Source organism: Dyella sp., from assembly GCF_036568765.1.
In the GTDB taxonomy this organism is placed as follows: Bacteria; Pseudomonadota; Gammaproteobacteria; order Xanthomonadales; family Rhodanobacteraceae; genus GSA-30.
The window spans coordinates 1-52334 of the sequence record NZ_DATCRY010000134.1; the positions used below are offsets into that span (position 1 = coordinate 1).

Genomic DNA, 52334 nt, shown 5'->3' on the forward strand with positions numbered 1-52334 from the left:
ATCCTCGCCATGCAGGGATAGTCCCATGTTCGAGCGGACGCTGGATCGCCTTTCTCACGTTGTACGGGCTTCGCCGCAGTCGCTGCGTGTAGCACAGGTAACGAATAAGAGCGAATTGTCTCAACTGTGTGCCTGGCAAGTAGAAGATGTGTATTTCTCGGCAGAAATAGATGACATTCCGCAGCTTTATGCCAAGGAAAGATACCGAATGAGCACCACCTTCTTGCACTCTTCGTTATTTGTGGTCGGTCTGGGCGTTGCTTCCAGCATAGGTCACGCAATCGGCCAAGCCTCAGACGTTTAAGGCAGTTCGGCAAGCCGTTCTCGTGGGGAAAGCAGATCCGTGTCGTCTTCGATTTCCCCTGAGCGCCAACGCACGATCGTGACAAACTCACCCTATGAAGTGGTCAAGGCGAGGTCCGCGAAAGTATCGAAAGCCTCGAACGAGTAGAGGCATATTCTTTTTTCCGATACGCAGACCGAAGTGCTTGCAAATACGTCGAAGACCGTGGTCAGCAAGTTTATCCAGTATCACATGGAGAAGTCGGGGGCGCAAGAAATGGTGTTTTTCGATGTATTTACTTGCCCTCGGGGCGACGAATGGAACCTTCCGCTATCGCATCACGTGTGCGCTGGGTAAAGGCGCAACGTTTTACTGGTGAGGTCTATTCGCATTGACTTGTGGGTTTTGAGCGGTGGATTCGCCTGCGTCGAATCAAGATGGTTACCAGACTTAGCACACATGCCGGAGGCGTTGATGGCGAGAGATCGAGGGGTTCGTCGGACAAGCGCATCGCTACCTGGGCAACCAGCCATGGGTAATGGTTGATAACAGGCTGTTGGGCCATGTTGAGACGCATGAGCCTCGAACCTATCTCCAGTCCCTGATGTAGGTCAGGGCGCCTGGCGTGTGTGCAAGAAATCAATGAAATCGGCGCTTGCTCAAAGAGCGGTCTCCTCGGATAGGCGCATAGTGCCCTGGCGCGCGCTCACTCGTAGCGGTGTTTGTACCAACTGCAATGTGAGCGGCTAATGGGACGGAGGACGCTTGTACTTCGGGAATTCAAGTACTTCGTGTCCGCCGGAGCTATGGGAGGGGTATCTTGAGCGGCGAATGTCGTAGCCCCTTCGTTTTACCCGCGACTGGAGAAGACGCGTAGTGCTAAATCTTAAAAAAGCTATCCTTGCGTTAGCACTAGTTATTTTCGGCGGCGCAACTTCTGCAATGCCTTACGCTCGTGGGGAACTATCCGCCAGGTTGCCAGCGTCCATTGATGTAGCGGATGGCGCGGGTGCTCCGAGCGATAGCCTCCTTTGGTCTGCGCTTGTGGAAACGGTCGCTCACCTCTCAGTCGCCGACTGTTCCGCGTCACGACTTTCCACGCGATTCATCCTAACGGCTTGGCATTGTGTGAATGGCGTACCGATAGAAGACGTCTATGTAACAAGACCTGGAAATTTTAGTCACCATCCCAGCGAAGCAGAAGGTTTCGCAAGCGTTGAAGATGTGTATTTTGCCAAGGTCGGCAACAACGGCGAGAAAACAGCCCTTGGCGTTGACAGGGATCTCGCGCTTTTGCAATTGAAAACACCTCTGCCATCTAAGGTTGACAACTTTCCTCTCTATCACGGCTACTCGTTTCGGGAAAATACGCCCGTAGCCATTTTCAGGAGCGGTAGCCAAGACAAGATCAACAAGAAACTAAGGTGGGCAGCCATGATGATGAAGGAGCATTCTGCGCAAGATAAGTATGGTGGGCCTGCATTCCGTTTGAGCCGTTACGCCGTCATGCCGACAGTTCCCTACGTGCTACCTCCTGCCGGTTACGCTCTTCCTGGAGATTCGGGAGGAACGGTTCACGCCTTTTTATGCTCCGATTATTTGCCGAAAAACACGCCACTGAGAAAAGCCATTGGCGTAGGCTCGTCAGGACACCCCGAAGGTCGAGCCTATTACACCAAGCTTGACGATGAAGTCGTCCGCTGGCTCGGTAAGCGGGTCGTAATGATTACAGCCCCTCGCGATGGCCAAGTGTTCTATGGTGGCGAAGATATTCCCGTATCCATGACCGATGTCGATAGTGATCCTCTCGGAAAGGCTCAACCTGTAAAAAATGTTGCGCTCATCTATAAAGACGAGCGCGGTGATGATGTTACGTCAGTTTGTTCGAGAAGCCAGATAAAGCTGCTGCCCACCGGCGATCTTGGCTGTCAGCTCAGTCATGCCAATGAAAATGCAACCTTCAGCATAAGGGTCTATAGAGAGGGGGATACGTCCTATGACGAGGTAACCATCTTTAATCGTGCCAACTTCAATGCTTCTTTAGATGAAAAAAATAGTGGATTAAGTATTGAGATGCCATCTACGAACCACTTTTAAGTGGGTGCTCGCTTGTCTTGCGGCCGACACGTGGCGACGATCAAGCTGTATATGGCGTCGACGATGGATGTGGTGACGCATCGCGCATCCCACGCTGAAGGGCGATCACGATGCGCTGCACGATGCCCGGTATCAGGCTGAACCGTTTCGGCTGATTCAGGGAAGGAAGTAGCGTGGCCGCGGATCATAAGAGTGGGAACAGATTCAATCTTCCGGTATCTTTGACTCTGATTGATGATGGTGTCAAAAACGTCGCTTCCTCACGCATCGCTCCATCTCCCGCGCCGGCAAAAAACGTCCGGTTCTGGCGGTAAAAGCGACGGTAACGACCTATGTCGATCACAGCCAATCCCTTTAACCACGCGGGCTTGCGAGACCTGTTGATGATCGAGTGGGAATGAACTAGCGTCATTCCAAAGAGTGGCCGCAGACCGCTCCTCCCTCTGTCCACAGGGGGGAAGGGGGCGCCTGCTACCAAACAGCGCCTGCCAACGAAAAGCCGTCCTTGCATTAGCAGGGACGGCTTCCGAATGGGTGCCCGAGGCCGGAATCGAACCGGCATAGCCGGGAGGCTGAGGGATTTTCGTACCACTTCGACTTCGCCGCCAGTGCATGGCACTGTTCGTGGTTTGGAGTGCGCCTTCACCATAGCTCTGCAGCCGTAGGTGCCCGCCGTCTGCTCTCTACACCTTCCCAGACATGAGATTGGGCTTGGCTCGGCGTTGACTCGAATGCCAGGCAATCAGGGTTTTCGCCGACTTTGACGGGTGCCACTTCGGACGTTTCCCCTCGAAGGCTCAAATTGTCTAAGTCCCTTGTGTCTAAAGGCGCAACGTTTTACTGGTGAGGTCTATTCGCATTGACTTGTGGATTTTGAGCGGTGGATTCGCCTGCGTCGAATCAAGATGGTTACCAGACTTACCGCACGTGCCGGAGGCGTTGATGGCGAGAGATCGAGGGTTTCGTCGGACAAGCGCATCGCTACCTGGGCAGCCAGCCATGGGGAACGGCTGATAACAGGCTGTTGGGCAATATTGAGACGCATGAGCCTCGAATCTATTTCCAGTCCCTGATGTAGGTCAGGGCACTTGGCGTGCGCGCAAGAAATCAATGAAATCGGCGCTTGCTCAAAGGGCGGTCTCCTCGGATAGGCGCATAGTGCCCTGGCGCGCGCTCACTCGTAGCGGTGTTTGTACCAACTGCAATGTGAGCGGCTAGTGGGACGAGGGACGCTTGTACTTCGGGAATTCAAATACTGCGTGTCCGCCGGAGCTATGGGAGGGGTATCTTGACGGTACCGATTACCAGTCCGCCACCTTCCGCTACGATGCGTCCGTGCAAACCGTCAAGATGGTGTCGCGGAGCCAGCGATGGGCGGGATCTGCGTGAAGTCGAGGATGCCAAATAGCGGACACCTTTATTGGAGGAGTGCGTACCGGCAGTTCGAAGTGCTGAAGGCCGGCACTTATGGCGGCGTCAGCCGGTGATCCCATGCCTAAGCACGAACCCGGGACAAGTCCGATAAGGTCCGAATGCCGCACGATCCGCATTGCGTTGGCATAGGCCGGCACGACCATGACAACTGTTCTGCGCAAGCCCAGCCGATCCAGGGCATCGTCCACCGGGCCGGAGAATTGGCGCTTGCGCGAGACGGCCACATGCGGATAGCTGGCGTAGCGCTTGGCGGTCGCGCCCGGCCTTCTCAAAAGAGGATGGCCCGTTCGACAAATACCGACGAACCGGTCTTGAAAAAGAAGCCGTGTCTTCAATTCCGGTGCCTTGGTTCCAATCACCCCGATCTCCAGATCGATCATGCCTTCGCGAAGCGGCTGCGCATCCTTGTCGAGCTTCGGAATAAAACGGATGCGCACATGGGGCGCGGTCCGGGCGATCGCGGCGATTAGCGAGGGGCCGACTAGATCGACAAACCCGTCGTTGGCCCGGATCGTGAACGTACGTTCCAAGGTCGCAATGTCAAGGGCGCTACTGACGGGCTGGAGCACGGCGCGGGCATTGCGTGCAAGTTCATGCACATGCTCGGTCAATTGCTCGGCGTAAGGAGTCGGAACGAGTGTCCTGCCGGCCTGTACGAGCAGTCGATCTCCTGTGGCTATCCGAAGCCTGGAGAGCGTCCTGCTCATGGCAGAGGGGCTTAAGCCAAGCCGGCGTGCCGCCCTTGTCACGTTGCGCTCGGCAAGCAACATGTCCAACGATGTGAGGAGATTCAAATCCACGTTTTGCATCACGGTCAGCCCTCGATTCAACTGTGCACTTGATGCAATCCATTATTGCATCACACGCGTCTGGTGCAAGCTATGATCTACCTCCAGAATCTATGGCTGTCAGTCATATGAAAGGGTTGCAGCCATGATGTACTCAACTAGCCGTAAGCCTCGCCCCAGCATTTTGCTCATCGGTGCGTCGCGTGGCCTTGGGGCCGCTATGTCGGCGGAATTTCTCAAAAGGGGATGGAGCGTCGTCGGAACCGTACGCGGAAATGCCAGAACCGAACTGCATGATTTAGCCGATGCAAACGGAGGCTGCGTCGAGATCGAGCAGCTCGATATCACCGAACAGGAGCAGATTTTCGCCTTGCATGATCGTCTCTCCGGTCGCAGTTTCGATATTCTGTTCGTGAATGCCGGAACGGCGAACACCCATCAGCATGAAACCATTGCCGATGTATCTACGGAGGAGTTCCTACGCGTCATGCTCACCAACGCGCTTGCACCTATGCGCGTCGTCGAAGCATTGCAGGACCTGGTTCCTGCCAATGGCCTGATCGGCGTCATGTCGTCTGGGCAAGGCAGCATCGCCAGCAACGAGAAAGGCGGACATGAGGTCTATCGCGGCAGCAAGTCGGCCTTGAATCAATACATGCGCAGCTATGCAGCTCGGCATGCAGGGGAGACCCGTGCATTGATGCTGTTGGCTCCCGGGTGGATTCGCACCGCGCTGGGTGGGCCGGAAGCACCATGCAGCCTTGAGGAAGCCATCCCCGACATCGTGAATGTACTGCTCTTGAAGCGAGGAAGGCCCGGTCTGGAGTACCTCGACCGCATGGGGCGAACCGTTCCTTGGTGAAATGGTGGAAATACCGAGAATGTTAATGTAGAACGCAGAGCCCGCTTGGTGGCTCGCTGGCTTTCTGGTGGTTACTGCGAGTACGCCACAGCAATACACCTGAGCTAATTCTTACGGGGCTGGCACGTATACTCTTGCCACAGAGATCGTTGGCATGCGCTGTGCGATTGCGGTAGTCCATTGCCTTGTGGATTTCTCAAGCAAGGAGGATGTCGAGCAAGTTCATGCCTTGCTGCATGCAACGATGGTCAGATAAGAGCAGCATGGCACGTTTGGAGTACCTGATTGGGATCAAGCGAGGGTGAAAAAGGTTCAGGTAGCGCTGTTGCAGCTTGGAACTACGATCACCGATATCCGGCGCACCTTCGGTACTGACGTAAAGCCAGGTTGATCCGCTCAAACAGCTGATTGGAGGTGCCATGTTGTGGGGAGGCAATCCCGAGAAAGTCGATCTATATCTGCCTACCACACCTGTACAAAACGACGGTGCCACGATTTATCGGCTGACAGCTTGGGTGGATGGGGGCACCGACGCTTACTCTCCTCAATGGGCTACCGCACACTTGCGCAGGTTGAAGATGAGTACTATCAATCCGAGGGCGCGTTACCTGCCGCGGCGTGACTCAAACCAACCAGCAGCCTTCGGCAGACCCGGGGCGATTCATTTGATGCACGGATCACGATCATGAGTAAGAGCATGTTGGCCACGTTCCTGCTTGGGCTTGCAATAACGTCTCATGTGTTCGCTGCGGCAACCTCGATCAGGCCAGGAGTCGTGTCAAACGATATACAGGGAGGTCAGCCCGTGGAGAAGGTGCCCATTTGGGCCGCAATCGTCCTAGCCCAAAAAGTGCCCAGTTTGATGGGGTGTTCCGCATCGTTTTTGTCGACGCGGTTTGTCATGACCGCGCGGCACTGCATTTTCGATCGAATGAGCAATAGTAATGTTGAACTGAAGAACGTCGCCGTTATCACGCCGGGCAATTTCAAGGAAACAATCAAGATTGAGGATGGCTATCCCACCGCTCATATCTACTCCTCGTATCAAGGCGATATTGCGCTCGTAGAGTTGGCGACCCCTCTCAACTACCAGATGCGCAACTTCCCGATTTACCATGGCTATCGTTGGAACCCTCAACCGCTTCACAGGTCTATGACACCTCAGGTCCCCGCCGTTATCTATGGAAATAGCAGGCGGTCTGGCGGGTGGGAAAATGACACACTGGCCTTGTACTGGGCGACCGTTCAGTTGACTGGAATGGTAGATGCCCGTGAGGGCTATCAAGGAGCCGCGTATGAAGGGGTTATGTACTCACAGGATGAGTACACTCAGAATCTGGATCCCAGAAAATTTCCGCCCCCAGGGCTCGGTCAACCCGGGGACTCGGGGGGTACGGCGCACGTCTACATGCAGTCGTCTCTCCATTTTCCAACGTGGGTACCCGTTGCGAAAGCCATTGGCGTTTATAGTGGAGGCAGCGGCGACGACTATGAAGCAGCGGCCTTGGACCACAATGCAATGCAATGGATGGGTGAATACATTGGCATGATCTTGGCGCCTCGCGATGGGCAGAACTGCACGGGAGGGCGAACCATCGATGTCGATGTCACGCCAGGCAGCCGTCAGCCGATCAAAAGCATTGGCCTGGTTGATCAAGGGGGAACGGTCATCAATACCTGCAACCAATTCACCCCCGTGTCGCCAAATGTCTATCGATGCCCGCTGCCCCTTCCCGCCGGGCAAGGGCAGGAAGGGGTCTATACGGTACGCGCCTACCGGGACGGGGACACCTCGTATGATGAGGTGAGTATTGAAGTCCTCAGTCTCACGAGCAATCCGACGCGAGTAGTTCCCGGCGACGGGCTAAGCATCGATGAACCCGCTGCGCCACACTAATAGCACTGCGTGGTGATGAGAGGGGCGAGGGGGCTCAAGGCGGTGATCAGAAGAGGAATTTTCTGGCTTGCGAAGCCGGGGCACGAGGCTCGGAGGGCATCCTTTGTTTGAGGGCTTGTTGTGTCCCTCTGTGCGGGGTTGCACACGGCGCCGTTTCACCGATGACTTGCGTGCAGGATGAAGTGCGGGTGTAAAAAAGAATGCCCTCCCTGCGTGTCCGGGAGGCGGGGAGGGCAATGAGCGCGTAAGTGATCGACAGGGGTAACGCGCTCAGGGGTAGCCATGCCGCGCGAATGCGTTGCACATGACTATTTTCGACGTGAGGTCAAACCCAGGGTAACGCAAGTTTGTGGGAGACCTGGAACCCAAAAGAAATTGGCGATCCTTCAAATTATTGTTCTTTCCTTTTGTGATCTAATGCGCCGTTCCTTGGCAAGCCGTTGGCAGCGATTTCGTTTCAACAGTACAGACTGGTTGAGTTGTTGTTCACCTCAATACTGAGCAGGGTGACGATGCCGACAAAGGCCGCTTCATGCGTGGGTCAAATTCTTAGACTCTCTTTTGCTGGACTCATCGCTACGTCATCGCCATGGGCGACGGAGCAGGCGTTCGCGAGAAAAATATCTCTCGCACACGCAGTTATATCCAACGATATTGCCGGCGGTGAGAGAGTCGCAGAAGATGACGTGCCCGCCTGGGCAGCGGTGGTGATCATCAATCTTGGCGGGGTTAATGAGAGTGAGTGTTCGGGTTCTTTTTTGTCGTCAACATTTGTTTTGACGGCAAAGCATTGCCTGTGGACTGACGACAAAAACAACTTGCTTGACGCCAGAAGTATCTCCGTTACCACTCCAGGAAATTATCAAAAAGGGGAGGATGTCAAGTCTGGATATCTCTATAGCGTCGTGAACGCCTTTCCATCAAGCCGTGCGGACATCGTGCTGCTGGAGTTGGAAAGATCAAATGATCGAGTACAAAACTTTCCTCTGTTTCACGGCTACAGAGCGTATCAAGATGATTTCTTTGTCGCATACGGCGCGTCCGGACTGTCAGGCGATGCAACAAACGAGTGGCACCATTTGCATCGGGCGACTGTGCAGTTAAGGGGGTGGCAGGTCATACCTACTGGTTTTACGACCCCTATGTACCTAGGCGAATGGCCAGGATCTGTGCCTGCTGATTTTCCTCCGGGGGGAGTTACACAGCCGGGAGATTCGGGTGGCGCCGCGCTCACCGAGCTGAAAGTAAGTGAGCGCTTTCGTGCCCAAAAGCGAATTATGAAAGCCGCGGCTCTTGATCAAGCATCAATGTGGGAGGCTGGGGGGCGAGGAAGCGCATTTTCCCCTCTGGACGACAATGAGTTGGGTCAAATAGGAGTGCATGTCGGGCTCATAAAATTTCCACCCGATGGGCTATTTTTCTACATGAACGAGGGGTTCGACGTTCAGGTGTCGGATGCCAACGCGCAACCTGTCACTCGTATCGAACTCTCGAAGGATGCATCTACGCCTATCAAGGTTTGCTATTCCGATGATTTTAAGTTGCTTGAAAACGGCAATTGGGGCTGCTTATTCGATCCGCCGAGCCGCGAAGGCTTGTACGCCATAAAAGCATTCAGATTGGATGGATCGTACGATGAGGTAAATATTGAGTATCGTGACGGGCCGCCTGCCGATGGTAGTGGGTTGAAAATTAGCCAACCCGCTCCGCCATCGCCACGCTAGCCCCAATGCCGATATCGCACGAGCTGAATATGGTGTTTGATTAACACAAGCCGATCAGCCCGCCGTGCACTCCGAGAGCATTAATTCATAGGAATTGAGCTAGCTTGCAGGAGCGGCTTCAGCCGCGACCGTGCAGCGCATGGCTAGGTGGCCACCGCTGAAGTCGCTCCTGCTGTGAGCTATCTTGTGTGCCCTTCCGAGAACTTCTCGATCAGGGGATCCAGAGGAAAGCTGCCCGACAACCTATTAGTTAGCCATAAAAGCGGGCAGCGACAAATTTGTCGCTGGCATTTACGTAGGACACTAGATACTTGTCAATAGCGACATCCATAAGTTCCACCCCTCCCGACATAGAAATCGCATCCACGACTTGGTCCGTGCGGCTATCGATTATCAACATCAAATGGTTATCGCAAGCGACAGCGAACGGGTGATGAGGAGAACTGGCCACGCCGCCAAATAAGTCTCCCATAAATCCGCCGCCGCCACCTGCAATTTGCCCGACCTCTTTGAGGTTGCTGGAATCGACAACGGCAATGTAACTACGCCCATCGTCACTTATCGTTGGAATATAGACCTTCTTCCCATCGCTACTGATGCAAGACACCCATCCGTCTCCGAAAGACGTCCTGTGTTCGGAAACGACCTTGCCAGTTGCTGTTTCGATGATGGCGGCAACGTGGTCACCCATTGCAATCAGCCTTTTGCCATCCGGAGATAACAGGAGATTCTTGAAGTAAGCGCCGACATCGATCGGGGCCAGCTCCGTGTCATTGTTGGCGGAGAAAACCTTAATGGAGTTAGAGAAAGGAACGTAAACTTTGCTTCCATCGACAGAGAACCTAGGCCTCCAGAACTCAAGACCCGGATAAGGTAGAGTTTTTGTTACCTCACCAGTATCGGTGTTCATTACGATTAGCTGCCCGCTTACCTTTGCGTATGCTTTCGGTGCAGTGCGAGAGCAATCGATCATCGCCATGGTGGTAAACTCGCCACCAAGAGGGAGCTGCCGGTCAGGCAGCACGTGCTGAATGGAGATTCTGGGTGGCTTCGCACTTCCCAGGTTCACAACCTTTCGGTTGAATATGTAGAGTTGGCCAAATACGTTTGTTGCAAAAATTTTAGATGAAAATTCACTTACTGCGACGGTCATGCCGCTGCTTATCGGAAAGGTAAGCGTGGTCGTCGAAGGGAAGATTTTTGTGCGCATAGGGATCTCCTTGTGATGGATTGCCCTCCTGTTTTGTACAAAAAAGTTGCAGGCGAAGCATGTGGCTATGTCATCCTCATTGCCAGCGCTCGCGGGAAGGCTGGCTGAATGTACATTGCGGCGCGGGGACGTCTGTTTGGATTTTCACCCCAAAATTTTGGAAAATCGCCCATTCATACTTGGCAAGGGCAGTGATGATTACGATTCCGTAGTCACCATGAAATGCGCGTCGTAGTCGGATTGAATCTATATATGATCGGCCGCACGATCATTGGGTGGGCTCCATAATGTACATGAGACGGTTTGTTCTGCGTCGGTGTGGGGCGTCGGCCAATTTACAGACTCTGGCCCGGAAGGATTTATTAAAAAGTCCCAATTCACCGGCAGCCAGATTCTTGCCGTAATCAAACTAGCCGAAGCCGGCGCGCCGGTACCCACGATTGTGAAAAGCGCGCGCGGATCGCCGGTTGGCTGATTCGGTTGACCGCTGCCTATCGCGACCGGGGATTTAGCCTGTGTTTCTCGCACTAGTACAGCGTCAAGGTTTCGGTTAGAACCACAAACGGGTCTACCGCATCTGCGCACTCAGAGAACAAAGCGCTCGCTTTTTCGAGCGAGCGCTTTGTTGCTGCGCTACATCAACGATCTTTCTCTATGTACACGTAGACTTCGTCGCTTGCGTTGTTATTCCAGAAATCTACTTGACCGCGCACAAAGGTGAACTTCATTGAAGGGTAGTTGGAGGATCGACACGTAGCTTTGTCCACGTTAGCGTTGCCGACGTTTGTGCAATTGGGTCCGCCAAACCACCAGAGATTGGCGGCCATCTTTTTACCTTGAGCCAACACGATGTCCGGCAGCACCACGGGTTCATTGGGGTTCAGTCCGGGCCCCTGAATCGACAGTTTCAAATCGCCTGTAAAAGCGAAATTCAAACTGTCGGGACTTTTGCCGTATGTGTTGCGATTTCCTCCAGCCAGGCGATTGAACCAATCGGCGACTGAGCTCGACCCCTTCCTGCCTACGCTGAAGCCAATAGCTCCATCATGGCCTCTTACATCATAACTGTGTGGCGGATCGTTCTTTCCGTTGGGATCCTGCCCGCTGGTAATGCTTCGATCCTTCGTCTCATAGGTGCCGCTTAGAAGCTTGTAATCTCCGGATTTGACTTGCAGATACACATAGTTGTCGCGATAGGTCATCCGTTCGGTGGGCGCGGTAACGTCTGTGTCCTGAGCAAGCGACAGTCCACTGTAAGTGGATATGGCCATGAGAGCCAGAAGCAAGGAGGCTTTTGTCTTGCAGCGTGGAAGCGAGTTCATCGAAATCTCCTTTTCTTGATACAAGTTAGAGACAGATGTAGCTCGAATCGGCCAGGCCGAGCGAGCGCCTCCGATGCTATGCCTGACCAAGCTTTGGCAGATACATCGATTTGTCTCATTGTGTACTCAAGCTTTCCAATACGCGATCTCAGCTATCCGCGTCGATTGGGATATAGCCATTGCGATGTACGACATGAAGATCATCAATCGATTCTCTGGCCTGCCTGCCGAGTACACGCTGAGTGTCCTTTCCGGTCGATGGAATGGATCTTTCTATGTACGATTCGAGCAACTACGAGCGCCCGAGGGGCATCGCGTGGTGAGCCGCCAGACGTTTACCGATAATCGATGTGAGTTGAGCAGTTGCTCACACCGCTCGATGAAAGTTCGCAGCCGATCTTGCATTCGTTGATTGAGCAGGGGAGGAGCACATCATGCGAAGAGCTTGATGAGGCGGATCGGGCTGTATCGTGCAAGGCTGTCATTCGGGATCGTCTTACCCGATGGGTTTTGCAAGCGTTGTCGATTCCTTGAGGCTTCAATCGTCTTCCTTATAACGAGCCAGCGAAGCCGGCTTCAACCCGGGAGACAGACAATGCGCGTTATGGTGTTGGTGAAAGCGACGGAAGACAGCGAGAACGAGAGCTCTCCACCTGAGTGGATGGCCGAGATGATGGAGGCGATGGGCAGGTTCAACGATGAATTGCGCGATGCTGGCATCCTGCTCGTGGCTGACGGTCTCAAACCCACTTCTCAGGCCAAGCGCGTCGCGTTCGATGGCCCCAGCCGGAAGGTGATCGATGGGCCATTCGCCGAAACACGCGAACTGGTCGCCGGCTTCTGGCTTTGGGAGGTCAAGGATATGGAGGAGGCCATCGCGTGGGTGAAACGCTGCCCCAATCCCATGCCGGGGCCGAGCGAGATCGAAATTCGACCGGTCTATGAGCTGGCCGATTTCCAATGAGAGTCCTTGGACCTTCAAGGGGCGTTTCAAAGGTGGCTCGCGGTTAAGAGATGGCTGTGTATGGCCCGCATCGGCTATCACCATCCCCCTTGACTTGGGTCTCCGGGAAGCGTATTTAGTCATTAGGCTAATTAGCTCAAAGGCTAAATAAAGTATGCAGGACCCTCTCAGTCTCGCATTGTCCGCACTGGCCGATCCGACACGACGGGCAATTCTCGCTCGTCTTAGCCAGGGCGCCGCGACCGTCAACGAGCTGGCCGAGCCGTTCGATATCTCGCTGCCATCGATCTCGCGACACTTAAAGGTATTGGAAGGGGCGGGACTGATCTCGCGTGGGCGGAATGCGCAGTGGCGGCCGTGCAAGCTCGAGACGGCTCCCTTGGAGCGGGTCGATGACTGGCTGCAGGCCTATCGAAAGTTTTGGACCGGAAGCTTCGATCGTATGGATGCATATCTGGCGGAACTCACAAAAGCACCGGAGGGTGGGAGTAAGCAATGACCGAGATGCGTGACGACGAATTGATTGTTGTGCGGGAGTTCGATGCTCCCGTGGCGCTCGTCTTTCGGCTTTGGGAGAGCCGCGAGCACCTAATTCGCTGGTGGGGACCGGAGAGGTTCACCACGATCGAGTTGGACTGGGAACTCACGCCGGGCCGGCCGTGGCGCATCGTGATGGTGTCCAAGCAGCATGGAGTGTCGAAATCCAGCGGCGTCATTCGCGAGGTAGAACGCAACAAGCGGATCGTCTTTACGTTTCAGTGGGACGCGAATTCAGGGCCGGATCGCGAGACCGTTGCGACCGTCGATCTGGAAGAAAAGAACGGAAGAACGATCCAGACCTTTCATCAGATGCCATTTGCAAATATCGCCAGCCGCGACAGCCATATTGGTGGATGGAACTCGCTCTTCAACAAGCAACAGGTCTACGCCGAAAATTTCGCCGTAGCGCAGCAGGATGGATTCAAGCCATGATCACACTGACGACTTACGAATGGGTGCCGGATTTTGCCGCACCGTTGATGCGCGCGTTTCGCGTGCGATGGGCTCTGGAAGAAGCCGGAATGCCTTATGAGGTTCGAACGCTGGCGCTCGGGCCGGAGCAACGATCGCCAGAGCACTTGGCTCGGCAGCCCTTTGGGCAGGCGCCAGCGATCGAAGAGGACGGTTTGGTCTTGTTCGAGAGCGGGGCAATTGCCCTCTATATTGGCGATAAAAGCGAAGCATTGCTGCCGACGGATCGCGTCGATCGAGAACGTGCCACGGCGTGGGTATTTGCCGCGTTGAACTCGGTGGAAATCTGGATCCAGCAGCTCGCTTCCCTCGACTTCTTTCATGCACAGGAGGCATGGACCAAGGAGTGGCGTCCGCAGATCGAAAAGCAGGTGCGCGATCGGCTGGCCAGCCTGGAGCGTGTTCTCGGCGACAAGGAATACCTCGAAGGACGCTTTACCGTCGGTGACCTGATGATGATCGACGTTCTACGTATTCTCGATCACACCGACGTTCTTGATAGCTACCCGGTATTGAAAAGCTACAAACATCGTTGTGAAGGTCGTCCCGCGTTTCAGCGCGCCTTGGCCGCGCAGTTGGAAGGGTTCAAGAAAGCGGCCTGAAGTTGCACTGTGTTGCAGGAGCGGCTTCAGCCGCGACGTGCAGCGCGTGGTGTATCCGGACGCGTTGAAGTCGTTCCTGCAAGCAGTTCAGGGAGTACGCCGGCGCAATGGCGCAAGGATGCCGGCAAGAACGAGATTGCCGACACCTAGCCGGAAGCGGCGAATTTGCCAGGGTCCGATCGCGCAATATCCAAGAAGGCCGACATGGCGCTCGATACGTAAGCATCTGCGCGGCGAACGAACAAGGTGTCTACTTGAGCCTGTTTGGAAGGCAGTTCATGGATGGCGATCCTGCCTTCTCGCCTTGCTTTGGCGACCACGCCCTTCGGCAGCAAGGTTACACCGACACCGGCGGCGACGCAGCTGACGATCGTATCGAGCGAGCCGAATTCCAGCGGTCTGGCAGTGACGATGCCTCGTTCGGCCAGTAGCGATTCAAGCCGTTGGCGATAGGAGCAGCCGATCTGGAAGACGATGGTCTTCAAGTCCGGGACATGAGCCAAGTCGTCAGGAGTACGGATCGCTGGCGGCGTCACAAGGACCAGTTCCTCGCGAAACACGGTCTCCCGATGCAAATCCGGATGATCGACTGGACCTGCAACGAAAGCACCTTCAAGACGATACCCAAGCACATCGTCCAGCAGCTTGTGTGTCGTGCCAGTGGCGATGACCAGGCGAACCGCTGGGTAGGTTTTGGCGAAGTGGCTGAGGATGGGCGATAGCCGCAAGGCCGTGGTTGTCTCCAGACCGCCGAGGACCAAGGACCCGCTTGGCGTCCCATCGTCGCGGGCCGCAGCTTGCGCTTCGGCCAGCAAGCTCATGATGCGCCCGGCAAAAGGGAGCAGCCGCTGGGCGGCAGCAGTGGTCGATACACCGCGTGCATGGCGCAGGAAGAGCTCGACACCCAACTCCTCCTCCAGCGACCGGATGCGGGCCGTCACATTGGATTGGACGGTGTGCAGCTCTTGGGCGGCCCGGTTCATGCTCCCGAGCCGGGAGACGGATTCGAGCACCTTCAGGTCCGAGATGTCCATGCATTCACCACTTTAAAATCAATGTGATATATGAATTTATTCATGTACCTTGCTAATCTTGTTTTAAGATAGGTCTTATCAAATCAAATCACTTTAAATGATCGATGTGGAAGCCTACTCTCATCGCACGCGATAAGGGAAGGCCGCTATGACTCGAACCACCGTCCATGAACTAACCCGACATCCCGCCACACCCTTGCAGCCGGTTCGTACCTGGCGAGCCATCCTATGTGCGTTCTGTGCCAGCTTGATTGGCATCGGGCTGGCGCGCTTCGCGTATACCCCCTTGTTGCCAGCGATCGTCGACGCCCATTGGTTCGCGCCATCGGCGGCCGCTTATCTCGGTGCGGCGAATCTGGCCGGTTATCTAGCCGGCGCGCTGCTCGGCCGGCCGATGGCGGCCAGGCTTTCGCAGGGGATCACACTGCGAGCGATGATGGTGTTGGCCACCGTTGCGTGCCTGGCATGCATCTATCCGCTTGGATTCGTCTGGTTCTTCGTGTGGCGCGCGGCGTCCGGTTTGGCCGGTGGCGCGCTGATGGTGCTGGCAGCACCCGCGGTGTTGCCGCATGTCCCCGCATCAAGGCGTGGAGTGGCGGGCGGCATTATTTTCATGGGTATAGGCGTCGGTATCGTCGTCTCGGGCACGCTGGTGCCGCTCTTGTTGCAGCAGGGGCTACGGCAGGCATGGCTGGGACTGGGCGGGCTGTCTCTGGTTCTGACAGCGATTGCCTGGCGCGGCTGGCCGAACGATGCGATGGCAGGGGCGACAGCGGTGTCGCATAACCATTCGCCCAGCCTTGGCGCATTGCGAGCCCTTTATGTCGAATATGCATTGAACGCCGCAGGTTGGGTTCCACACATGATTTTCCTCGTGGACTTTATCGCACATGGCTTGGGCAAGGGGGTCCAGATAGGTTCGGAGTACTGGGTGTTGTTCGGTATCGGCGCTACAGCCGGGCCGATCGTTGCCGGTTATCTTGCCGATCGCGCAGGTTTTGCCGCCGCGTTGCGCCTAGCGTTCTTGTTGGAGGCCGGTGCGGTAGCGATTCCCGCGCTTGGGCTGGGCCAGGCGTGGCTGATCGTATCGAGCCTTGTCGTGGGGTCCTTTGTGACCGGTACAGTGCCTTTGATGCTGGGGCGCATCGGCGAGCTCTTACCGCATCACCCGGCCCAGCAAAAAGCCGCCTGGGGCACGGCAACGGTGTTCTTTGCGCTTTGTCAGGCTGCGGCTGCCTATGGGCTTTCCTTTGCTTTCATCAAAAGCGGCGGAAATTACACACTGCTATTTGCTATCGGTACCGGTGCAATGATCGTCGCGTTGGCGATCGATCTTGTGGCAGCCACACGGTCGAGGAATCTTGAAGCATGACCACGTTGCCTACCCGCATCATGGGATTCGAGCCGCTACGTGGCGACGGTAGCGCGCTCGACGCGTTGATCGAGTTCTACCGAGCCTTCAACACGCGAGATCTGCCCGGGCTTGCTGCGAACTGGGCCGACGGCGAGGCACCGAGCATGGACAACCCGATCGGCGATATCCGGCGAGGCTGGCCGGCGATCGCAGCGACGTATGGCAAATTGTTCGATGGTCCGGCAAGCGTGCGCGTCTCATTTCACGACTTTACCAGTCAGGGCGGCAACGATTGGCATCTGTTTGTCGGGCGAGAACAAGGTGTTTGCAAAACGCCGGAGTCTGCGATCGATTTGCGCATTCGTACAACGCGCTGGTTTGTCAGGATCGATGGTGTCTGGCGTCAGCTCCATCATCACGGCTCGATCGAAGAGCCGACGATGCTGGCCGCATATCAGCGAATGATTCTTGGTGCGCCGATGGAACATTGATTAGCCATCAGATATATATACATGCGTATCATTTTGTTGAAAAGATAAGCGTCTATACCGTTTCTGTCCCAAGTAACGAAGGCTCACGCAGTCGGGACCAGTCTCGCCGGCCTTTCCGTGCCGCTCAGCGATGGCAGCACGGGTCTTTCGCATCGATCGTTCTGGCAGCCCATCGATGCGGCGTTCGTCGTGACCGTAGCTCCGTGCATCCAGCCATCGCCATTGGCGATCCATAACTTTCCAGCGGCAGGCATTCCCGTCGACGTCGAATGCAGGAGCAGTACGCAGCGTCGCCGTGTTGCCAGCGCCTGCAATTCGCTGGGTTTTTATAAGACAAGAACGTTTCCTGTGCTGTTTTTTATGGATAACCCGTGTAATCCAGGCGATTCCGGTGCCCTGGTCAGACTTCCCCGGGGGGCGGCTATCGGCATCTATAACGGCTCCGAACCGTCCCCGGATACTGGCGCTACTTCCGGCCGCGTCTTGAACTTTGCGCAAGCCATGTTTGCGCTCGATACCACCCCGTATCTTTGAAAGAGGACGGCAAACATGAATGACAAGGATTCAGAGATCCTGATCTACGTGCCGGACGCGCCGCTAGCACCGCCCATACTTCCGCCCGACCAGGCGGAAGAGCATTCACTTGGATCGATCGCTGCTTCATTTCGGCGCGTCGTAACCGTTCGGGCCGAAGACGTGCGCGATCAATGGAATCGTACGCTGGATACGGTCATGGGGCTGAGCGCCGCTATTGCACAACGTTCCAACAACTGGAAAATCGACGAGATCGAAGTCGGACTGACCTTGAGCGCGAAAGGCGAGCTTCTGTTCATCGCCGAGGCAGGAGCGGAAGCGAGCATCAAGTTTACGCTCAAGCCCAAATAGCCCAGGGCTTCGTCATTCGGTGGCTCGGTCAATGGCATACTGCTGCGAACGACAGGCACACCGGATAGAGAGGCGAGAGGGTTATCATGGGCATTCGAATATTGGCCTTCTGCGGCAGTACGAGATCGGGTTCGTTCAATCGCAAGTTGCTCGAAGTCGCCGTACAAGGCGCGCACGATGCCGGTGCGGAAGTCACCACGGTCCCGTCGCTGGCCGTATTCGAGTTGCCGCTTTATGACGGCGATCTCGAAGTCCGGGAGGGTTTGCCGCCTGGCGCGGTGGCCTTGCAGCAGTTGCTCGAAGAGCACGATGCGTTGCTGGTGGCGACACCGGAGTACAACGGCGGCTATTCGGCTGTATTGAAGAACAGCATCGACTGGATCAGCCGTCCACGCCCCGACAAGACGCTTGGAACCGCCTTGTTCGCTGGCAAGCCTGCGGCGGTGGTGTCGGCTTCTCCGGGTCCGTTTGGCGGACTACGCTCGCAACTGGCATTCCGAGGGGTGCTCGAAAAACTGGGAATGGTGGTCATACCCGATGCAGTTGCACTCGGACATGCGCATGAGGCGTTCGACGATGAGGGGCATTTGCGCGAGCCCGGCATGGAGCGGCAAGCTGTGCGCGTGGGCACCGCGCTGGCCCGTTTTACTTCGCGCATGATCGTGCAACCGAATGTAACGGCTTTGCCATAGGCCAAACGGATCGCATCGATCTTCTCAATCAATTAGATTGATCTGTACGTCCCCGATAAGCTCGCGCGCTGGTCTACCCGCATCAGCGACGCGACTTACAGGGGATCTATGCGTATTCAACGTTTCTGCCTGGCTATAGCGCTGGGCATACTTGCCGCCGCCGCGCATGCCGTAGGTGCGGACATCTCCGGCCACGTCGAACTGGCGGCCAATCCAGGGCAGACCATAGCTCCCGGCGAACTGGTCGATACGCTGGTGTACTTCGTACCCAAATCCGGTGTGCCACGCATACATCCAGGTACGTATACGGTCTACTCGGTGAACATGGATTTTCGACCGGGCGCGATGGCGGTACCGGTGGGCAGTACGGTGAAGTTCGCCAACCTGGATCAAGTGCTGCATAACGTTTATTCGTCGACGCCTGGCGCGGTATTCGATCACCAGTTCCAGAAGGTCGGCGATGTGGTGGAGCATCGCTTTGCCCAGCCCGGTACGGTGCTGGTCAGCTGCAATGTGCACCACTTCATGGAGTTCGATTTGCTGGTCGTGCCTACGCCCTATATGGCTGCGGTGACGGCAAACGGAAGCTTCGTATTGCACGGAGTGCCGCCGGGACCGGGCACGCTTTATTTCTGGAATCCCCGTGGAAGCCTGAGAAGCCAGGCGGTGAATGCCCCCCAAGGCGACATCGCGCAACGATTAGTAGCCATCAAGTCGCGCGTGGCGACCGAACTGCATCGGGAGAATCAACGATGAAGCCCGCGACCCTTGCATTATTGAAAGCCTGGAGCATCGTTGCCGCTGGTACCGTGTTGGCGGTAGCCGGTGCACTGTGGAATGCCAAGATAGCCGCGCAGGCGCGTTCGCTCGATCGGCTTGCCGCCAGTGGAGGCATTGAGCGCGATGCGCAAGAGCAGGCACTGGAAGTACTGCAACTGCGCGCGCAAGCCCTGGCGGACGATCCGGCCTTTGTCGATTATGTCACCCAGTCGCAGGTTCCCGATCCGAAGCTCGGTGGCGCGGTGGATAATCTGTCGGTCAGCGATTTGCTGAAGACGCGCCGCCACGGCGACGATGTCGCCTTGCTGCTCGATGCCGAAGGTGCGCAGATCACAGCGATCGGCAGCGTCGGCAAAGAGCGCCAGAGCATCCAGCACGACCCGCTGGTGATCGAGTCGATTACCCAGCTCAAGCCAGTGCAGGGGGTGTGGCTGGATGGTGACGGCATGTTCTGGGTGGCCATACATCCTATGTTGCGTGGCAGGACACCGCAGGGCTATGTGATCCTGGCCGAGCCGGTTACGGATGCATTCTTTGCCAAGCTTTCGCGGCTGGCGCATAGCGATGTCGTGCTTGTCGCCGACGGAGGGAAGGGAGCGTCGGTGCGCTACGCCAGCGGATTGGACATCCGCTTCAACGAACTGCTGGCAGCGCATCGCGATGCGCTCTTTGCGGTGGCCGATAGCGCCGGCGGCATGGTGGCAATGCGCGATGGCGCCAGGGACATTCACGTATGGGCGATGCCGGTATCGTCGAACCAGAGGCATGCCGCGCTGGTCGCGCTGGATCAACGCGCAGATCTCGGCGAGGGGAGGGATGCGGCAACGTGGCGTCTGGTATCGGGCATTCTGGGGTTCGGCGTCTTAGCCGCGCTTTGTGTGTTGCTTGCATGGCGCTCGACCTGGCAACCCCTCGGGCAGCTTGTGCATGCCTTCGATACGGACAAGGCGGCGATCGCCAAGGTGCGAGGCGGAGCGCTGATGCGGGATGTACGCGATCGCATGCTCTTGCTGCTGAAGGCCATGCGGTAGCTATCGGGTATCGGCTCAGGTTTTCTGCTTGGGTCCAGTGACTTGCGATACGCAAGCCATACATCCACTGCGCTTATCGAGTATGCTCGCGGCCGATTACAAACCAGAGGCCGATCCCCACCGCGGCCTCGAAGACGGCCGTTCCATGACCGACGAAAGCATCGGACAACCTGTTTCCTTCTCCGACACCGACGCAAGGTATATGCGCCGGGCGTTGCAACTGGCTGCACATGCCCGCGATGCGGAGAACGAGGTGCCGGTCGGTGCCGTGCTAGTGGTCGATGACGACATCGTCGGTCTGGGTTGGAACCGCAACATCACACTCAACGATCCGACGGCCCACGCCGAGATCCAGGCTCTACGCGCCGCCGGCGCCAAGTTGGGTAACCATCGCCTGATAGGTGCGACGCTCTACGTGACGCTGGAGCCTTGTGCCATGTGTTCGATGGCGCTGGTGCATGCACGCGTCGCACGCGTAGTGTATGCCGCCACGGATCCGAAGACCGGTGCCGCCGGCAGCGTTTTCGATACGCTGATCTCCGAGCGCCATAACCATCGCATCGAGGTGCAGGGCGGGCTGATGGCCGAAGAGGCTGCGGACATGTTGCGGGAATTCTTTCGTTCTCGCCGCTAGGTAGCCTCGGATAACACTGCCCGGTTTTCCGTTTCCGGCAACGCCAGGGGAGCGAGAGCGCGCTGAGCGAAGCTTCAGTACTCGCACTTATACCGCCAGCCCCCTCTTCCCCGGTGAAGCCAGGGAGAGGGAGGGGCGCCACCGCAAAATCCATCACGCCACTATCGCGGGGCAAGGGACGCCTTCATATGGCTCAAAGCTTCACGGGAAACGGATTGCGTTCGGCGAAGCCCTGCTGGTGCCAATACGGGTACACTGCCGGAACAGCACTGGCCGCATCGAGCTTGGCGACCTGTTCGGTGGTCAGGTTCCAACCCACCGCGCCGAGGTTCTGCCGAAGCTGTTCTTCGTTGCGCGCGCCGACCACCACGGTCGATACCGTCGGGCGTTGCAGCAGCCAGTTCAAGGCCACCTGCGGAATCGTCTTGCCGGTTTCCTTGGCCACTTCGTCGAGCGCATCGACCACACGGTACAGATATTCATTGTCTACCTGCGGTCCCATATCGCCGGTCTTGTGCAGGCGACTGACTTCCGGCAGCGGCTGGCCGCGACGAATCTTGCCGGTCAAGCGGCCCCAGCCCAACGGGCTCCATACCACCGCTCCCACGCCCTGGTCCAGCCCGAGAGGCATCTGCTCCCATTCGTAGTCGCGGCCGATCAACGAGTAGTAAGCCTGGTTGGCGACATAACGCGTGTAGCCATAGCGGTCGGCCACCGCGAGCGATTTCATCAGGTGCCAGCCGGAAAAGTTCGAAACACCCGTGTAGCGGATCTTGCCGGCGCGCACCAGGTCGTCCAAGGTGGAGAGCGTCTCTTCTACCGGCGTCATGGCGTCGAAGCCATGGAGCTGGAACAGGTCAATATAGTCGGTGCCCAGACGCTTGAGTGAGCCCTCCACCGCTTTGATCAAGTGATGGCGCGACGAGCCGACGTCATTGGGCTCGTCACTGAAGCGGAACGTGGCCTTGGTCGAGATCAGTACCTTGTCGCGCCGACCCTTGATAGCCTCGCCGAGCACCGATTCGGCCGCGCCGCCGGAATAGATGTCGGCGCTGTCGAACAAATTGAGACCGGCATCGAGGCAGATGTCGATGAGCCGTTTGGCTTCGGCGACATCGGTCTGTCCCCAGGCGGAAAAAAACTCGCCCTTGCCACCGAACGTGCCCGTGCCAAAGCTGAGTACCGGTACTTTGAAGCCGGATGCGCCTAGACGTCTAAATTCCATGTGAGCTCCTAACGATGGGGAAAGCCAAGGGGTGGCGTTCCATGATGTCGATTACAAGGGCGTCCCCTGTCATCTTTCGCATGAAAATAATTTTATGCGACGGACATCGTCCGGATCAGTGTTGCCAATACGCCTCGAGGCGGCCGATATGACGGTAAGACGTATCGGCGTGGATCGCGGCGCGATGGGCGGTGCGCTTGCTCCAACGGCGCAGTTTCTTCACAAAAGCTTCATCGCCGGTATCGATGAGCAGAGTCCTGCCCAGCGCCTGTCCGGTCATGCGATCGTGCGCCTTGCCCAACTGGCCCTGCAGCTCCGACAGCGCATCCAGCCAGGTATCGACGGCCTTGCGCGGATAGGCATGCTGAAACAGCTCGATCGTGTAGCGCAGCTTCTTGGTTGCCGTGCGCATGCGGTGCAGCGCCTTGCGACCGCCATCGATTTTCTCGGCACGCTTGCTCAGCTTGTGGTGGGCATCGGCGATGGCCGATGCCGCGGCATGCCTTAACGCTTTGTCGCTCGGTGCCTGTTGGTGCTGCACCCAGGCGTTGAAGTCGGCTATCAGCGTGGTCAATGAACTTTCGCGCAAGCCATCGAGCATGGTATTACGTGCCTGCGTACGTTGTCGTTCGAGGTTTTGCCAGAGGGCAGGCGAGGCGAGTGTGCTGGGATGATCGGCGGCAAACGCGGGCAGGGTTTCCTCGGCCAGGATATCCAGATCGCGGCTGGCACCGCTGGCATCGCGACACTGCTTGAGCGTATCGATCATGCGATCGATGCTCTGGCCGTGAATCTTGGCTAGCTTGCCCAGGGTTGCGGTCACGCGCCGCAGGTTTACACGCCACGCGTGCAAACGTTTGGCATCGTACTGTAGCAATAAGTCGAGTCGGGCCTGTTCCGCCTTTTGCAGATAGCCTTCGATGGCATGGCAACACCGATGGAATTCGCCCACCGGTTCGGTGGCGACCGTCATGTCGTGCTTTTGTGCATTCATACGGTTACTTCCGGCCGGAGAACGATAGAACGCAAGCCGAGCATTCCTCGGAAAGACGACTATAAGACGAAACGCAGCGCCGCGGCACAAGGTTGGTCGATTTTCAGGGCCAGCAGTGGGTCGGCCCGGGTCCGGCCCAGATTCAGTGCCGCGATCGGCTTGCCCGCCTTGGCCGCCGCATAGGCGAAGCGATAGCCGCAATAGACCATGAGCGAAGACCCGACCACCAGCATCGCATCGGCTCGTGCGACAGCTCGCATGCCGGCATCGACGCGTTCGCGGGGCACGTTTTCGCCGAAGAACACGACATCCGGCTTGAGGATGCCACCACATTGGAGGCAGGGCGGGACCGCAAACCCGCTGAAGTCCAACCCATCCAGATCGGCGTCGCCATCGGGGGCGTCGGTGGCTTCGACGTGACGCCAGTCTGGATTGTCGCGCTCCAGCGCTGCCTGGAAGTCCGTGCGCAACAGGCGCGTTTCGCACTGCATGCAGCGGACGAGATCGAGCCGGCCGTGCAAATCGATAGCGTGCGCGCTACCGGCAGCCTGATGCAGGCGATCGACGTTTTGCGTCACCAGCAATTCAATACGCCCTTTTTGTTCGAGGCGGGCCAAAACGCGATGCGTATCGTTCGGTTGTGCGCGACCGAAGCGGCGCCACCCCACCAGGCTGCGTGCCCAATAGCGACGGCGCGTGGCAAGTTCGCCCATAAAGGCCTGGTACGTTACTGGCGGTGGCCGTTTCCAACCGCCATCGGTGTCGCGGTAATCTGGAATACCCGAATCGGTGCTGCAGCCCGCGCCGGTCAGCACGAACAGCCGTGGATGTCGCTCGATGAAATCCGCTAATCGTGCGCGGTCGCGTTCGAGCGTATCGAGCGAGCTATCCGGTGCGGTCGTGGCCATTCAAGCCACCGCACGCCGATCGAGTTCCGCCAGCGCCCCCGGAATGCCGGTCGCGCCATCGATACGGACGACGCGGGGCGAACTATCGGCAAAGTCCGTATCCGCCTCGTGCGCCCAGGTTATGTGATAGGGCATATAGACACCCCAGCCCCCCAGCGTGACCACTGGAGCTATATCCGAGCGCAGCGAATTGCCGATCATGGCGAAGCGCTCCATCGGCACCGCGCACTCGCCAAGCACGCGCCTGTAGGCCGGCTCGTCCTTCTCCGAAACGATCTCGATGCGTTGGAACAGCCCGGCGAGGCCGCAACTGGCGACTTTTTGCTCCTGGTGGAACAAATCTCCTTTCGTAATCAGTACGACTCTGTAGCGGGACGCGACCGCTTCGACCGCTTCGCGAATACCCGGAAGCAGGTCCACCGGATGAGCGAGAACATCTTTGCCGATAGCGATAATCCGATGCAGGTCGGCGGCACTGATACGCGACTCGGTCACGTCAATCGCTGCCTCGAGCATCGACAAGGTCATGCCCTTGGCGCCATACCCGAACAGCTTGATATTGCGCCGCTCGGTTTCCAGCAGGCGATCGTGCAGCCGCAGGTTTTCCAGGTCGACATAATGGCCGACGATACGTTCGAACTCGGCATGAGCGCCCTGGTAGTAGCCTTCGCTATGCCAGAGAGTGTCATCGCCATCGAAGCCGACTAGTTCGATCATGCGGGGTCTTTGTGGAGGGATGGGAGACCCCATTATACGAGGAGCGAGTTGAGAGGAGTGAGGCGCCAGAGAAAGCACGTGCTGGCACCGGCTTTGCTCCTCGCTCACTCCCCACCTCTTTCACTTACTTCATGTGAGAGAGCCTGGCAGGGCCTCTCGTCAGGCCATCTGCGGCAGCTCATTCGGCCGCAAATCGAACACCAGCACCTCGGCTTGCTTGCCTTCGCTCAAACGCAATACTTCTGCTTGGCGCAAGCGCGCGCCATCGCCTTCTTCCAGCCGCTGGCCATTGACCACGATGCTGCCGCGAGCCACTTGGACGTAAGCATGGCGATGGTTCGGCAACTTCAATTCCGCGGTTTCCTCACCGTCGAACAACCCCGCGTAGACTCGCGCATCCTGACGAATTTCCAGCGAATCGCCAGCGCCATCGGGCGAAATGATCAAACGCAACTGTCCGCGCTTTTCCGCCTCGGTGAAATGCCGCTGTTGATAACGCGGCTTGGCGTTCTGTTCGTTCGGCAACAGCCATATCTGCAGAAAATGCACCTGCTCATCGCCCGAATGGTTGAATTCGCTGTGCGTGACACCACTGCCGGCGCTCATCAATTGCACGTCACCTGGGCGGATGACCGAACCGGTACCCATGCTGTCCTTGTGTTCGAGGCTACCTTCCAACACGTACGAGAAGATTTCCATGTCGCGGTGCGGATGCTGGCCAAAGCCTTGAGCGGCTGCCACCCGATCGTCGTTGATCACGCGCAGATCGGAAAATCCGATCTGCTGCGGGTTGTAGTAATGGCCGAACGAGAAGCTGTGCCGCGACTTCAACCAACCATGATCGGCCAAACCGCGCGCATTCGCCTTGAGGATATCGAGCATGACGTTTCTCCTGGTCAAAAAGTAAAAAGATTCAGCGCTTGGCAAGGCGGCCATCGAGGCTCCACGCTCCGGCACCCCGGGCCGCGATTTGCAGCAAACCACCGGCAATCGCGAAGTTCTTCAAGAAATGAATCTGCTGATTCATATCGCCAAAGTGCGCGTGGAAAGCAAAAGCGGTCGCAAGAGTGAACAAGGCCATCAGCGTGGCGACGATGCGGCTGCGATAACCGACAAGCAGCAACAGACCCAGGCCAACTTCGACAGCGACAGCAATCAAGTAGGCGACGTCAGGCAAGGGCAGGCCAGCAGAGGCGATATAGGCTTTGGTCGCCGCGGGCGCGGCCAACTTGCCGAAGCCGCTGATCAGGAACAGTGCCGAAAGCAGGACGCGGCCGATAAGAGATGTTGTGGAAGCGCTATGGGTTTGCATGATGTGACTCCCCTTCAGGAAGGTTGCCGGCCCAATGCCGGCGGTCGATAGGTGAATCTTAATGTCGCCATTTTGGCTAATAAATGGCATAAGATGCGCAACACTGTCGCCATGGAGTTGACAATGAGCCAGTTGGAGGACATGCGTCTCTTCGTCGATGTGCTCGACGCGGGCAGCTTTACCGCAGCTGCCGAAAAGCTTGGCTTGTCCAAGCAGTACGTGAGCAAGCGTGTGATGGCGCTGGAGGCGCGGCTGGGCGTGCGTTTACTGGCGCGCAGCACGCGGCATTTGCGTGTGACCGAGCTGGGGCGCAGCTACGAGGAGGCTGCGCGCATCATCCTGCAGGATGTCGATGGGCTGGAGCAGCGCATCTCCGGGACCAATCGCGTGCCGCGCGGGCGTTTGCGCGTAAGCGCCCCGATGTCCTTCGGCACGATGCACTTGAGTCCGGTATTGCCGGCGTTCCTCGCCGCCTATCCGGAAGTGGCGCTGGAGCTCGATCTCAATGATCGTACCGTCGATCTGCTCGGCGAAGGCTACGATCTGGCAGTGCGAATCGGCAGTCTTGCCGATTCGTCGTTGATCGCACGCAGCATTGCACCGGTTGCAATGGTGACGTGTTGCAGTCCGGCCTATCTGGCCCGTCATGGGGTGCCTGCGCATCCGCACGAACTGGCCGCCCACGAATGCCTACTCTATGGTCACGGACGCCATGTCGAATGGCAGTTTGGCGGCACGCCGCCGTTACGCGTCGCGGTGACAGGGCGCATGCGCGCGAACAATGGCGAGCTGGTACGCGATGCGGCGATCCAGGGCCTGGGTCTTGCTTATCTGCCGACTTTTATCGTGGGTGAGGCGATCGAGGCAGGAGAGTTGGTGACGGTGCTCGATGACTGGCGTCCACCGACCCAGGCGGTGCATGCGGTTTATCCGCAACATCGGCAGGCGTCCTTACCGCTGCAGACCTTCGTGGACTTTTTACGGAGCCGTTTCGCCGCGCCGATACGCGTCCAATAAATTGGTTTCATTAGATACTTCCGATACCGCATTGCAGCAACACTTTAGACCGTAGCGGTCCGTGAAATTTCGATGTAGAGTCCGTGTCAGTTGCATGTCTGGTATGCCGTCTAGACGTCCAATCTCTCACACGCCGCTCCAAACCCCGGGGAACTCCAACCTTCAAAAGACCGAATCGCCATTTTTTACGTGCTGGATTTAGATCGATCTAAATTCGCCTGAAATGCATGAGCCTCGGCTTTGGTTCCATGCACCTGGCGGCTGTTTTCCCTTTAGCTTTCCGAGCGTGTGAGCCTTCATGTCCCGTTCTTTTGCTTTGAACCTGTTTGTTTGTGCCGGTCTTTCGCTGGCAGGTGCCGCGTGGGCGCAGGGCGCCGATACGCCGGCCGATGCGATCAATCCACTGATCGGCAGCACGAATGGAGGCAATACATTTCCCGGCGCGGTACTGCCGTTCGGCATGCTGCAGTGGAGCCCTGAAAACACCCGCGGCCGACATACACACACGGCATCGCCCAGTGGCTACGAGTACAACGCTACGCGCATTCGTGGTTTCAGCATCACGCATCTATCCGGCGCCGGCTGTGCCGGCGCCAGTGGCGACGTGCCGTTCATGCCGATCACCCAGGCAGTAACGAGTTCGCCGTCGGCCGACCTCAAAGACACGACCTACGCTACCGATTTCACCCACCAGAACGAGAAGGCCAAAGCGGGCGACTACCGCGTGACGCTTGCCGATGGTGTACAGGTGGAGCTCGGTGCAGCCATGCGCAGCGGCATGGCGAGTTTTACGTATCCGTCCGGTAAGCCGGCGAATCTGCTGATCCGCGCTTCCGATTCGGAAGTCGGTTCGAGCGATGCCGATGTGCAGGTAGATCAGGCCTCCGGAACGATCAGTGGCTCGGTCACCAGCGGCAACTTCTGTGGCTACCTGGCCAAGGCCGATCAGCGTAGTTACTACACGTTGTACTACGTGGCTCATTTCGACCGACCGTTCACTGCCGTAGGTGCCTGGGAGAACGATAGCGTCAAGCCGGGCCAGACTTCCGCCAAGGGCGGTACGGGTTACGGCGACAAGGGTTTCCCCGAACCCGGCAAGGGCTCGGGTGCATGGGTCTCGTTCGATCCGTCCAAGGGGCCGGTGACGGTGCGCGTAGGTATTTCCTATGTGAGCCTGGCCAACGCCAAGGCCAACCTCGATGCCGAGATCCCGGCAAGTACGACGTTGGCGCAGTTGCACGAAAGCGCGCGCAAGGCCTGGAACGACGCGCTCGGTCGTATTGCCATCGACGGTGGCACGCCGGACCAGCGCGCCACGTTCTATACCGCGCTCTATCACGTGCTGATGCACCCGAATGTCTACAGTGACGTCAACGGCGAATATCGCGGCTTCGACCAGAAGACGCATCGCGTTGAAGGTTCCCAGAAGATCCAGTACGCGAACTTCTCCGGGTGGGATATCTATCGCTCGCATCTGCAATTGGTGACGTGGCTGTTCCCGAAGATCGGCAGCGATATTGCCCAATCCCTGTATAACCAGGCCAAGCAGAACGACGGCGAGTGGGACCGCTGGACCCATAACAGCGGCGGTACACATGTGATGAGCGGCGACCCCGCCGTACCGGCATTGGCCGATATCTGGGTCTTCGGCGGCCACGATTTCGACCTGAAGGGGGCGTACGCCTCGTTGGTGAAGGCGGCCACGGTACCGACCGTGCATGACAGCTCCGATGACGGTTGCAATGTCGAATGCGTCGGCCAGCGTCCCTCGCTCGACCAGTGGCTGAAGTTGCACTACATCGCCACTCAGTCGCATGCCTGGGCCGGTGCGGCCGAGACGCTCGAAGATGTCACCGCAGATTTCGCGTTGTCGCAACTGGCCGCTCAGGTGGGTGACAAGGCGGGCGAGAAGCAGTTCCTGACGCGTGCCGGCTACTGGCGCAACATCTTCAACCCGAATGCGGCGCCCGAAGGCGGCTATATCCAGAATCGCAATGCCGACGGCAGCTGGCCGGCATTCAAGCCGGAGTCGGATGACGGCTTCGTCGAGGGCAGCGCCGCAGTCTATTTGTGGATGATTCCGTTCGATGTCCACGGCCTGTTCGAAAAATTGGGCGGCTACCCGAAGGCGACTGCGCGTCTGGATCGCTTCTTCCACGACGACAACGGCAAGTGGGCGTTGACCAAGGCAGGTCCGCTGCATTCGGAGCTGGATAACGAGCCGTCGGTGGCCGCACCCTGGCTCTATGACTTCGCCGGCCAGCCGTACAAGACGCAGGAGTCGGTACGCATCGTGGTCAATTCGCTGTGGAAGAACACGCCCGACGGTATTCCTGGCAACGACGATCTGGGTGAAATGTCGTCATGGTATGTGTGGTCGGCACTGGGCTTCTATCCGGAAATTCCCGGTCGTGCGGAACTGGTGCTCGGTAGCCCGTTGTTTACCAAGGCGGTGGTGCATCGCCAGGGTGGCGACCTTGTCGTCGATGCGCCGCAGGCAGGCACCGACGTGCCCTTCGTGCATGCGGTAACGCTCAACGGCAAGACGCACAACAAGCCGTGGTTCCCGGCAAGCGTGATTGAACATGGTGGACATGTGCAATTCACCTTGCAGAGCAGCGCCGATACTGCCTGGGGTAGCGATCTTAAGAATGCGCCTCCGTCGTTCGGACCGCCGCACAGCTGATGCGGCGGTAACTGGGATTTTTATTTGCAGCAGATTTCAATCGATTGAATCGCTGGTGCCAGGACGGCGCCTTGAGAGAGGGGAGAGGGCATGAGCAAGCATTTGTCGCCGTGTTATCGCACTGGCACGAAGTCGGCCTGGCGCTTGACGGCGTTGTGTGCGGGTGTCGCCGTAGCGCTGGCGTCGGCTACATCGCTGCATGCAGGCGACAGCGTCGGTAAGTCGCCAGCTTTCTTCGATTCCTTCGAGGCAAATCAGGCAACACTTGTCGCCGCCAAGGCCGATGGCCTGCATATTGCCGTGGTCGGCGGTCCAGCAAAGAAAGAAGTGTTGACCTCCCGGCCGGAAGTCGGGTTCAGCGGCCTGCACGCTCTGCGCTACGACGGTGACGCGGTGAGCGCGCAAGGCGCGCGGCGCATCGCACTGTTCAAGCCAGGATCGTTCAAGGTCGATGCGGGCATGCATCTGTCCTATGCCATTTTTCCAGCGATGCAAGAGGACGATGCCTCGGCGCCCGCGCAGCACGTGGCGGTCGACATCTTGTTTGCCGATGGCACGCGTCTGTCCGGCCTCGGTGCCGTGGACCAGTACCGTACGGCGGCCACGGCTGCCGCGCAAGGCGCGGCGCGTATCCTGCACGGTAACCAATGGAACCGCATCGATATCGATGTCGGCGCGGTCGCCGTAGGCAAGGCTGTTTCGGCTATCGAGTTAGTGGCAGATGCGCCAGCTGGCAGCGCGGCTTTCCATGGTTATATCGACGATATCCGCCTGGGAACATCCACCGCACCGGGCGATGCCTTGTCGCCGCACGAATATATCGATACGCGCCGCGGCAGTTTTGCCAACGGTCACTTCTCGCGCGGCAATAACTTCCCTGCGGTCACCGTGCCGCACGGTTTCAATTTCTGGACGCCGACGACCGCCGCCGGATCGGACTGGATCTACCAGTACCAGGAGCGCAACGGTGCGGACAATCGCCCACGCATCGAAGCATTCGCGCTCAGCCATGAGCCGAGCCCTTGGATGGGCGACCGCCAGACGTTCCAGGTGATGCCCGCAGCCGCCACAAGCGGCGAGCCTGTATTGGATCGCGCCAAGCGTGCGATGAGCTTTTCGCACGATAACGAAATCGCCCGTGCCGACTTGTATCAGGTGAGGTTCGACAACGGCATCGTGACGAAGATGACGCCCACCGATCACGCGGCGATGATGCAATTCACCTTTACCGGTAATCGCTCGCAACTGATTTTCGACAATCGCAACGATAAGGGCGGCATCGAACTCGATCCGCAACACGGCACGCTCAGCGGCTATTCGGATGTCGCCAGCCAGCTTTCGACCGGTGCGACGCGACTGTTCTTTTATGCTGTCTTCGATCGTCCGGTAACTGAAAGCGGCCGTTTGACCGGCCAGGGCCGTGACCATGTTGCTGCCTGGTACGGTTTCGATACGAGCGCCGGAAAGACGGTAACCATGCGTATCGCCACCTCGTTGATCGGCGTGGATCAGGCGCGGCATAACCTGGAACTGGAGCTTCCTGCCGATGCCAAGTTCGATGGCGTGCAGGCGGCGGCAGCGGCCACGTGGGACAACGTGCTCAAGACCGTCGAGATTCCTGGCGCGGGCGGTAACGACAAGCGTGTGCTGTATTCCAATCTCTATCGCCTCTTCATGTATCCGAATGAGGCTTTCGAGAATGTCGGCAGTGCCGCGGAGCCCGAATACCGTTATGCCAGCCCGTTCTCGGCGCATGCGGGTGCCGATACGCCGACACAGACGGGCGCACGTGTGCTTGCCGGCAAGCCATACGTCAACAACGGGCTGTGGGATACCTATCGCACTGCATGGCCTGCCTATGTCTTGCTGACCCCGCACGATGCCGGTGCCATGATCGACGGCTTCGTGCAGCAGTATCGCGATGGCGGCTGGATCGCACGCTGGTCGTCGCCAGGTTTTGCCGATCTGATGGTTGGCACGAGCGCCGACGTGGCGTTTGCCGATGCCTGGAACAAGGGAATTACCAGCTTCGATGTGCGCTCGTTCTATCAGGCCGCGCTGAAGGATGCGACGGTCGTCAGCGACATCCGTGGGGCCGGTCGCAAGGGTGTGGAGCGTTCGATCTTTACCGGCTATACCGATAACAGCACCGACGAAGGCTTGTCTTGGTCGATGGCCGGGTATCTGAACGATTTCGGCATCGCCGAGCTGGCACGGAACCTGGCCGCCCATCCCGTGCCGGGCGACACCTATAAGGGCTACGCCGACGACGAGCGATACTTCAGCAATCGTGCGCGTAATTACGTGCGCTTGTTCAATCGCGAGGCCGGGTTCTTTATCGGGCGTAAGCCCGATGGCCAGTGGCGTATCGATGCCAAGAATTTCGACCCCTATGCCTGGGGCGGCGACTACACCGAAACCAATGCCTGGAACATGGCGTTCGATAGCGGTGTGCAGGACGGGCAGGGCCTGGCGAACCTGTACGGCGGCCTTGACGGATTGGCCGCCAAGCTCGATGCGTTCTTCAACGCGCCGGGCTATTTCCATGTCGGCGACTACGGTGGCGTGATCCACGAAATGCTCGAGGCGCGCGATGTGCGCATGGGGCAATACGGTCATAGCAACCAGCCTTCGCACCATATCCTGTATATGTACGATGTGGCCGGGCAGCCATGGAAAACCCAGGACAAAGTGCGCGATGCACTGTCGCGGCTCTATGCCGGCAGCGATATCGGCCAAGGTTATCCGGGCGATGAAGACAACGGCGAAATGTCCGGCTGGTGGCTGTTCAGCGCGGCAGGCTTCTATCCCTTGCGCGTCGGCACGCCGACCTATGCCATCGGCGCACCGTATTTCCCGCACATGGCGATTCATTCCACCTCGGGCAGCACGATCACCATCGATGCGCCGAACGTGAGCGATCGCAATCGCTACATCCAGAGCGTTACGCTCAATGGCAAGCCTTACGACAAGACCTGGATCGCACAGCGCGATCTCGACAATGCTCATCTGGTCTTCGATATGGGGCCGACACCTTCGCGTTGGGGCACCGGTGCGGACGCGCGCCTGCCGTCGCTGACTGTTGGGGATGCAACGCCCGCGCCGATGAGCGATCTGGCCGACCAGAGCGGCGCAAGCGTATCGATCGACGGCGATGCAACCGCCGCCAAGGCCATAAGCGATAACACCTCCGATACGGAGGCGACATTGCACAAGGCACCGGTACGGTTGCAATTGCCGGCCGCGCAGCAGGTGCAGATGTACACGCTTACGTCGTCGGCCAAGCCTGGCGCAGATCCTTCCGACTGGGAATTAGAAGGCTCTGTGGACGGTAAGCATTGGATGACGGTCGACCGTCGTCATGGCGAGCAGTTCGCCTGGCGTCGACAGACACGCGCGTTCATCGTCGCGCATCCGGGGAATTACCGCTACTACCGCTGGCATGCCTTAGGGACGCATGACGTGGTGGTGGCGGAAATCGAATGGCTCGGCAACCCCTGAAAGGGCGGCCTGGTTAGGGATGTAAGGGAGCAGTCGGTCGCAGGGGACAGGTTGCATGGCGGAGGTTCACAGGGAGCCTCCTCTCAAGTCGTGCAGCGTGTTGCGGCCAATAAAAGGGAAGGGTGGATCGTTGCAAGCCGTCGAGCCGACGGCGTTTTCAACACGTTATTGGGGAGCACCGTCGCTTTATGAAACACACAATCGCTTACGCTTTCGCGTCGACGCTTTTGGCACTGTCGATCGCGCAGGCGCTTGCCGCCGACGCTCCGGCAGCAACGCCGGCCGGCAGTCCGCAGGCCACCGCACAAGACAACAGCAGTCAAGACAGCGGCACCACAACGGATGGCAAAGACGACAAGAACGTCAAAAAGCTCGAAGCCGTACAGGTTACCGGCTCGTTGATTCCGCGCGCGCAGATCGAAGGTCCTTCGCCGCAGACGACGATCACTGCCAAGGACATCGATCGTCAAGGTTTTGCCGATACGTTCGAGGCCCTGCGCGCGTTGCCCATAGCCAACGGCTCGGTACAGGATCCGCAGTTCACAGGTGGTTTCACGCCGGGCGCCAAAACCATCAGCCTGTTCGGCTTGGGTCCAGGCTTTACCCTGACCCTGCTCAACGGCCGTCCGATGGCCAGCTATCCGCTGGCATACAACGGCAATAACAACATTACCGATATCGCCAATATCCCTGTCGGTCTGATCGATCATATCGACGTGCTGACCGGCGGCCAGTCCTCGATCTACGGCTCGTCGGCGATTGCGGGCGTGGTCAATATCGTCATGAAGGATCATGTCGACGGTACGCACGTGTCCTTCCGCGTGGGCGACTACACCAGCGGTGGCGGTCTGAACAAGCGTTTGCAAGTGAGCTCGGGCCACACCTGGGGCGATTTCGACATCAGCGGCGGTATCCAGTTGTCGAAGGAAGACCCGATCTGGGCCTACCAGCGCAGCTACATTGACTCGTACAACGACGATCCGACCAAGCCGGGTGTGCCTTCGCGTACCTTCTTGCGCATGGCCGCTGGCGATAACGCGCACTACATCGATCCGGGTGCGGCCACCTGCGCACCGTTGAGCTATCTGTACCGCAACAGCACGATCTACGCCTATCGTGCCGGTTCCAACTTGGGCTACTACTGCGGTAGCCCGAATAATGTGGCGCAGGCAAGCCTGAGCAACCAGAGCACGGACGTCAATGGCCTGCTCAATATGCACTACCACCTCAACGACACCACGGAGCTGTATTCGGAGTTGTTGTACAGCTTTAGCAATCCGACCTATTCGGGCGGCAGTCCGTTCTGGAACAACACGTTCTACAACCAGACCAGCGGTCAGTACGAAGAGTGGCAGCGCATCTATGCTCCAGAAGAGGTCGGAACCGATGCGACCTTCCAGCATGTCTACACGCGTACTTATAACGCTACCTTTGGTATCAAGGGCCAGATCGGTTCCTCAAGCTGGAATTACGATGCGTACTACAATCGGTCGCAGTCCAACGTAATCCGCAACTCGAAAGACTTCCTGGCCAACAACGGTATCGATCAGTACTATCTCGGTCCCCAATTGGGCACCGATGCGAATGGTTACGCTATCTACGCGCCAAACCTCTCGCGCCTGTACCAGCCGATCACGCGGTCTCTGTACGATCAGTTCACCGCGACCGATCGTGCCAGTTCCATGTCGTGGACGCAGAACGAGACGATCACGGCTAATACGCCGAGCTTGTTCACGCTGCCGGCCGGCGATGTCGGTTTCGCCTTGATCGCTCAGAACGGCAACGAGCGCTTTGACAATCGTTCGGCCAGCCCCCTGGCCGATGAAGGCTACTTCCGTGGCGTTGGCGGTACCACGGTTGCCTCGGGCAAGCGCAGTTCGTACGCGGTAGGCGCGGAAATGCGCGTACCGGTGCTCGATTCGTTGACTGTTAACCTCTCCAGTCGTTTCGACCGCTATAAGTACGGCGGCCAAACCCCAGGCAAGGGCACTTACAAGCTCGGCTTGGAATACCGCCCCATGGATACGCTGCTGTTGCGCGGCAGCTACGCGACGGCTTTCCGTGCGCCGGACATGTTCTACCTGTTCTCGTCTCACTCGAGTGGCTATACCACCAACACCGACTACTACCTGTGTCGCCAGGCTGGGTATAACTCTTCGACCTACGACAGCTGCCCGCAGTCTGGCTTGAGCATTCTGGGTGTGTCCGAAGGCAATACCAAACTCAAGGACATCACGGCCAAGACCTTTACCTATGGTTTTGTGTGGTCGACGCCGGACAACTCGCTGAGCTGGTCGGTGGACTACAATGCCATCCGTATCTCCAACGAAGTGGTGACCCTGGGTAATGATGAGATCCTCAGCCAGGAAGCCAACTGCCGTCTGGGTGTGTCGGAGAACGGTCAGACCACGTACGACATCAATTCGCCGACCTGCCAACAGGTGATCGGCGAGGTCAAGCGCAATCCAGCGAACGCGCCGATCAACCCGGGTGCGATCAACGAGGTCGATACCTATCCGATTAACGTGGCGAATGAGTACCAGACCGGTATCCAGTCCTCGTTGAACTACCACCTGAAGGCTGGCGCTGCTGGTGACTTCCTGTTCGGTCTGGATTACTACGATGAACTGAAGCACACCTATCAGGAAAAGGCGGGTGACCAGACCCTCAATTACCTGTGCTGCTATAACTCCGACGAATTCAAGAGCAAGGTCAGTGGAACGATCACCTGGAACATCGGCAAGTGGAGCACCACGGTGTTCGGAATTCGCGACGGTAGCAGCTGGAACGCCATCGGCACCGAGAAAAATATCAAGCCGTGGGTGATCTTCAATGGCAGCGTGAACTATAAGGTCACGCCGAAGGCATCGATCTCGCTGGTGATGAACAACATCGCCAACAAGCGCCCGCCGCGTGACGATACGAATGGCAACTGGCCGTACTACGATGTGGGCGACTACAACGCGCTCGGCCGCGCCGTCTACCTGGAAGTGGGATACGACTTCGGCAATTAAGTTGTAGCTGAGGGTAAGGATGAAAGAACGTGCCGCCGATGGGCGGCACGTTCTTTTTGCGGTCGTTCCACTCTCCTGGCTCCCTCTCGGTCCTCGCCCTTCGTTCCATCACGCTGCACCGCAAATTTCCAATCGTCACCGTGTCCCTCATGATCGGCCCAACCCACCGACAGGGAAGGCCATGGTCTACGACTATCTGATCGTCGGCGGCGGTTCGGCCGGTTGCGTGCTGGCCAATCGCCTCAGCGAAGCCCCGGCAAACCGCGTGCTGCTGCTCGAGGCAGGGCCCAGGGATTGGCATCCCTTGATCCACATGCCCATCGGCCTGGCCAAACTGGTCGGTCACCCGCGGGGCCTACGCAAACTCTACGGCGGCCAATGGTTCGGCTGGAATTACTTCACCGAACCACAGGCGCAACTCCAGGGGCGCCGCCTGTGGTGGCCGCGCGGAAGGACACTCGGTGGGTCCAGCTCGATCAATGCCATGTGCTATATCCGCGGGGTACCTCAAGACTACGACGCCTGGGCGCGCGAGACGGGCGACATGCGCTGGTCGTGGGAGCAGGTGCTGCCATGGTTCCGCCGCACCGAGGACAATACACGCGGTGAGGATGCATGGCATGGCGCAGGCGGTCCGCTCGGCGTCGACGATCTGCGCTACCACCATCCGTTGTCGGACGTTTTTGTGGAGGCCGGAGTGCAGGCCGGGTATCCACGCAACGACGATTTCAACGGCCCACAGCAGGAAGGCTTCGGTCTCTACCAGGTGACGCAACGCGCCGCGCGCCGTTGCTCGGCCGCGATGGCCTATCTCCATCCAGTGCTGGAACGCCCGAATCTGCACGTTCGTACGGGTACGCAAGCTGCGCGCGTGATCGTCGATCGCGGCCGTGCAACTGGGGTCGAGCTACTCGATGGCAGCCGTATCGAAGCGAACCAGGTGCTGCTTTCGGGAGGAGCGATTAATAGCCCGCAGTTGCTGATGCTCTCCGGCATCGGTCAGGCGCAAGCCTTGCGCGAGCACGGCATTGCCGTTGCGGTGGACCTTCCTGGCGTTGGCGCGAACCTGCAAGATCACCTGGATATTTGCAGCGTCACTGGTACCACCTGGCCGAAAACCTACGATCATTTGAACCAGCCAGCTGTCGCATTGCGCTATCTGCTGCGCCGCGATGGCCCTGGCACCAGCAATGCCGCCGAGGGCGGCGGTTTCGTGCGCAGTCGTTTTGCCGAAGACGGACATTGCGACATCCAGTTCCATTTCATTCCCGCGCAATTGGAAGATCACGGCAACCGCGAGTTACCGGGGCGCGGCTATACCTTGCATGCCTGCCACCTGCATCCGCGCAGCCGTGGGTATATCCGTCTGGCATCGCCCGATCCGCGCCAGTCCGTGCGGATCGAGGCGAATTATCTTGGCGATCCGGAAGGACACGATCTGCAGGTCATGGTCGAAGTGGCGAAACTGTCGCAGGAAATTCTCGGCCAGCCGGCGTTCGCGCCGTATCGCGGCACGTCGCGTTACCCCGAACGCGTATTGCGAAGCGATGCCGAATACATCGAATTCATCAGGCGACGCGCCGAGACGATCTATCACCCGGTCGGCACCTGCCGCATGGGAGCAGGGGCAGGGGCCGTGGTGGACAGCGAGCTGCGCGTGCATGGCATCGAACATCTGCGTGTGATCGATGCATCGGTCATGCCGACCCTGATCGGCGGTAATACCAATGCGCCGACGATCATGATTGCCGAGCGGGCTGCTGCGTTGCTGTTGGAACGGTAGCGAAAGATCGCAAAAAGGGGGCACCCGTTGGCTGCCCCCTTCGTCGTCGTCCCGGTGTATACCGGGATCCGGCGTCTTTAAACCGGCAACCGATCAAACCACCGTCAGCTTCACATCGATATTGCCGCGCGTCGCATTCGAATACGGGCACACGATATGCGCCTTCTCCACGAGCGCTTCGACTTCTTCACGCGGCAGGCCGGGGACCGAGATAGTCAGTTCTACTTCGATACCGAAGCCGGTCGGAATCGGGCCGATGCCGACGTTGCCGGTGATGCTGGTATCGGCGGGCAAGACCTTCTTCTGCTGGCCGGCGACATACTTCAGCGCGCCGAGGAAGCAGGCCGAGTAGCCAGCGGCGAACAGCTGTTCCGGGTTGGTGCCGCGGGCGCCGTTGCCGCCCAGTTCCTTCGGGGTGGTCAGTTGGACGTCGAGGACGCCATCGGAGGAGACGGCGCGGCCGTCGCGGCCACCGGTTGCTTTGGACTGGGCGCGGTACAGAACGTTTTCGATGCTCATGGTTGGATCTCCTGGCTGATTTTGCGCTATTAAATAGCGCGCGATGTTTATGTTCGAAAAAAATTCAGGCGCTTCGGGCGAGTTTGGTCCGTAGATCCTGCAATTGGCCCTTCAGTTTCATCACTTCATCTGGTGCACATTGACTGGCACAAACCACGCCGTACTGCACGTCAATGGCCTTTTCCTGCAGCTTCTGACCTCGTTCGGTGAGGCTGATAACGACTTGCCGTTCGTCTTCCCGCGATCGCTGACGCACGACCAGGCCTGCGGTTTCCAGCCGCTTGAGCAGGGGCGTCAAGGTGGCCGAGTCCAGATAAAGGCGCTCGCCAATCTCCGATACGCTCATGCTCGGGTTTTCCCACAAAGTCAGCATCACCAGATATTGCGGATAGGTGAGGTCCAGCGGACGAAGCAGTTTGCGATAGACCTTATTCATCGCCAGTCCCGCCGAGTAGAGCGCGAAGCAGAGCTGACCGTCGAGTGTCGGCGCCGGCAAGTCGCTTTTATCGATGAGAAGCTTCGTGACCATGGAAGTAATTTACATAGCGCACTATTTAATAGCAAGCGAACTTACCTGACTTGTTTATTTAACATTCATGTTTTGACGGACGGTAAAGTTCTTGCGGTCCGGGCCGATGAGTCCCTGCAAAGGACTGCCAGCCACCCGGACATCCCATGATTTCGTTAGCCAAAGCCGTCGATCCCCACGTTCCTTCGTCGAGCGATACCGGTCGGGCCGGCGAAAGCGGCGGCAATAGCAGCACGCAGTCAGGCAGCACGCACGTGAACGTACCGGTAAAGCAGAATGCCGCGACATCCACAGCCGACAGCAGCATTACTTCCGGCACCGAATCGGCGGTGGTCAAGGAGTTGCTCAAGTTGATCCAGCAATTGGAAAAGCTGTTGGCGCGCCAGGAGCAGGAGCTGGCCTCCGCCAGTGCACACAATCATCCGGGGGACTCGGCCAGCCTGACACGCATTACCGCGGCGCAGCTGGCGGTAACCAATACGCTGGGTCGATTGGAGCAGGCCATGCAGGCACTGTCCCAGGCGTTGCTGAAAGCAGGAGACAGCAGTTCCGGCTCCCTACTGGATACCTCTGCGTGAGCAATCAGGCCCTGGGCAAGTCCCCGGTATAGCGCGCACGCGGGCGTATCAGTGTGCCGCTCTCGATCTGTTCGAGCGCGTGAGCGATCCAGCCGATGCTGCGCGCTAGCGTGAAGATCGTCATCGGTGCCTGATCGTCCAGACCGAAGGTTTCGGCCAGTGCCGCCAGTGCAAAATCGATATTCGGCTTATCGCCACTGTGCGCTTCCAGTTGGGCCTGCAAAGCCTGCACGTGCGATGGCGCGGTAAATTGCGCCAGCAGTGCGGTGGCGCGCTCGTCCCCTTGCGGGTAAAGCGGGTGGCCGAAAGCCGGAAACCGCGTATCGAGCAAGCCCATGCTTTCGATCGCGCGCTCGGCCGGTTCGTCCCGCACGCGCCGGATCGCGTCCCAGGCGGCAAGTCCCGCGGCGCCATGATAGGTACCGCTCAGCGCACATAAGCCAGCGAGCAAGGACGCCTGTAGCGAGGCGCCGGCGGAGACGGCTACGCGCGCAGTGAAAGTAGATGTATTGAGCTCGTGATCGGCCAGAAGCACCAAGGCGCGGCGCAGCAGGTCGGTTGCCCGCGGTACGCGCCAGGCTTCGGCGAGACGCTCGTGCAAAGGTGCGGTTGCATCGGTAGGGCCAAGTAGCGCGTGCGCTAGCCGCGAAATCAGCCGACGCGCCGCCTCGATCGACCGATCGCGGTCGTTACCGTCGGCGCCCAGCGGCATATCCACAGCCAAAGCGAGCAATGCGCGCGATAGCGGTGTGCCGCGCTGTGTATCGATCGCTGCATCGTCATCGAAATGCGGCGGCGCGCATTGCCACAGCAGTCCGGCGGTATCCTCCAGGCTCGCCTGCGCCGACCATGCCACGGCATCGACACCACGGTAGTAAAGGCGCCCATCCGCGACGGTGGATACGCCCGAAGACAGCACGGGCTCGCCCCAGGCAATGGCGTCGGCCGCCACGCTCGCCGCGCTATGCCGTCCGGCCTGCCGCTTGGCGAGGCGCTCCACATCGAGTCGGTGATAAAGACTGCGCCGAACGTCGTCGGGATCGGGGCGCGCACGGATGCGCCCGCGGCTGACATACGCGTACAGCGTCTGCTGCCGCACGTCCAGCCAGTTCATGGCTTCAGAGGCCGATAGCCAGCGTTTCGTATCCACGTGTTGATCGATTCGATCAAGATTGACGGCGACTCTAGTGCGCTCAACCATCGCTCGCAACAGAAGCGATTGCGACAAGGTCGGACGGCATGAGCGAGCAGGCGAGGGTGATGACAGCGCAGGCATGGGCTGCGCTCGGCGGCGATGCGCAGCGATTGGAACAGCTACGCTTTCATGATGCCGGGGCGTTGCCATCGACCTTCCATGTCACGCCGATGGCGAGCGCAACGATCGCCACGGCAGGGTTGGCTTTGCACGCCTGGATCGCTTCGAACGGTCACGATCCCGGTCACGTCGAGGTCGACAGCAGGCTCGCGTCGATGTGGTTCCATGATTCGATTCGCCCGCAAGGCTGGACGCCACCGCCGCTTTGGGATGCGCTCGCAGGCGACTATGCGGCACAGGATGGCTGGATACGTCTGCATACGAATGCTCCCGCCCACCGCGCAGCCGCGCAGCGCGTGCTCGGTCCACATGCAGACAAGACCGCCATGGCTGCCGCGGTGGGATCATGGTCCGCCGATGCGCTCGAACAGGCAGTTGTCGAGGCCGGTGGCTGCGCCGCAACGATGCGCAGCCTGCCGGAGTGGCTGGAGCATCCGCAGGGGCGGGCGGTCAACAGCGAGCCGCTGATCCATCGCGAGGCAGGCGCGCCGTCGCCACACCCCTTACCGGCGTTCGATCCTTTATATCCGTTGGCTGGGGTGCGCGTGCTTGACCTGACACGCGTGCTAGCCGGCCCGGTGGCGACGCGTTTCCTGGCTGGCTGGGGAGCCCAGGTGCTGCGCATCGATCCGCCCGATTGGGACGAACCGGGCTTGGCGCCCGAGGTCACGCCAGGTAAGCGTTGCGCTCGGCTGGACCTGCACGATAGCGGCGACCGGACCGTCTTCGAGCGACTGCTTGCGGACTGCGATGTGCTGGTACACGGCTATCGCACGGATGCGCTGGCGCGCCTTGGTTATGGCATGGCGGAGCGATTACGGCTTTGTCCGGGTCTGATCGACGTCAGTCTGAACGCCTATGGCGCCACGGGGCCTTGGTCTGGACGGCGCGGCTTCGACAGCTTGGTGCAGATGAGCACCGGTATTGCGCATGCCGGCATGATGCGCCAGGGCAGCGCCAAGCCCATGCCATTGCCCGTTCAAGCACTGGATCATGGCACCGGTTACCTGATGGCGGCCGCCGTGCTGGCCGCGCTGGCGGAACGCAAGCACAGCGGCCAGGGCGCTGCAGCAAGGCTTTCGCTGGCGCGCACCGCGCACTGGTTGACCGGTGCGGGAGAGCAATCTCTCGATCTGGAGTCGCTCGCCTCCGAAAGCGCACTCGACCGCCGGCCCGATTTAGAACTCACTTCCTGGGGGCCGGCGCAGCGACTGCGCTCGCCGCTGGCTGTAGGCGGCCAGAGGCCGCATTTTTCCCTGCCAGCCAGCGCGCTGGGCTCCGCGCAAGCATCCTGGCGGGCTCGTCAGGGCTGAGCCTGCCAGGGTGGAGCACGGTTTCATGCGCCAGATGGGTACATCGGACAGGAACTGCGCGTATAATTAGCGGTTTACCATCGTCCCTTCGGAGCCGGCCACTATGGCACGCCAGAAACCGCTTAAGCTTTACCGCAACATCGGCATCATCGCGCACATCGACGCCGGCAAGACCACCACCACTGAGCGCGTGCTGTATTACACCGGCAAGAAGCACCAGATCGTCGACGTGCACGACACGAAGGACGGCAAGGGCTCGACCACGACCGACTACATGGAGCAGGAACGCAAGCGCGGCATCACGATTCAGTCCGCTGCCGTTTCGACCGAGTGGAAAGGTCACCAGATCAACGTGATCGATACCCCTGGACACGTGGACTTCACCATCGAAGTGAACCGTTCGTTGCGCGTGCTCGACGGCGCCGTGGTGGTGTTCGATGGCGTGGCCGGCGTGGAACCGCAGACCGAGACCAACTGGCGCCTGGCCGACCAGTACAAGGTCCCGCGCATGTGCTATGTCAACAAGATGGACCGTATCGGTGCCAACTTTAAGCACTGCGTGGAAGGCATCAAGAACCGTCTGGGCGCCAACGTGGTGCTGTGCCAGGTTCCGCTGGGCAGCCACGACGAATTCATCGGCATGGCCGACCTGATCGCGGGCCAGGGCTACATCTGGCTGGGCGACGACAAGGACAGCAAGTGGGAAACCATCCCGCTGGACCAGGTCGCCGATCACCCGAAGGTCAAGGCCTTCCAGGCCGCCGGCGACCGCGAATGGGTCAGCCAGCTTGCCGCGCTGCGCGAGCAGTCCATCGAGACGGCCGTCGAGCAGGATGAGGCCGCCATGGACGCCTACCTCGGCGAAGGCACCGTGCCGTCGCTGGAAGACCTGAAGAAGTACATCCGCAAGGGCTGTGTCACGGGCGATCTCGTGCCGGTGTTCTGCGGCTCATCGTATCGCAACAAGGGCGTGCAGCAGCTGCTGGACGGCGTGGTCGACTACATGCCGTACCCGGGCGAGAACGGCGGCATCTCGATGGTGGACGAAGACGGCAACATCATCGGCGAGCAGGACGTGACCGACGACGCACCGGTTCGCGCGCTGGCCTTCAAGGTGATCAACGACCAGTTCGGCACCCTGACCTTCACCCGCATCTACTCCGGCGTGATCAAGAAGGGCGACACGTTGCAGAACGTGACGCGCGGCAAGAAGGAGCGCATCGGCCGTATCGTCGAAGTGCAGGCCAACGCCACCAAGGAAATCGAAGAAGTCCGCGCCGGCGACATCTGCGCGTTCGTCTCGCTGAAGGAAACCGAGACCGGCGACTCGTTGACCGATCCGGCCCATCCGGTGTTGCTGGAGCGCATGCGCTTCCCCGACCCGGTGATCAGCGTGGCCGTGGAGCCGAAGAGCCGCAATGACGTCGACAAGATGTCCACCGCGCTTTACAAGATGGTGAAGGCCGATCCATCGTTGCAGATGGAAGTCGACAAGGAAACCGGACAGACCGTGCTTAAGGGCATGGGCGAACTGCACCTGGAAATCACCATCGACCGTATGCGCACCGAACTGGGCGTCGAAGCCAACATGGGCAAGCCCAAGGTCAGCTTCCGCGAGGCGTTCGGCCAGCAGGTCGAGCACGTCTACACCCACAAGAAGCAGTCCGGCGGTTCGGGCCAGTTCGCCGAAGTGAAGATCATCTTCGAGCCGGGTGAGCCGGGTTCGGGCGTGGTGTTTTCCGACGAAGTCGTCGGTGGCCGCGTGCCGCGCGAATACATCCCGGCCGTGGAGCACGCGATCCGCGTGGAATCGCGCCAGGGTCAGATCGCGGGCTACGAAGTGCTGGATTTCAAGGCTCGCCTGATCGACGGTAAGTTCCATGACGTGGACTCCTCGGCGCTGGCCTTCGAAATCGCTGCACGCGCATGCTTCCGCGAAGCGCAGAAGATGTCCAAGCCCAAGTTGCTCGAGCCGGTGATGAAGCTGGAAGTCGTGACCGAGCCCGATTACCTGGGTGATGTCATCGGCGACATCAACCGCCGTCGCGGCTCGGTGAGCGAGCAGGGCCAGCGCGGTCCGTCGGCCTTCGTGCAGGGCTACGTGCCGCTGGCGGAAATGTTCGGCTACATCAACTTCCTGCGTTCGGCCACCAGCGGCCGAGGCAACTTCACCATGGAGTTCGACCGTTACCAGGAAGTGCCGGCCAACATGGTCGCCACGCTGATGGAAAAGGAAACGAAGTAAGTTTCGACTTGCTTGTTTCGATGAAAAGCCGGCCTTGTGCCGGCTTTTTTTATCTATAGTGTTGAAGCGGCTACTCCAAATCTTATGGAGTGTTACAGGGGGAAGGAAGGATGAAGACTAATGATCATCGCATTGGCGCTATTAACCTGGCGGAAGGGGAGTGGCGCTTCCTCCGTGGGCGTTTTATTGGCATGCTTACTACGTTGCGCTGGCTGTTAATAGCCATGCTTGCGGCGCGTGCTTTGTTTTATATGGAAAGTGCGAGTGCTGGTAAGGTCACATATGTCTATACGGATAATCATGGAACTCCATTGATGGAGGCAGATACTAATGGAAATATTCTTGCTTCTTTCGAATATCGCCCAGATGGAACTCTAGTACTTGGAAATTCTGCCGATGGCCCTGGCTTTACAGGGCATGTTAATGATGTGGATAGCGGCCTTTTATATATGCAGGCGAGATATTATGAGTCAGATGTTGGTATTTTTCTAAGTCGTGATCCTGCTGGTATTCAAGCGGGTAATGCGTTTCTGTTCAATAGATTTTCGTATGCAAATAACAACCCGGTGAGATATGTTGATCCTGATGGAAAAATGATTGGTGTGGATAATGCTGATAACCCGACGTTTTGGCAAAGATCCGGAGGGTTCCGTTGTGCTCTTTTTTGCTTGTCTGATCAAACAAAGCAGTCCTGGGGAACTAGCGAGGTTCCCCTTGGCTCCGGTTACGTTGGTAGAGTAGATGCTGTGACGGGAAGCGACTTGTTTGAAATACATGTCTATAAGGATAATGCTGCGTTAGCCAAAGCAATTCGTATGGGAGGTGATCTGGATGTGTTTGAGGTTGGGGTGGTTGGGCCTGCGGGGGAATGGATTAATAAGCATGGTCACACGACCGTTCCGGACTTGCCAGCATCGGTAAATAACGCTATCCGCGGTAATGTTGCTAAACAGGCTAGGGCAAGAGGATGGCTTCCCGAAAAAGGTACTGTAAACATAAAAGGCAGAAGCTTGACGACTTTAATCGAGGCGGGAATGGGGGAAACTGGCTCGTTAGAGTATTTACGTGGGCTCGGTAAGGTCATAGGCCCCGTGTCTGATGCTGGGATTATCTTCAGCCTTATGGCTACTTCGAAACCTTGCTCAGATGGGCAAGCCGAGGCCGAAGATACTGCGCAATACATTTGTCCGTGAGGTATGTCTCGTGAGCGATGACGTTAGATTGCGTTTCAGGAATAGCGTTGAATTCGCGCGAACCTTCTCTCCCGAGGGGTTGTTGCGTTATTTGGATATGTCAGGACCGAAAGATTATGGTGAGATGTTTTATGATGGCATGATAGTTGGTTTGAACTTTTCAAAGTATGAAAAGGTAAATACTTTTGATGGTCCGTGGGGTGATTTGACTTTAAGGATAATCAATCAACTTTATGATAGAGGAGTTGAGCTGCTATTTATTGGTGCTAGAGACATAACTTATGATGGATATTCGATTTTTTCTTCGAGTTTCATTGATTGGATAGAGTTTCTTCCCGGGGATGGATGCATTCTATGCAATATCCATTTCCTCGGTAATGATAAAAAAATCAAATTTAACTTTTTGAAGGTAGAGTTCAATGAGCACCGCTTTGGAGAGCGAGTAGGCAATGATGATTTTCTAAAAAAAATCGATAAGCCATGAAACTTTCATGCTGAGTAGCCTTCACGGTAGCTGATTGCCTGTTCGGGCCACAACCTGAAATTCGCTGAATTTTGCGTTCACGTTTTGTAGTTCTTAATTCTGCATAGTCCACATTTGGATGTAGCTAGGGCAACCTATGCGTAAGATACACAGCAATTCTGCAGATGCCACCGCCCCGCGTAAGGTAATGCCTTCCGCCGCCATGGTGATCTTCGGCGCTCATGGCGATCTGACTAAACGACTTGTCGTACCCGCGCTCTACCATTTGTGCCGGGCAGGCAAGCTTTCCGAACACTTCGTGCTGGTGGGCATGGACCGTACCGACGGCGATGCAGGGGGTTGGGTCCAGGGGCTGAAGGAATTTCTCGCCTCCGCCATGCAAGCTGCAGGGCAGGAGCGTATCGACGATAAGGCCTGGGATCGCCTGACCGCGAACGCGGCCTATATGCAAGGCGATATCACGCGATCGGATACCTATAAGCAATTGGGTGAACTACTCGACAGCTTGGACAAGAAGCATGGCCTCGAAGGTCATGTGTTGTTCTACCTGGCCGTTGGCGATCGCTTTTTCGGCCCGGTGATCGACGAACTGGCCGCGGCCGGATTGACGAAGCAGGTGGCAGAGCGTTGGCGCCGAGTCATTGTGGAGAAGCCGTTCGGTCATGACCTGGCCTCTGCCAAGGCGTTGAACGAACATATCCTCAAGTCGCTCGACGAGTCCCAGGTGTTTCGCATGGATCATTTCCTAGGCAAGGAAACCGTGCAGAACATCATGGCATTCCGCTTTGCCAATGGCATGTTCGAACACATGTGGAATCGCGACCGTATCGATCACGTGCAAGTGACCGTGGCCGAGACCGTCGGTGTGGAGCAGCGAGGCAGCTTTTACGAGGTAACCGGCGCTTTACGCGATATGGTGCCGAACCACGTCTTCCAGTTGATCGCCATGGTGGCGATGGAGCCACCGGTTTCGTTTGCCGCCGACGATGTACGCAACAAGAAGGCAGATGTCTTCGCTGCCATGTTGCCGGTCAAGGGCGAGCATGTCTGCCGCGGCCAGTACGGCGCCGGGCACCTGGGCGACAAAGCGGTCCCCGGGTATCGCGAAGAGCCGCATGTCGCGCCGGATTCCAGTACGGAAACCTACGTCGCCATGCGGTTGGAGATCGATAACTGGCGTTGGGCCGGCGTGCCGTTCTATGTGCGCACCGGCAAGCGCTTGACCAAGCGCTGGACTGAGATCGCGCTGCGCTTCAAGGAGGCGCCGTATGCACTGTTCCAGGATGCGCCGGTAGACCGGCTCGGCGCGAACTGGTTGATTATCCAGATCCAACCCGACGAGGGCATCCGGCTCAGCTTCAACGCCAAGCGCCCGGGGACACGTATGGAGATCGACACCGTCGAGATGGATTTTACCTACGCCGAGTGGTTCAACCAGGAACCTGCCAATGGCTATGAGACACTGATCTTCGATGCGCTGATCGGCGATGCGACTCTCTATCAGCGCGCGGACCAGGTGGAGTTGGCATGGCGGGTGGTGCAGCCGGCATTGGATCTGTGGGCTACGCGTCAGCCCTCGGGTTTTCCCGATTACACGGCCGGTAGCGACGGTCCGGCATGCTCGGATGCCATGCTCAAGCGCGATGGCCGCGTCTGGCGCAAGATTGGCTGAGCAGGCGATCGAGCCATGACCAACCGTATCGAAGACTACGCGATGATCGGCGACTGCAAGACGGCGGCGCTGGTGGGTATCGACGGGTCGATCGATTGGTTGTGCCTGCCGCATTTCGATTCGGGCTCGTGTTTCACGGCGCTGCTTGGCGACGAAGACAACGGCTGCTGGCGCATCGCGCCGGCTGGCGACAGTGTCGATGTGCATCGCCGATACGATGATGGCAGCCTGGTACTGCACACCTTGTTCAAGACACCGGAAGGGCAGGTCGAGCTGGTCGATTTCATGCCGATCGATGCCCAGCACAGTCATATCGTGCGTGTCGTCCGAGGCATCAGCGGCAGCGTGGCCATGCGTATGAAGCTGGTCGTCCGGTTCGACTATGGCTCGACCGTACCCTGGGTAAGCAAGCTCGATGAGCAAACTCACCGGTTGGTGGCCGGTGCCGACCAACTGATCTTGCGGTGCCCAGTGGATGTGCGTGGTGAAAACGCACATTCGGTAGCTGACTTCATCGTGGCCGAAGGCCGATCGGTGGCGTTCGTGCTCAGTCACCGTCCCTCCTACCATCCGTTGCCCAGGCCATTGGATGTGGACAAGGCGTTGCGCAGAACGTTGAAGTTCTGGCACAAATGGTCTGACCGTTGCATGGGCGGCGGTCCTTGGGATGACCTGATCAAGCGCTCGCTGATGGTGCTCAAGGGTTTGAGCTTTCTGCCTACCGGCGGCATCGTTGCCGCACCGACCACATCGTTGCCCGAGTACATCGGCAGCGAGCGTAACTGGGATTACCGTTACTGTTGGTTGCGCGACGCAACCTTGACCCTGCTGGCGCTCCTCAATGCCGGTTATGTCGAGGAGGCATTGGCTTGGCGCGACTGGCTGATTCGTGCCGTTGCCGGCAGTCCGGACCAGATCCAGATCATGTACAGCGTCCGTGGCGAGCGGCGCCTGGACGAATGGACGATACCCTGGCTTTCCGGATACGAGGGCTCTTGCCCGGTGCGCGTGGGCAATGCTGCCGCCAAACAGCTGCAGTTGGATATCTTCGGCGAGCTGTCGCATGCGATGGCTGCGGCCATCAAGCGCGGGCTGCCTGTGATCGAGCATGGACTGGCAGTGCGCGATGCATTGCTCGGGCATCTGGAAACGATCTGGGATCAGCCGGATCAAGGTATCTGGGAAACACGTGCGGAGCCGCGTCATTTCGTGCATTCAAAGGTGATGGCCTGGGTGGCGTTCGATCGAGCGGCCAGTAGCGATCACACGACCGATCCGGCCAAACGGCAGCGCTACCGGGCGATCGCCGATCGTATTCATGCGAGTGTTTGCACGCATGGCGTCGATCCGCGCTGCAATTGCTTCACACAGTCCTACGGCTCGCCGGAAATGGATGCGAGCTTGCTGCTGATCGCTGGCGTCGGTTTCCTGCCGCCGGACGATGAGAGAATTCGCAATACCGTTGCGCAGATCGAGAAACGCCTGCTCGTCGACGGTCTGGTGCTGCGCTACGAAACCCAAAGCGGTGTCGATGGCTTGCCGCCGGGCGAGGGGGCGTTTTTGGCCTGCAGTTTCTGGCTGGTCGACAACTATGTGGCGCTGGGCGAGCTGGACAAAGCACGCGCGCTGTTCGAGCGTTTGATCGCGTTGGGTAACGATGTGGGCCTGTTCGCCGAAGAGTACGATCCGCGCAGCCGGCGGCATCTCGGCAATTTTCCGCAGGCATTTACGCATGTGGCTCTGGTCAACGCGGCATTTACTTTGACGCGCGCATTGCAGAGTCTGGGTTCGTGAGCAGGCAATAAACCGATTTTTCGAAGGGATTGAACTCCTTCTCCTCCGGCTTTGCCGGAAGAGAGGGTCGGGATGAGGGGGAACCCTGCGAAGCCCAACCTTCAGTTCGGCGGCAAGACCAACGCATCCACAGCCTCGTGCGCCAACGGCAGCAACCCTTCGCCGCCATCGGTCACATAGGCTTTCAATTCCCGCCGCATCGCCGGATCCCAAAACCGCGTCAGATGATCGCGCACGCCGTTCACCGCGGTTGCGTGATCCGGTTCGACGGTGAAGTAATTGGCAATGTCGTTGGCCATGGCGATGAGGCGTTCGATTCTCATGGTGACTCCGGCCGTTCGACGGACCCGATGCGGTGGGGGTGGGTATAAATATTGTGGCTTCCGCGGCGGGCGAAGCCAATCAGGGTCAGGCCCGCGCTGCGTGCCAGTTCGATCGCCAACGCCGTCGGCGCGGAAATCGCGGCAAGCAAAGTTACGCCCGCACTGGCGGCCTTGGTCACCATTTCATAGCTGGCCCGGCTGGTCACGATCACCATGCCAGAGGCAGGGTCCAGGTCAGCCTTGCGTAATGCACCCAGCAATTTGTCGAGCGCGTTATGGCGGCCCACATCCTCGCGCACGAGGTGGATATCGCCATGCGCGTCGGTCCAGGCTGCCGCGTGCACAGCGCCGGTCACGGCATTGATCGGCTGTCGCGATTGCAATTGCGCAAGCGCGCGCTCCAATGCTTCGCGCGCGACGGTCTTGCCGGTACCGACGGGGTCGTTGTGCCGTACGGCCTGTTCCAGGTCGCGCGTTCCGCAAATACCGCAACCGCTTCGCCCTGGCAGCAAGCGCTGGCGTTCCGCACCGATGCGCGCCGCCGGCGTTTCGACCGAGACCTGCATGCAAAGCTCGATGCCTTCGAGCAGCGAGCGTGGTTCGATAGCCAGCAATTGTGCCGGGTTGTCGATCAAGCGTTCGCTCAGCGAGAAACCCAGCGCGAAATCCTCCAGATCGTGCGGCGAAGCCATCATCACGGCGAAAGTATCGCCGTTGTAGACCATCGCAATCGGTACCTCTTCGGCGACTTCGTCGTCCTCGCGGCTGACCCGGCCGTCGCGCCACCGTTCGACGCTGCGGGTCACGTAACCTTCGGTGGCGGCGTCGAGCTCGGTCAAGCGGTATCCATCGAACGATCGAGCAGAGCCTGCTGCGCCTCGGAGAAAGCGTAGTAGCGCTTCTGCCATTCGGACGGTTGCGTCACGCGCGTCACCTGTACTGCGGTCACCTTGTACTCGGGGCAGTTCGTCGCCCAGTCGGAGTTTTCCGTAGTGATGACATTCGCGCCGGAGCCGGGGAAGTGGAATGTGGTGTAGACCACGCCCGGCTGCATGCGCTCGGAAATCATGGCGCGCAGCACGGTTTCGCCCGAGCGACTCTGGATGCCCACCCAGTCGCCTTCGCCGATGCCACGTTCTTCGGCGTCGTGCGGATGAATTTCCAGGCGGTCCTCGTCATGCCACATCACATTGGCGGTACGACGGGTTTGCGCGCCAACGTTGTACTGGCTGAGGATACGGCCCGTGGTAAGAATCAGCGGATGCTCGACACTGACTTTCTCGCTGGTCGGCACGTATTCGGTCAGCATGAAGCGCCCCTTGCCGCGAACGAACTCTTCGACGTGCATGACCGGAGTACCCAGCGGGTGCTCTTCGTTGCACGGCCATTGGATCGAACCCATTTCGTCGATCTTCTTGAAGCTCACGCCATGGAAGGTGGGCGTCAGCGCGGCGATTTCATCCATGATTTCGGACGGATGCGCGTAGTTCATCGGATAGCCCATGGCCTGGGCCAGACGCTGGGTGATTTCCCAATCCGCCAGGCCGCCAGTGGGCTCCATCACCTTGCGTACCCGCGAGATGCGGCGTTCGGCATTGGTGAAAGTGCCGTCCTTTTCCAGGAACGAGCTACCAGGAAGGAAGACGTGCGCGAACTTGGCCGTTTCGTTGAGAAACAGATCCTGTACCACGATGCATTCCATCGCCGTCAGCGCGGCGGTGACGTGCTGCGTATCCGGGTCGGATTGCGCGATGTCCTCGCCTTCGATGTACAGGCCCTTGAAACTTCCATCCAGCGCAGCCTCGAACATGTTCGGGATACGCAGGCCGGGCTGATCGTACAGCGATACACCCCAGGCCTGCTCGAACGACTCGCGTACCGCTTTGTCGCCGACATGGCGATAACCCGGGAACTCGTGCGGGAACGATCCCATGTCGCAGGAGCCCTGCACATTGTTCTGGCCGCGCAGCGGATTGACGCCCACGCCCTCGCGACCGATGTTGCCGGTGGCCATGGCGAGGTTGGCAATACCCATCACCGCAGTCGAACCTTGGGCATGCTCGGTAACGCCCAGACCGTAGTAGATCGCCGCGTTGCCGCCCCTGGCATACAGGCGG

At 58.5% G+C, this 52334-nt stretch carries 45 protein-coding genes; 29 read left to right on the top strand and 16 right to left on the bottom strand.

Annotation, left to right across the window (positions count from 1 at the left end):
• Positions 1–25 precede the first annotated feature (25 nt).
• Both VIM98_RS09715 and VIM98_RS09720 read left to right on the top strand, forming a co-directional pair.
• Positions 26–304: a hypothetical protein gene (locus VIM98_RS09715; protein WP_331992901.1), complete on the top strand. Its 279-nt coding sequence runs from the start codon at positions 26–28 to the stop codon at positions 302–304.
• A gap of 921 nt (positions 305–1225) precedes the next feature.
• A complete protein-coding gene (locus tag VIM98_RS09720; protein ID WP_331992944.1) occupies positions 1226–2380 on the top strand; it encodes a trypsin-like serine protease in 1155 nt (384 codons plus the stop codon).
• Positions 2381–3702: 1322 nt separating this feature from the next.
• Here the strand turns inward: VIM98_RS09720 and VIM98_RS09725 are convergent.
• Positions 3703–4623 carry a LysR family transcriptional regulator gene (locus tag VIM98_RS09725; RefSeq protein WP_331992902.1) on the bottom strand — a complete coding sequence of 307 codons (921 nt, stop codon included), beginning with the start codon at positions 4621–4623 and terminating at the stop codon, positions 3703–3705.
• Between the two features lie 127 nt (positions 4624–4750).
• On the opposite strand from VIM98_RS09725, the gene VIM98_RS09730 reads away from it, so the two are divergent.
• From VIM98_RS09730 to VIM98_RS09740, 3 genes are all read left to right on the top strand, one after another.
• Positions 4751–5464 carry an SDR family oxidoreductase gene (locus tag VIM98_RS09730; RefSeq protein ID WP_331992945.1) on the top strand — a complete coding sequence of 238 codons (714 nt, stop codon included), beginning with the start codon at positions 4751–4753 and terminating at the stop codon, positions 5462–5464.
• 685 nt (positions 5465–6149) lie between these two features.
• A complete protein-coding gene (locus tag VIM98_RS09735; RefSeq protein WP_331992903.1) occupies positions 6150–7361 on the top strand; it encodes a trypsin-like serine protease in 1212 nt (403 codons plus the stop codon).
• 512 nt (positions 7362–7873) lie between these two features.
• Entirely contained in the window at positions 7874–9085 is a 1212-nt protein-coding gene (locus VIM98_RS09740; protein WP_331992904.1) for a trypsin-like serine protease, read from the top strand.
• Positions 9086–9335: 250 nt separating this feature from the next.
• On the opposite strand, the gene VIM98_RS09745 is transcribed toward VIM98_RS09740, so the two are convergent.
• Positions 9336–10295 (bottom strand): YncE family protein, encoded by a 960-nt coding sequence (locus VIM98_RS09745; RefSeq protein WP_331992905.1) that lies wholly within the window; start codon positions 10293–10295, stop codon positions 9336–9338.
• Between the two features lie 638 nt (positions 10296–10933).
• On the bottom strand, positions 10934–11617 hold the full coding sequence (locus VIM98_RS09750; RefSeq protein WP_331992906.1) for a hypothetical protein: 684 nt from the start codon (positions 11615–11617) through the stop codon (positions 10934–10936).
• Between the two features lie 595 nt (positions 11618–12212).
• Here VIM98_RS09750 and VIM98_RS09755 point away from each other — a divergent pair.
• The 4 genes from VIM98_RS09755 to VIM98_RS09770 all read left to right on the top strand — a co-directional run bounded on the left by VIM98_RS09755 (position 12213) and on the right by VIM98_RS09770 (position 14194).
• Positions 12213–12581, top strand: coding sequence for a YciI family protein (locus VIM98_RS09755; RefSeq protein WP_331992907.1), 369 nt, complete (start codon positions 12213–12215; stop codon positions 12579–12581).
• A gap of 178 nt (positions 12582–12759) precedes the next feature.
• Entirely contained in the window at positions 12760–13080 is a 321-nt protein-coding gene (locus VIM98_RS09760) for a metalloregulator ArsR/SmtB family transcription factor (RefSeq protein WP_331992908.1), read from the top strand.
• On the top strand, positions 13077–13553 hold the full coding sequence (locus tag VIM98_RS09765) for an SRPBCC domain-containing protein (RefSeq protein WP_331992909.1): 477 nt from the start codon (positions 13077–13079) through the stop codon (positions 13551–13553). The genes VIM98_RS09760 and VIM98_RS09765 overlap by 4 nt, the downstream gene beginning before the upstream one ends.
• Positions 13550–14194 carry a glutathione S-transferase family protein gene (locus VIM98_RS09770; RefSeq protein ID WP_331992910.1) on the top strand — a complete coding sequence of 215 codons (645 nt, stop codon included), beginning with the start codon at positions 13550–13552 and terminating at the stop codon, positions 14192–14194. The genes VIM98_RS09765 and VIM98_RS09770 overlap by 4 nt, the downstream gene beginning before the upstream one ends.
• A gap of 146 nt (positions 14195–14340) precedes the next feature.
• Here VIM98_RS09770 and VIM98_RS09775 read toward each other — a convergent pair whose 3' ends face one another.
• Positions 14341–15228 (bottom strand): LysR family transcriptional regulator, encoded by an 888-nt coding sequence (locus VIM98_RS09775; protein ID WP_331992911.1) that lies wholly within the window; start codon positions 15226–15228, stop codon positions 14341–14343.
• A gap of 148 nt (positions 15229–15376) precedes the next feature.
• Here VIM98_RS09775 and VIM98_RS09780 point away from each other — a divergent pair, with 148 nt between their 5' ends.
• From VIM98_RS09780 to tadA, 8 genes are all read left to right on the top strand, one after another.
• Positions 15377–16600 (top strand): YbfB/YjiJ family MFS transporter, encoded by a 1224-nt coding sequence (locus tag VIM98_RS09780; RefSeq protein WP_331992912.1) that lies wholly within the window; start codon positions 15377–15379, stop codon positions 16598–16600.
• Complete coding sequence (locus tag VIM98_RS09785) at positions 16597–17073, top strand: YybH family protein (protein ID WP_331992913.1); 477 nt, start codon at positions 16597–16599, stop codon at positions 17071–17073. The genes VIM98_RS09780 and VIM98_RS09785 overlap by 4 nt, the downstream gene beginning before the upstream one ends.
• Before the next feature lie 117 nt (positions 17074–17190).
• Positions 17191–17607, top strand: a complete 417-nt coding sequence (locus tag VIM98_RS09790) for a hypothetical protein (protein WP_331992914.1) — start codon at positions 17191–17193, stop codon at positions 17605–17607.
• A gap of 15 nt (positions 17608–17622) precedes the next feature.
• Positions 17623–17958: a Pepco domain-containing protein gene (locus VIM98_RS09795; RefSeq protein WP_331992915.1), complete on the top strand. Its 336-nt coding sequence runs from the start codon at positions 17623–17625 to the stop codon at positions 17956–17958.
• Positions 17959–18044: 86 nt separating this feature from the next.
• The gene (locus VIM98_RS09800) at positions 18045–18650 is read left to right on the top strand and encodes an NAD(P)H-dependent oxidoreductase (protein WP_331992916.1); all 606 of its coding nucleotides are present in this window, start codon (positions 18045–18047) and stop codon (positions 18648–18650) included.
• Positions 18651–18758: 108 nt separating this feature from the next.
• Entirely contained in the window at positions 18759–19406 is a 648-nt protein-coding gene (locus tag VIM98_RS09805) for a hypothetical protein (protein WP_331992917.1), read from the top strand.
• Positions 19403–20461, top strand: a complete 1059-nt coding sequence (locus tag VIM98_RS09810) for a hypothetical protein (protein ID WP_331992918.1) — start codon at positions 19403–19405, stop codon at positions 20459–20461. Before VIM98_RS09805 ends, VIM98_RS09810 begins: the two co-directional genes overlap by 4 nt.
• A 145-nt stretch (positions 20462–20606) precedes the next feature.
• Positions 20607–21095, top strand: a complete 489-nt coding sequence (gene tadA, locus VIM98_RS09815; RefSeq protein WP_331992919.1) for a tRNA adenosine(34) deaminase TadA — start codon at positions 20607–20609, stop codon at positions 21093–21095.
• A gap of 193 nt (positions 21096–21288) precedes the next feature.
• Here tadA and VIM98_RS09820 read toward each other — a convergent pair whose 3' ends face one another.
• The 6 genes from VIM98_RS09820 to VIM98_RS09845 form a co-directional block, all read right to left on the bottom strand.
• The gene (locus VIM98_RS09820) at positions 21289–22320 is read right to left on the bottom strand and encodes an aldo/keto reductase (protein WP_331992920.1); all 1032 of its coding nucleotides are present in this window, start codon (positions 22318–22320) and stop codon (positions 21289–21291) included.
• 115 nt (positions 22321–22435) lie between these two features.
• Entirely contained in the window at positions 22436–23314 is an 879-nt protein-coding gene (locus VIM98_RS09825) for a CHAD domain-containing protein (protein WP_331992921.1), read from the bottom strand.
• A gap of 59 nt (positions 23315–23373) precedes the next feature.
• Positions 23374–24222 (bottom strand): NAD-dependent protein deacetylase, encoded by an 849-nt coding sequence (locus tag VIM98_RS09830; RefSeq protein ID WP_331992922.1) that lies wholly within the window; start codon positions 24220–24222, stop codon positions 23374–23376.
• Entirely contained in the window at positions 24223–24939 is a 717-nt protein-coding gene (locus tag VIM98_RS09835) for an HAD family hydrolase (protein ID WP_331992923.1), read from the bottom strand. It lies immediately after the preceding gene.
• A gap of 159 nt (positions 24940–25098) precedes the next feature.
• Positions 25099–25821: a pirin family protein gene (locus tag VIM98_RS09840; protein WP_331992924.1), complete on the bottom strand. Its 723-nt coding sequence runs from the start codon at positions 25819–25821 to the stop codon at positions 25099–25101.
• A 31-nt stretch (positions 25822–25852) separates the two neighbouring features.
• The gene (locus tag VIM98_RS09845; RefSeq protein ID WP_331992925.1) at positions 25853–26251 is read right to left on the bottom strand and encodes a DoxX family protein; all 399 of its coding nucleotides are present in this window, start codon (positions 26249–26251) and stop codon (positions 25853–25855) included.
• Between the two features lie 123 nt (positions 26252–26374).
• Here VIM98_RS09845 and VIM98_RS09850 point away from each other — a divergent pair, with 123 nt between their 5' ends.
• From VIM98_RS09850 to VIM98_RS09870, 5 genes are all read left to right on the top strand, one after another.
• On the top strand, positions 26375–27268 hold the full coding sequence (locus tag VIM98_RS09850; RefSeq protein ID WP_331992926.1) for a LysR family transcriptional regulator: 894 nt from the start codon (positions 26375–26377) through the stop codon (positions 27266–27268).
• A 298-nt stretch (positions 27269–27566) separates the two neighbouring features.
• Entirely contained in the window at positions 27567–29954 is a 2388-nt protein-coding gene (locus VIM98_RS09855) for a GH92 family glycosyl hydrolase (RefSeq protein ID WP_331992927.1), read from the top strand.
• Positions 29955–30044: 90 nt separating this feature from the next.
• A complete protein-coding gene (locus VIM98_RS09860) occupies positions 30045–33455 on the top strand; it encodes a GH92 family glycosyl hydrolase (RefSeq protein ID WP_331992928.1) in 3411 nt (1136 codons plus the stop codon).
• A 188-nt stretch (positions 33456–33643) separates the two neighbouring features.
• Positions 33644–36469, top strand: coding sequence for a TonB-dependent receptor domain-containing protein (locus VIM98_RS09865; protein ID WP_331992929.1), 2826 nt, complete (start codon positions 33644–33646; stop codon positions 36467–36469).
• Between the two features lie 181 nt (positions 36470–36650).
• A complete protein-coding gene (locus VIM98_RS09870; protein ID WP_331992930.1) occupies positions 36651–38252 on the top strand; it encodes a choline dehydrogenase in 1602 nt (533 codons plus the stop codon).
• 93 nt (positions 38253–38345) lie between these two features.
• On the opposite strand, the gene VIM98_RS09875 is transcribed toward VIM98_RS09870, so the two are convergent.
• Entirely contained in the window at positions 38346–38771 is a 426-nt protein-coding gene (locus tag VIM98_RS09875) for an organic hydroperoxide resistance protein (RefSeq protein ID WP_331992931.1), read from the bottom strand.
• Positions 38772–38835: 64 nt separating this feature from the next.
• Complete coding sequence (locus VIM98_RS09880) at positions 38836–39300, bottom strand: MarR family transcriptional regulator (RefSeq protein WP_331992932.1); 465 nt, start codon at positions 39298–39300, stop codon at positions 38836–38838.
• 146 nt (positions 39301–39446) lie between these two features.
• Here VIM98_RS09880 and VIM98_RS09885 point away from each other — a divergent pair, with 146 nt between their 5' ends.
• Positions 39447–39878, top strand: a complete 432-nt coding sequence (locus tag VIM98_RS09885) for a hypothetical protein (protein ID WP_331992933.1) — start codon at positions 39447–39449, stop codon at positions 39876–39878.
• Between the two features lie 4 nt (positions 39879–39882).
• Here VIM98_RS09885 and VIM98_RS09890 read toward each other — a convergent pair whose 3' ends face one another.
• Positions 39883–41028, bottom strand: a complete 1146-nt coding sequence (locus VIM98_RS09890; RefSeq protein ID WP_331992934.1) for a citrate synthase family protein — start codon at positions 41026–41028, stop codon at positions 39883–39885.
• A gap of 89 nt (positions 41029–41117) precedes the next feature.
• Between VIM98_RS09890 and VIM98_RS09895 the strand changes: the two genes are divergently transcribed.
• The 6 genes from VIM98_RS09895 to VIM98_RS09920 all read left to right on the top strand — a co-directional run bounded on the left by VIM98_RS09895 (position 41118) and on the right by VIM98_RS09920 (position 49894).
• Positions 41118–42506, top strand: a complete 1389-nt coding sequence (locus VIM98_RS09895) for a CoA transferase (protein WP_331992935.1) — start codon at positions 41118–41120, stop codon at positions 42504–42506.
• Positions 42507–42609: 103 nt separating this feature from the next.
• Positions 42610–44751, top strand: coding sequence for an elongation factor G (fusA, locus tag VIM98_RS09900; RefSeq protein WP_331992936.1), 2142 nt, complete (start codon positions 42610–42612; stop codon positions 44749–44751).
• A 110-nt stretch (positions 44752–44861) separates the two neighbouring features.
• A complete protein-coding gene (locus tag VIM98_RS09905; protein WP_331992937.1) occupies positions 44862–45944 on the top strand; it encodes an RHS repeat-associated core domain-containing protein in 1083 nt (360 codons plus the stop codon).
• 10 nt (positions 45945–45954) lie between these two features.
• The gene (locus tag VIM98_RS09910) at positions 45955–46428 is read left to right on the top strand and encodes a hypothetical protein (RefSeq protein ID WP_331992938.1); all 474 of its coding nucleotides are present in this window, start codon (positions 45955–45957) and stop codon (positions 46426–46428) included.
• Between the two features lie 187 nt (positions 46429–46615).
• On the top strand, positions 46616–48100 hold the full coding sequence (gene zwf, locus VIM98_RS09915; protein ID WP_331992939.1) for a glucose-6-phosphate dehydrogenase: 1485 nt from the start codon (positions 46616–46618) through the stop codon (positions 48098–48100).
• Between the two features lie 15 nt (positions 48101–48115).
• Positions 48116–49894 carry a glycoside hydrolase family 15 protein gene (locus VIM98_RS09920; protein ID WP_331992940.1) on the top strand — a complete coding sequence of 593 codons (1779 nt, stop codon included), beginning with the start codon at positions 48116–48118 and terminating at the stop codon, positions 49892–49894.
• Positions 49895–49995: 101 nt separating this feature from the next.
• Here the strand turns inward: VIM98_RS09920 and VIM98_RS09925 are convergent, their stop codons facing one another.
• The 3 genes from VIM98_RS09925 to VIM98_RS09935 all read right to left on the bottom strand — a co-directional run.
• The gene (locus VIM98_RS09925) at positions 49996–50217 is read right to left on the bottom strand and encodes a formate dehydrogenase subunit delta (protein ID WP_331992941.1); all 222 of its coding nucleotides are present in this window, start codon (positions 50215–50217) and stop codon (positions 49996–49998) included.
• Positions 50214–51056 (bottom strand): formate dehydrogenase accessory sulfurtransferase FdhD, encoded by an 843-nt coding sequence (gene fdhD, locus VIM98_RS09930; protein WP_331992942.1) that lies wholly within the window; start codon positions 51054–51056, stop codon positions 50214–50216. Before fdhD ends, VIM98_RS09925 begins: the two co-directional genes overlap by 4 nt.
• On the bottom strand, positions 51053–52334 hold a 1282-nt coding region (locus VIM98_RS09935), incomplete at its 5' end, for a molybdopterin oxidoreductase family protein (RefSeq protein WP_331992943.1). The genes VIM98_RS09935 and fdhD, both read right to left, overlap by 4 nt.

Excerpts from the sequence above, each read along its gene's own strand:
- VIM98_RS09715 (WP_331992901.1), top strand. The coding sequence starts at position 26 with ATGTTCGAGCGGACGCTGGATCGCCTTTCTCACGTTGTACGGGCTTCG.
- VIM98_RS09720 (WP_331992944.1), top strand. The coding sequence starts at position 1,226 with ATGCCTTACGCTCGTGGGGAACTATCCGCCAGGTTGCCAGCGTCCATT.
- VIM98_RS09725 (WP_331992902.1), bottom strand. The coding sequence starts at position 4,623 with ATGCAAAACGTGGATTTGAATCTCCTCACATCGTTGGACATGTTGCTT.
- VIM98_RS09730 (WP_331992945.1), top strand. The coding sequence starts at position 4,751 with ATGTACTCAACTAGCCGTAAGCCTCGCCCCAGCATTTTGCTCATCGGT.
- VIM98_RS09735 (WP_331992903.1), top strand. The coding sequence starts at position 6,150 with ATGAGTAAGAGCATGTTGGCCACGTTCCTGCTTGGGCTTGCAATAACG.
- VIM98_RS09740 (WP_331992904.1), top strand. The coding sequence starts at position 7,874 with ATGCCGACAAAGGCCGCTTCATGCGTGGGTCAAATTCTTAGACTCTCT.
- VIM98_RS09745 (WP_331992905.1), bottom strand. The coding sequence starts at position 10,295 with ATGCGCACAAAAATCTTCCCTTCGACGACCACGCTTACCTTTCCGATA.
- VIM98_RS09750 (WP_331992906.1), bottom strand. The coding sequence starts at position 11,617 with ATGAACTCGCTTCCACGCTGCAAGACAAAAGCCTCCTTGCTTCTGGCT.
- VIM98_RS09755 (WP_331992907.1), top strand. The coding sequence starts at position 12,213 with ATGCGCGTTATGGTGTTGGTGAAAGCGACGGAAGACAGCGAGAACGAG.
- VIM98_RS09765 (WP_331992909.1), top strand. The coding sequence starts at position 13,077 with ATGACCGAGATGCGTGACGACGAATTGATTGTTGTGCGGGAGTTCGAT.
- VIM98_RS09770 (WP_331992910.1), top strand. The coding sequence starts at position 13,550 with ATGATCACACTGACGACTTACGAATGGGTGCCGGATTTTGCCGCACCG.
- VIM98_RS09775 (WP_331992911.1), bottom strand. The coding sequence starts at position 15,228 with ATGGACATCTCGGACCTGAAGGTGCTCGAATCCGTCTCCCGGCTCGGG.
- VIM98_RS09780 (WP_331992912.1), top strand. The coding sequence starts at position 15,377 with ATGACTCGAACCACCGTCCATGAACTAACCCGACATCCCGCCACACCC.
- VIM98_RS09785 (WP_331992913.1), top strand. The coding sequence starts at position 16,597 with ATGACCACGTTGCCTACCCGCATCATGGGATTCGAGCCGCTACGTGGC.
- VIM98_RS09795 (WP_331992915.1), top strand. The coding sequence starts at position 17,623 with ATGAATGACAAGGATTCAGAGATCCTGATCTACGTGCCGGACGCGCCG.
- VIM98_RS09800 (WP_331992916.1), top strand. The coding sequence starts at position 18,045 with ATGGGCATTCGAATATTGGCCTTCTGCGGCAGTACGAGATCGGGTTCG.
- VIM98_RS09805 (WP_331992917.1), top strand. The coding sequence starts at position 18,759 with ATGCGTATTCAACGTTTCTGCCTGGCTATAGCGCTGGGCATACTTGCC.
- VIM98_RS09810 (WP_331992918.1), top strand. The coding sequence starts at position 19,403 with ATGAAGCCCGCGACCCTTGCATTATTGAAAGCCTGGAGCATCGTTGCC.
- tadA (WP_331992919.1), top strand. The coding sequence starts at position 20,607 with ATGACCGACGAAAGCATCGGACAACCTGTTTCCTTCTCCGACACCGAC.
- VIM98_RS09820 (WP_331992920.1), bottom strand. The coding sequence starts at position 22,320 with ATGGAATTTAGACGTCTAGGCGCATCCGGCTTCAAAGTACCGGTACTC.
- VIM98_RS09825 (WP_331992921.1), bottom strand. The coding sequence starts at position 23,314 with ATGAATGCACAAAAGCACGACATGACGGTCGCCACCGAACCGGTGGGC.
- VIM98_RS09830 (WP_331992922.1), bottom strand. The coding sequence starts at position 24,222 with ATGGCCACGACCGCACCGGATAGCTCGCTCGATACGCTCGAACGCGAC.
- VIM98_RS09835 (WP_331992923.1), bottom strand. The coding sequence starts at position 24,939 with ATGATCGAACTAGTCGGCTTCGATGGCGATGACACTCTCTGGCATAGC.
- VIM98_RS09840 (WP_331992924.1), bottom strand. The coding sequence starts at position 25,821 with ATGCTCGATATCCTCAAGGCGAATGCGCGCGGTTTGGCCGATCATGGT.
- VIM98_RS09845 (WP_331992925.1), bottom strand. The coding sequence starts at position 26,251 with ATGCAAACCCATAGCGCTTCCACAACATCTCTTATCGGCCGCGTCCTG.
- VIM98_RS09850 (WP_331992926.1), top strand. The coding sequence starts at position 26,375 with ATGAGCCAGTTGGAGGACATGCGTCTCTTCGTCGATGTGCTCGACGCG.
- VIM98_RS09855 (WP_331992927.1), top strand. The coding sequence starts at position 27,567 with ATGTCCCGTTCTTTTGCTTTGAACCTGTTTGTTTGTGCCGGTCTTTCG.
- VIM98_RS09860 (WP_331992928.1), top strand. The coding sequence starts at position 30,045 with ATGAGCAAGCATTTGTCGCCGTGTTATCGCACTGGCACGAAGTCGGCC.
- VIM98_RS09865 (WP_331992929.1), top strand. The coding sequence starts at position 33,644 with ATGAAACACACAATCGCTTACGCTTTCGCGTCGACGCTTTTGGCACTG.
- VIM98_RS09870 (WP_331992930.1), top strand. The coding sequence starts at position 36,651 with ATGGTCTACGACTATCTGATCGTCGGCGGCGGTTCGGCCGGTTGCGTG.
- VIM98_RS09875 (WP_331992931.1), bottom strand. The coding sequence starts at position 38,771 with ATGAGCATCGAAAACGTTCTGTACCGCGCCCAGTCCAAAGCAACCGGT.
- VIM98_RS09880 (WP_331992932.1), bottom strand. The coding sequence starts at position 39,300 with ATGGTCACGAAGCTTCTCATCGATAAAAGCGACTTGCCGGCGCCGACA.
- VIM98_RS09885 (WP_331992933.1), top strand. The coding sequence starts at position 39,447 with ATGATTTCGTTAGCCAAAGCCGTCGATCCCCACGTTCCTTCGTCGAGC.
- VIM98_RS09895 (WP_331992935.1), top strand. The coding sequence starts at position 41,118 with ATGAGCGAGCAGGCGAGGGTGATGACAGCGCAGGCATGGGCTGCGCTC.
- fusA (WP_331992936.1), top strand. The coding sequence starts at position 42,610 with ATGGCACGCCAGAAACCGCTTAAGCTTTACCGCAACATCGGCATCATC.
- VIM98_RS09905 (WP_331992937.1), top strand. The coding sequence starts at position 44,862 with ATGAAGACTAATGATCATCGCATTGGCGCTATTAACCTGGCGGAAGGG.
- zwf (WP_331992939.1), top strand. The coding sequence starts at position 46,616 with ATGCCTTCCGCCGCCATGGTGATCTTCGGCGCTCATGGCGATCTGACT.
- VIM98_RS09920 (WP_331992940.1), top strand. The coding sequence starts at position 48,116 with ATGACCAACCGTATCGAAGACTACGCGATGATCGGCGACTGCAAGACG.
- VIM98_RS09925 (WP_331992941.1), bottom strand. The coding sequence starts at position 50,217 with ATGAGAATCGAACGCCTCATCGCCATGGCCAACGACATTGCCAATTAC.